The 53,475-nt window shown below is 71.9% G+C and carries 64 protein-coding genes (1 of these 64 only partly in view); 38 read left to right on the top strand and 26 right to left on the bottom strand.

Going from position 1 to position 53,475, the window contains the following annotated elements; translation table 11 throughout:
* The 16 genes from M3C17_RS07290 to M3C17_RS07210 all read left to right on the top strand — a co-directional run.
* Nucleotides 1–495, top strand: partial view of a sigma-70 family RNA polymerase sigma factor gene (locus M3C17_RS07290; RefSeq protein WP_259976967.1) — the 3' portion only. 309 nt of this gene lie to the left of the window's left edge; only the last 495 of its 804 coding nucleotides appear in the window; the start codon falls outside the window, past its left edge; its stop codon occupies nt 493–495.
* Between the two features lie 95 nt (nt 496–590).
* On the top strand, nt 591–1,421 hold the full coding sequence (locus tag M3C17_RS07285; protein ID WP_259976966.1) for a flagellin: 831 nt from the start codon (nt 591–593) through the stop codon (nt 1,419–1,421).
* Between the two features lie 84 nt (nt 1,422–1,505).
* Nucleotides 1,506–2,894 carry a flagellar filament capping protein FliD gene (fliD, locus tag M3C17_RS07280; protein WP_259976965.1) on the top strand — a complete coding sequence of 463 codons (1,389 nt, stop codon included), beginning with the start codon at nt 1,506–1,508 and terminating at the stop codon, nt 2,892–2,894.
* Entirely contained in the window at nt 2,891–3,283 is a 393-nt protein-coding gene (fliS, locus tag M3C17_RS07275; RefSeq protein ID WP_311198437.1) for a flagellar export chaperone FliS, read from the top strand. Before fliD ends, fliS begins: the two co-directional genes overlap by 4 nt.
* Nucleotides 3,280–3,576, top strand: coding sequence for a hypothetical protein (locus tag M3C17_RS07270; RefSeq protein ID WP_259976964.1), 297 nt, complete (start codon nt 3,280–3,282; stop codon nt 3,574–3,576). Before fliS ends, M3C17_RS07270 begins: the two co-directional genes overlap by 4 nt.
* Before the next feature lie 112 nt (nt 3,577–3,688).
* A complete protein-coding gene (locus M3C17_RS07265; protein WP_259976963.1) occupies nt 3,689–4,030 on the top strand; it encodes a flagellar basal body protein in 342 nt (113 codons plus the stop codon).
* Nucleotides 4,027–4,422: a flagellar basal body rod protein FlgC gene (locus M3C17_RS07260; protein ID WP_259976962.1), complete on the top strand. Its 396-nt coding sequence runs from the start codon at nt 4,027–4,029 to the stop codon at nt 4,420–4,422. The genes M3C17_RS07265 and M3C17_RS07260 overlap by 4 nt, the downstream gene beginning before the upstream one ends.
* On the top strand, nt 4,419–4,724 hold the full coding sequence (fliE, locus tag M3C17_RS07255) for a flagellar hook-basal body complex protein FliE (RefSeq protein WP_259976961.1): 306 nt from the start codon (nt 4,419–4,421) through the stop codon (nt 4,722–4,724). The genes M3C17_RS07260 and fliE overlap by 4 nt, the downstream gene beginning before the upstream one ends.
* Nucleotides 4,724–6,346 carry a flagellar basal-body MS-ring/collar protein FliF gene (gene fliF / locus M3C17_RS07250; protein WP_259976960.1) on the top strand — a complete coding sequence of 541 codons (1,623 nt, stop codon included), beginning with the start codon at nt 4,724–4,726 and terminating at the stop codon, nt 6,344–6,346. The genes fliE and fliF overlap by 1 nt, the downstream gene beginning before the upstream one ends.
* The gene (gene fliG, locus M3C17_RS07245) at nt 6,343–7,347 is read left to right on the top strand and encodes a flagellar motor switch protein FliG (RefSeq protein ID WP_259976959.1); all 1,005 of its coding nucleotides are present in this window, start codon (nt 6,343–6,345) and stop codon (nt 7,345–7,347) included. The genes fliF and fliG overlap by 4 nt, the downstream gene beginning before the upstream one ends.
* Nucleotides 7,337–7,945, top strand: coding sequence for a FliH/SctL family protein (locus M3C17_RS18775; protein ID WP_311198436.1), 609 nt, complete (start codon nt 7,337–7,339; stop codon nt 7,943–7,945). The genes fliG and M3C17_RS18775 overlap by 11 nt, the downstream gene beginning before the upstream one ends.
* Entirely contained in the window at nt 7,942–9,234 is a 1,293-nt protein-coding gene (locus M3C17_RS07230; protein WP_259976958.1) for a FliI/YscN family ATPase, read from the top strand. Before M3C17_RS18775 ends, M3C17_RS07230 begins: the two co-directional genes overlap by 4 nt.
* Nucleotides 9,231–9,653 (top strand): flagellar FliJ family protein, encoded by a 423-nt coding sequence (locus M3C17_RS07225; RefSeq protein ID WP_259976957.1) that lies wholly within the window; start codon nt 9,231–9,233, stop codon nt 9,651–9,653. Before M3C17_RS07230 ends, M3C17_RS07225 begins: the two co-directional genes overlap by 4 nt.
* A complete protein-coding gene (locus tag M3C17_RS07220) occupies nt 9,650–11,347 on the top strand; it encodes a flagellar hook-length control protein FliK (RefSeq protein ID WP_259976956.1) in 1,698 nt (565 codons plus the stop codon). The genes M3C17_RS07225 and M3C17_RS07220 overlap by 4 nt, the downstream gene beginning before the upstream one ends.
* Nucleotides 11,348–11,361: 14 nt before the next feature.
* Nucleotides 11,362–11,820: a flagellar hook assembly protein FlgD gene (locus tag M3C17_RS07215; protein WP_259976955.1), complete on the top strand. Its 459-nt coding sequence runs from the start codon at nt 11,362–11,364 to the stop codon at nt 11,818–11,820.
* Nucleotides 11,821–11,844: 24 nt separating this feature from the next.
* Complete coding sequence (locus M3C17_RS07210) at nt 11,845–13,005, top strand: flagellar hook protein FlgE (RefSeq protein WP_259976954.1); 1,161 nt, start codon at nt 11,845–11,847, stop codon at nt 13,003–13,005.
* Between the two features lie 77 nt (nt 13,006–13,082).
* On the opposite strand, the gene M3C17_RS07205 is transcribed toward M3C17_RS07210, so the two are convergent.
* Nucleotides 13,083–13,424 carry a helix-turn-helix transcriptional regulator gene (locus tag M3C17_RS07205; protein WP_259976953.1) on the bottom strand — a complete coding sequence of 114 codons (342 nt, stop codon included), beginning with the start codon at nt 13,422–13,424 and terminating at the stop codon, nt 13,083–13,085.
* An 84-nt stretch (nt 13,425–13,508) separates the two neighbouring features.
* On the opposite strand from M3C17_RS07205, the gene M3C17_RS07200 reads away from it, so the two are divergent.
* Both M3C17_RS07200 and M3C17_RS07195 read left to right on the top strand, forming a co-directional pair.
* On the top strand, nt 13,509–14,810 hold the full coding sequence (locus M3C17_RS07200; RefSeq protein ID WP_259976952.1) for a lysine N(6)-hydroxylase/L-ornithine N(5)-oxygenase family protein: 1,302 nt from the start codon (nt 13,509–13,511) through the stop codon (nt 14,808–14,810).
* A 24-nt stretch (nt 14,811–14,834) separates the two neighbouring features.
* Nucleotides 14,835–15,263: an arsenate reductase ArsC gene (locus tag M3C17_RS07195; protein WP_259976951.1), complete on the top strand. Its 429-nt coding sequence runs from the start codon at nt 14,835–14,837 to the stop codon at nt 15,261–15,263.
* 191 nt (nt 15,264–15,454) lie between these two features.
* Here M3C17_RS07195 and M3C17_RS07190 read toward each other — a convergent pair whose 3' ends face one another.
* On the bottom strand, nt 15,455–16,813 hold the full coding sequence (locus M3C17_RS07190; protein ID WP_259976950.1) for a M23 family metallopeptidase: 1,359 nt from the start codon (nt 16,811–16,813) through the stop codon (nt 15,455–15,457).
* Nucleotides 16,814–17,083: 270 nt separating this feature from the next.
* Between M3C17_RS07190 and M3C17_RS07185 the strand changes: the two genes are divergently transcribed.
* The 12 genes from M3C17_RS07185 to csrA are packed head-to-tail and all read left to right on the top strand — an operon-like array spanning nt 17,084 to nt 26,453.
* On the top strand, nt 17,084–17,338 hold the full coding sequence (locus M3C17_RS07185; protein ID WP_259976949.1) for a flagellar FlbD family protein: 255 nt from the start codon (nt 17,084–17,086) through the stop codon (nt 17,336–17,338).
* On the top strand, nt 17,338–18,153 hold the full coding sequence (locus tag M3C17_RS07180) for a motility protein A (protein ID WP_259976948.1): 816 nt from the start codon (nt 17,338–17,340) through the stop codon (nt 18,151–18,153). The genes M3C17_RS07185 and M3C17_RS07180 overlap by 1 nt, the downstream gene beginning before the upstream one ends.
* Nucleotides 18,150–18,959, top strand: a complete 810-nt coding sequence (locus tag M3C17_RS07175) for a flagellar motor protein MotB (protein ID WP_259976947.1) — start codon at nt 18,150–18,152, stop codon at nt 18,957–18,959. Before M3C17_RS07180 ends, M3C17_RS07175 begins: the two co-directional genes overlap by 4 nt.
* 49 nt (nt 18,960–19,008) lie before the next feature.
* On the top strand, nt 19,009–19,941 hold the full coding sequence (locus M3C17_RS07170; RefSeq protein WP_259976981.1) for a flagellar motor switch protein FliM: 933 nt from the start codon (nt 19,009–19,011) through the stop codon (nt 19,939–19,941).
* The gene (fliN, locus tag M3C17_RS07165; RefSeq protein WP_259976946.1) at nt 19,938–20,597 is read left to right on the top strand and encodes a flagellar motor switch protein FliN; all 660 of its coding nucleotides are present in this window, start codon (nt 19,938–19,940) and stop codon (nt 20,595–20,597) included. Before M3C17_RS07170 ends, fliN begins: the two co-directional genes overlap by 4 nt.
* A gap of 50 nt (nt 20,598–20,647) precedes the next feature.
* Nucleotides 20,648–21,196: a flagellar biosynthetic protein FliO gene (locus tag M3C17_RS07160; protein WP_259976945.1), complete on the top strand. Its 549-nt coding sequence runs from the start codon at nt 20,648–20,650 to the stop codon at nt 21,194–21,196.
* Nucleotides 21,193–22,008, top strand: coding sequence for a flagellar type III secretion system pore protein FliP (gene fliP / locus M3C17_RS07155; RefSeq protein ID WP_259976944.1), 816 nt, complete (start codon nt 21,193–21,195; stop codon nt 22,006–22,008). Before M3C17_RS07160 ends, fliP begins: the two co-directional genes overlap by 4 nt.
* Entirely contained in the window at nt 22,005–22,277 is a 273-nt protein-coding gene (gene fliQ, locus M3C17_RS07150; RefSeq protein ID WP_101847221.1) for a flagellar biosynthesis protein FliQ, read from the top strand. The genes fliP and fliQ overlap by 4 nt, the downstream gene beginning before the upstream one ends.
* 4 nt (nt 22,278–22,281) lie before the next feature.
* Nucleotides 22,282–23,043, top strand: coding sequence for a flagellar biosynthetic protein FliR (locus M3C17_RS07145; protein WP_259976943.1), 762 nt, complete (start codon nt 22,282–22,284; stop codon nt 23,041–23,043).
* Nucleotides 23,040–24,131 (top strand): flagellar biosynthesis protein FlhB, encoded by a 1,092-nt coding sequence (locus tag M3C17_RS07140; protein ID WP_259976942.1) that lies wholly within the window; start codon nt 23,040–23,042, stop codon nt 24,129–24,131. Before M3C17_RS07145 ends, M3C17_RS07140 begins: the two co-directional genes overlap by 4 nt.
* On the top strand, nt 24,128–26,191 hold the full coding sequence (locus tag M3C17_RS07135; protein WP_259976941.1) for a flagellar biosynthesis protein FlhA: 2,064 nt from the start codon (nt 24,128–24,130) through the stop codon (nt 26,189–26,191). Before M3C17_RS07140 ends, M3C17_RS07135 begins: the two co-directional genes overlap by 4 nt.
* 4 nt (nt 26,192–26,195) lie before the next feature.
* The gene (gene csrA, locus M3C17_RS07130; RefSeq protein WP_259976940.1) at nt 26,196–26,453 is read left to right on the top strand and encodes a carbon storage regulator CsrA; all 258 of its coding nucleotides are present in this window, start codon (nt 26,196–26,198) and stop codon (nt 26,451–26,453) included.
* Between the two features lie 40 nt (nt 26,454–26,493).
* Here the strand turns inward: csrA and M3C17_RS07125 are convergent, their stop codons facing one another.
* The 8 genes from M3C17_RS07125 to coaA form a co-directional block, all read right to left on the bottom strand.
* Complete coding sequence (locus M3C17_RS07125; protein ID WP_259976939.1) at nt 26,494–27,630, bottom strand: hypothetical protein; 1,137 nt, start codon at nt 27,628–27,630, stop codon at nt 26,494–26,496.
* Complete coding sequence (locus M3C17_RS07120) at nt 27,627–29,222, bottom strand: cell wall metabolism sensor histidine kinase WalK (RefSeq protein WP_259976938.1); 1,596 nt, start codon at nt 29,220–29,222, stop codon at nt 27,627–27,629. The genes M3C17_RS07125 and M3C17_RS07120 overlap by 4 nt, the downstream gene beginning before the upstream one ends.
* Before the next feature lie 209 nt (nt 29,223–29,431).
* Nucleotides 29,432–30,241: a response regulator transcription factor gene (locus M3C17_RS07115; protein ID WP_259976937.1), complete on the bottom strand. Its 810-nt coding sequence runs from the start codon at nt 30,239–30,241 to the stop codon at nt 29,432–29,434.
* Entirely contained in the window at nt 30,238–30,732 is a 495-nt protein-coding gene (gene tsaE, locus M3C17_RS07110; protein ID WP_396819812.1) for a tRNA (adenosine(37)-N6)-threonylcarbamoyltransferase complex ATPase subunit type 1 TsaE, read from the bottom strand. The genes M3C17_RS07115 and tsaE overlap by 4 nt, the downstream gene beginning before the upstream one ends.
* Nucleotides 30,729–31,835 carry an alanine racemase gene (gene alr, locus M3C17_RS07105; protein ID WP_259976936.1) on the bottom strand — a complete coding sequence of 369 codons (1,107 nt, stop codon included), beginning with the start codon at nt 31,833–31,835 and terminating at the stop codon, nt 30,729–30,731. The genes tsaE and alr overlap by 4 nt, the downstream gene beginning before the upstream one ends.
* A complete protein-coding gene (locus M3C17_RS07100) occupies nt 31,832–32,191 on the bottom strand; it encodes a holo-ACP synthase (RefSeq protein ID WP_259976935.1) in 360 nt (119 codons plus the stop codon). Before M3C17_RS07100 ends, alr begins: the two co-directional genes overlap by 4 nt.
* Before the next feature lie 72 nt (nt 32,192–32,263).
* Nucleotides 32,264–34,111 carry a glutamine--fructose-6-phosphate transaminase (isomerizing) gene (gene glmS / locus M3C17_RS07095; protein ID WP_259976934.1) on the bottom strand — a complete coding sequence of 616 codons (1,848 nt, stop codon included), beginning with the start codon at nt 34,109–34,111 and terminating at the stop codon, nt 32,264–32,266.
* A 64-nt stretch (nt 34,112–34,175) separates the two neighbouring features.
* Complete coding sequence (coaA, locus tag M3C17_RS07090) at nt 34,176–35,153, bottom strand: type I pantothenate kinase (RefSeq protein ID WP_259976933.1); 978 nt, start codon at nt 35,151–35,153, stop codon at nt 34,176–34,178.
* Nucleotides 35,154–35,156: 3 nt separating this feature from the next.
* On the opposite strand from coaA, the gene M3C17_RS07085 reads away from it, so the two are divergent.
* From M3C17_RS07085 to M3C17_RS07065, 5 genes are all read left to right on the top strand, one after another.
* A complete protein-coding gene (locus M3C17_RS07085) occupies nt 35,157–36,128 on the top strand; it encodes a Ppx/GppA phosphatase family protein (RefSeq protein WP_259976932.1) in 972 nt (323 codons plus the stop codon).
* Nucleotides 36,129–36,132: 4 nt separating this feature from the next.
* Complete coding sequence (locus M3C17_RS07080; RefSeq protein ID WP_259976931.1) at nt 36,133–36,609, top strand: VanZ family protein; 477 nt, start codon at nt 36,133–36,135, stop codon at nt 36,607–36,609.
* A complete protein-coding gene (locus M3C17_RS07075) occupies nt 36,606–37,427 on the top strand; it encodes a low molecular weight phosphatase family protein (protein ID WP_259976930.1) in 822 nt (273 codons plus the stop codon). The genes M3C17_RS07080 and M3C17_RS07075 overlap by 4 nt, the downstream gene beginning before the upstream one ends.
* 106 nt (nt 37,428–37,533) lie before the next feature.
* Nucleotides 37,534–38,199, top strand: a complete 666-nt coding sequence (locus tag M3C17_RS07070; protein WP_259976979.1) for a glycosyltransferase — start codon at nt 37,534–37,536, stop codon at nt 38,197–38,199.
* Nucleotides 38,196–39,647, top strand: a complete 1,452-nt coding sequence (locus M3C17_RS07065; RefSeq protein WP_259976929.1) for a hypothetical protein — start codon at nt 38,196–38,198, stop codon at nt 39,645–39,647. The genes M3C17_RS07070 and M3C17_RS07065 overlap by 4 nt, the downstream gene beginning before the upstream one ends.
* Nucleotides 39,648–39,794: 147 nt before the next feature.
* Here the strand turns inward: M3C17_RS07065 and glmM are convergent, their stop codons facing one another.
* The 15 genes from glmM to M3C17_RS06990 form a co-directional block, all read right to left on the bottom strand.
* Nucleotides 39,795–41,153, bottom strand: a complete 1,359-nt coding sequence (gene glmM, locus M3C17_RS07060; RefSeq protein ID WP_259976928.1) for a phosphoglucosamine mutase — start codon at nt 41,151–41,153, stop codon at nt 39,795–39,797.
* Between the two features lie 14 nt (nt 41,154–41,167).
* A complete protein-coding gene (gene rpsI / locus M3C17_RS07055) occupies nt 41,168–41,653 on the bottom strand; it encodes a 30S ribosomal protein S9 (protein ID WP_259976927.1) in 486 nt (161 codons plus the stop codon).
* 26 nt (nt 41,654–41,679) lie between these two features.
* Nucleotides 41,680–42,126, bottom strand: coding sequence for a 50S ribosomal protein L13 (rplM, locus tag M3C17_RS07050; protein WP_259976926.1), 447 nt, complete (start codon nt 42,124–42,126; stop codon nt 41,680–41,682).
* A gap of 212 nt (nt 42,127–42,338) precedes the next feature.
* Nucleotides 42,339–43,007: an endonuclease/exonuclease/phosphatase family protein gene (locus M3C17_RS07045; protein WP_259976925.1), complete on the bottom strand. Its 669-nt coding sequence runs from the start codon at nt 43,005–43,007 to the stop codon at nt 42,339–42,341.
* 73 nt (nt 43,008–43,080) lie between these two features.
* The gene (truA, locus tag M3C17_RS07040; RefSeq protein ID WP_259976924.1) at nt 43,081–43,929 is read right to left on the bottom strand and encodes a tRNA pseudouridine(38-40) synthase TruA; all 849 of its coding nucleotides are present in this window, start codon (nt 43,927–43,929) and stop codon (nt 43,081–43,083) included.
* 37 nt (nt 43,930–43,966) lie between these two features.
* Entirely contained in the window at nt 43,967–45,505 is a 1,539-nt protein-coding gene (locus M3C17_RS07035) for an APC family permease (protein ID WP_259976923.1), read from the bottom strand.
* Between the two features lie 165 nt (nt 45,506–45,670).
* The gene (locus M3C17_RS07030; RefSeq protein ID WP_259976922.1) at nt 45,671–46,048 is read right to left on the bottom strand and encodes a hypothetical protein; all 378 of its coding nucleotides are present in this window, start codon (nt 46,046–46,048) and stop codon (nt 45,671–45,673) included.
* Entirely contained in the window at nt 46,048–46,650 is a 603-nt protein-coding gene (locus tag M3C17_RS07025; protein WP_259976921.1) for a hypothetical protein, read from the bottom strand. Before M3C17_RS07025 ends, M3C17_RS07030 begins: the two co-directional genes overlap by 1 nt.
* On the bottom strand, nt 46,647–47,213 hold the full coding sequence (locus M3C17_RS07020) for an RNA polymerase sigma factor (RefSeq protein ID WP_259976920.1): 567 nt from the start codon (nt 47,211–47,213) through the stop codon (nt 46,647–46,649). The genes M3C17_RS07025 and M3C17_RS07020 overlap by 4 nt, the downstream gene beginning before the upstream one ends.
* Nucleotides 47,214–47,339: 126 nt before the next feature.
* Nucleotides 47,340–47,513 (bottom strand): CsbD family protein, encoded by a 174-nt coding sequence (locus M3C17_RS07015; protein WP_259976919.1) that lies wholly within the window; start codon nt 47,511–47,513, stop codon nt 47,340–47,342.
* Nucleotides 47,514–47,527: 14 nt separating this feature from the next.
* A complete protein-coding gene (locus M3C17_RS07010; protein WP_259976918.1) occupies nt 47,528–48,223 on the bottom strand; it encodes a hypothetical protein in 696 nt (231 codons plus the stop codon).
* Nucleotides 48,220–48,783: a hypothetical protein gene (locus M3C17_RS07005; RefSeq protein WP_259976917.1), complete on the bottom strand. Its 564-nt coding sequence runs from the start codon at nt 48,781–48,783 to the stop codon at nt 48,220–48,222. The genes M3C17_RS07010 and M3C17_RS07005 overlap by 4 nt, the downstream gene beginning before the upstream one ends.
* Complete coding sequence (locus tag M3C17_RS07000) at nt 48,780–49,121, bottom strand: hypothetical protein (RefSeq protein WP_259976916.1); 342 nt, start codon at nt 49,119–49,121, stop codon at nt 48,780–48,782. The genes M3C17_RS07005 and M3C17_RS07000 overlap by 4 nt, the downstream gene beginning before the upstream one ends.
* Nucleotides 49,118–49,309 (bottom strand): DUF2273 domain-containing protein, encoded by a 192-nt coding sequence (locus M3C17_RS06995; protein ID WP_259976915.1) that lies wholly within the window; start codon nt 49,307–49,309, stop codon nt 49,118–49,120. Before M3C17_RS06995 ends, M3C17_RS07000 begins: the two co-directional genes overlap by 4 nt.
* Nucleotides 49,306–49,746, bottom strand: a complete 441-nt coding sequence (locus tag M3C17_RS06990) for an Asp23/Gls24 family envelope stress response protein (protein ID WP_259976914.1) — start codon at nt 49,744–49,746, stop codon at nt 49,306–49,308. Before M3C17_RS06990 ends, M3C17_RS06995 begins: the two co-directional genes overlap by 4 nt.
* 174 nt (nt 49,747–49,920) lie before the next feature.
* Here M3C17_RS06990 and M3C17_RS06985 point away from each other — a divergent pair, with 174 nt between their 5' ends.
* Together M3C17_RS06985 and M3C17_RS06980 are read left to right on the top strand one after the other, a co-directional pair.
* Complete coding sequence (locus M3C17_RS06985; protein ID WP_259976913.1) at nt 49,921–50,532, top strand: TetR/AcrR family transcriptional regulator; 612 nt, start codon at nt 49,921–49,923, stop codon at nt 50,530–50,532.
* The gene (locus M3C17_RS06980; protein ID WP_259976912.1) at nt 50,532–52,229 is read left to right on the top strand and encodes an MDR family MFS transporter; all 1,698 of its coding nucleotides are present in this window, start codon (nt 50,532–50,534) and stop codon (nt 52,227–52,229) included. The genes M3C17_RS06985 and M3C17_RS06980 overlap by 1 nt, the downstream gene beginning before the upstream one ends.
* An 89-nt stretch (nt 52,230–52,318) precedes the next feature.
* On the opposite strand, the gene M3C17_RS06975 is transcribed toward M3C17_RS06980, so the two are convergent.
* A complete protein-coding gene (locus M3C17_RS06975; protein WP_259976911.1) occupies nt 52,319–52,477 on the bottom strand; it encodes a hypothetical protein in 159 nt (52 codons plus the stop codon).
* 151 nt (nt 52,478–52,628) lie between these two features.
* Between M3C17_RS06975 and M3C17_RS06970 the strand changes: the two genes are divergently transcribed.
* Nucleotides 52,629–53,462: a CPBP family intramembrane glutamic endopeptidase gene (locus M3C17_RS06970; protein ID WP_259976910.1), complete on the top strand. Its 834-nt coding sequence runs from the start codon at nt 52,629–52,631 to the stop codon at nt 53,460–53,462.
* Nucleotides 53,463–53,475 lie beyond the last annotated feature (13 nt).

Here is a 53,475-nt window from a genome sequence, read left to right as displayed (position 1 = left end):
CTCGGCAGGACCGCGACCGTCGCCGAGATCGCCACCGCCATGGGCTCGCCGAAGGAGGCGGTCAGCGAAGCCCTCGCCGATGCCGCCCGCACGGTGTCCCCCCTCGACGACCCGGCCGCCCGCGACATCGTCGCCGACATCCCCCTCCCGGAGGAGTCCGCGCTCGTCGGCGAGCGGCGCGAGGTGTTGGAGCACGCGATCGCCGCACTGCCGGAGCGCATGCGCCGCATCGTGACCGCCGTGTACATCGAGGAGCGTGCCGTGAAAGAGATCGCCGAAGAGCTCGGCGTCACGCATTCCGCGGTGTCGCAGCAGCGCTCCGAGGCCGTGCGCCTGCTGAGGGACGCACTGGACCGCTACTTCGCCGAAGGGAACACGGAGCCGACCGCGACGACGCGCGTCTCCCCCGCCGCGCGCGACGCCTACTTCGCCCGCATCGCCGAGGCCGCCGGGGCCAGGATCGGCGAGGTGTTCCGCACGCCCGCGCCCGCGTAGCCCTGCGCGGCTAACGCCGCCGCCGCCTCCGCCGATAGGTGAGGACAGGAGACCACGGACGGTCCCCTGTTCATCACATCACGGAGGAAACCCTCATGGGTATGCAGATCAACACCAACGTGGGCGCGCTCAACGCCTACCGCAACCTGTCCAACACGCAGAACGACCTGTCGAAGTCGCTCGAGAAGCTCTCGAGCGGTCTCCGCATCAACCGCGCAGCGGACGACGCCGCCGGCCTCGCGATCTCCGAGGGCCTGCGTTCGCAGGTCAACGGCCTGAACGTCGCGGCTCGCAACGCCCAGGACGGCATCTCGGTCATCCAGACCGCAGAAGGCGCCCTGACCGAGGTGCACTCCATCCTGCAGCGCGTGCGCGACCTGACCGCTCAGGGCGCGAACGACTCGAACAACGCGAAGTCGCGCGAAGCGATCCAGACCGAGATCGGCGCCCTCGCCGACGAGCTCACTCGGATCGCCGACAGCACCAACTTCAACGGCATCAAGCTGCTCTCGGGCGGCACGACGCTGACGTTCCAGGTGGGTGCGGGCGCGGTCGCCGCCGAGGACCAGATCTCGGTCGGCCTGACCAACTTCGCCAACCTCGGCACCACCATCGAGACGCTCGCCGGCACCATGACCGACGCGGCGACCTACGGTGCGGCGCTCGCGGGCATCGACACGCAGATCCAGGCGGTCTCGACGGCACGTGCCGGCTACGGTGCGCTGCAGAACCGCTTCGAGTCGACCATCAACAGCCTCAACGTGTCGGCCGAGAACCTGGCCGCCGCCGAGAGCCGGATCCGCGACACCGACATGGCGTCCGAGATGGTCAAGTTCACGTCGGCGAACATCCTGTCGCAGGCGGGAACGGCGATGCTGGCGCAGGCCAACCAGGCCAACCAGGGCGTGCTCCAGCTGCTGCGCTGATCCACACCGCAGCACGGAACCACACCGGGGTCCGGGTGACGGCGCGACCGTCGCCCGGGCCCTTCCGCACCGAAGGGAATCCGCATGTCGCTCTCGCTCGACGGCCTCGTCTCCGGCCTGAAGACCACCGAGGTCATCAAGGCGCTGATGGACGTGCACGCGATCCCGCGCACGCTGCTCAAGGCCAAGATCGACGACAAGAACGTCGTCATGACGCAGCTGCGCACACTGAATACGGCCGTGCAGAACCTCGCGGCCGCCGCCGAGAAGGCCGCCGTCCCCGGCGGCCTCGACCGCTTCACCGGCGCTGCGTCGTCGGAGACCGTCAAGGTCGCGCTGCGCGCGGGAGCCGTCCCCCTCTCCACCGACATCGTCGTGGACCGCGTCGCCCAGAGCCACACCGTCATCACCGCCGCCGCGCGGAGCTGGCCCGCCGACCCGCCCGTGCTCACCCTGGAGAACGCGGCAGGGGAGCGCGTGCAGATCCAGGCCGACTCCTCGTCGATGCAGGACATCGCCCAAGCCATCAACGACGCCGACACCGGCATCGTCGCCACCGCGGTGCCCGCAGGACGCGACGCCGACGGAAACCCCCTGCACCGCCTTCAGCTGCGCGCCGAAGAGTCCGGCCAGGCGGGCCAGTTCCGCGTCTACCGCGGCGACCTCGCCGCCGTGACCGGGGGAACCGCCGTCGACCTCGCCACCGAGACCGGGGCCGCCGTGATCGCCACCGGCACCGACGCCCAGGTCCGCCTGTGGGCCGGCACCGGCGCCGAACAGGTGCTCACCTCGGCGAGCAACACCTTCACCGATCTGTTCGAAGGCGTCGACGTCACCGTCTCCACCGCCTCCCCCACCCCGGTCACCGTCACGGTCGCGGTCGACAGCGCGGCCCGCACCACCGCGACGAAGGACTTCATCGCCCTCGTCACCGACATCTTCACCCGCATCGACAACGGCTCGAAGGCCACCGTCGCCGGCGCTCAAGGGGAGAAGACGACCCTGGGCGTCTTCACCGGCGACAGCACGATCCGCGCCATGCGCACCGCACTCGCCGACGCCGTGCAGCTCCCCGTCGACGGCGTCTCCCCGTCCAGCATCGGCATCTCGACCGACATGTACGGCAAGCTCACCTTCGACGAGAAGAAGTTCGCGGAAGCGCTCGCGAAGGACCCCGACGCGGTGGGCGGACTCGTCACCGCCGTCGCCGCCCGCATCGAGCAGACCGCGACCGCCTACTCCGACAAGTACGACGGCCTGCTCACCTCGCGCATCACCGGCCAGGAGAGCGAGGTCAAGAGCCTCGGCGAGCAGATGCAGCGGTGGGACGTCCGCCTCGCACAGCGCAAGGCCTCGCTGGAGCGCACCTACGCCCGCCTCGAGGTCATGCTCTCCGAGATGCAGTCGCAGTCGTCGTACCTCGCCTCGCAGATCAGCGCGCTGCCCAGCAGCCGCTCCGGCTCGGGGTCATGAGCATGAATGCAGCCCTGCGCGCCCAGCAGCGCTACCGCGAGGACGCCATCCTCTCCGCCCCGCCGGAGCGCCTGGTCACCATGCTCTACGACCGGCTGCTGCTCGACATCGAGCGCGCAGAGACCGCCCAGCGCGCCGCGGACTGGACCGAGGCGCATGCGCAGCTGCAGCATGCGCAGGCCATCGTCGCCGAGCTCACCTCCTCGCTGACGGACGAGTGGAGCGGCAGCGCCGGCCTCCGCTCGCTCTACGTGTACCTGACGCAGACGCTGATCGGCGCGAACATCGGCCGCGACCCCGAACGCACCCACGCCTGCCGCGAGATCGTGGCGCCGCTACGCGACGCCTGGCACGAGGCATCCCGGTCGCTCGCGGAGGGCCGCGGGTGAGCGCGGAGCACTGGGAGCAGCTGCTGGACCGCATGGAGGAGGACGCGAACCGCATCCTCGACGCGCCGGAGGGCACAGCCGCCGCGCACGACCTGCAGCCGTGGACGCAGCCGGAGACCCCGCTGCCCGCACACCTCGCCGATCGCGCACGCGCGGTGATCGACAGACAGCGTGCCGCCATGGACCGCACCCGCACCGACCTCGACGGTCTGCGCCAGCACCTCGGCGCCGTCCGGCGCGTGCCGGCCCCGCAGCCTCCCGACGCGCCCGCCTACCTCGACGTGGACGGCTGAACGGACTCCTAACGAAACCGTCGCGGCGGCCGACAGTGCACCGTGAGCACGGATGGCTCGCAAGACTCGGCCAGGGATCGGCCACTTCCACCCACACACGGGGAGCCGGTTCGTGTTCGACTCTGTGACCATCACCGCGCTGTCGAGCGCGCTCGATGGACTCTCGCTGCGCCAGCGCGCCATCGCCGACAACATCGCCAACATCAACACCCCCGACTACCACGCCAAGCGCGTGCGGTTCGAGGAGGCGCTCGCCGACTCGGTGGCCCGCGGGGACGGCCGGGTCACCGCGACCGTCGGCACCTCGCTGGAGCCCACCCGGCTCAACGGCAACAACGTGAACCTCGACACCGAGACGCTCTCCAGCATCGACACCATGCTGCGCTACCAGTTCGCCACGCAGGCCGTGAACGGCTCGTTCTCGTCGATGCGCACCGCGATGAGGACCTCATGACCTTCGACGCGATCGGCATCGCCGGCACCGGCCTGACCGTGCACCGCAAGTGGCTCGACGCCATCAGCGACAACATCTCCAACATCAACACGGTCACCGCGACCGACGGGGCCGCGTTCCGGGCGCGCTACATCCTCGCGCAGAGCGGCGCGCAGTCCCCCGGCGTGTACGTCGCGGGCACCGTGCAGGGCAGCGCCGAAGGCCGCCTCGTGCACCAGCCCGACCACCCGCTCGCCGACGCCGCCGGCTACGTGCGCTACCCCGACATCGACCTCGGAGACCAGATGAGCCAGCTGATCCTCGCGCAGCGCGGCTACCAGGCCAGTGCCGCCATCGTCGACCGCGCCCGCACGACCTACGAATCGGCCCTGCAGATCGGACGCAACGCATGAGCGCGATCTCTGGCATCGAGGCGGTCGCCTCCTCCCTCGGCCTCACCACCTCCCCGGTCACGGGCGCGAAGACCGGCGACGACACGGCGTTCGCGAACAGCATCACCGGCGCGATCGACGAGCTGCGCTCGCTGCAGTCCGACTCCGACAAGCTCAAGGTCGCCGCCGTCACGGGAGACCTGGAGGACATCCACGCCGCCATGATCGCGTCCTCCCGCGCGGCGGTCACCCTCGAACTCGTCGCCGCCGTGCGCAACAAGGGCGTCGACGCGTTCAACGAGATCATGCGGATGCAGGCCTGATGCCCCCGGCAGTCGCCGGCGCGTTCCAGCGGATCCGGCGCGTGATCGCCGGGTTCACGCTCGCGCAGCGCACCATCGCCATCATCGGCATCGCCGTGCTCGCCCTCGGCGTCATCGCGCTGACCACCTGGCTCAGCCGCCCCACCTACACACCCCTGTTCTCCGGGCTGAGCGCCTCCGATGCGAACGCCGTGGTCGAGCAGCTGCGCTCCGCCTCCGTTCCCTACGAGCTCGCCGACGGCGGGGCCACCGTGCTCGTGCCGGAGAAGGACGTCTACGACCAGCGCCTCGTCGCGGCCTCCGCCGGGCTGCCCAGCGCCGGATCGGCCGGCTACTCCCTGCTCGACGACATGGGCGTCACCACGTCCGAGTTCCAGCAGTCGGTCACCTACAAGCGCGCCATCGAGGGCGAGCTCGCCGCGACGATCTCCGCGATCGACGGCGTCTCGGCCGCATCGGTGCAACTCGCGATCCCCGAGGAGAGCGTGTTCGTCTCGGAGAAGATCGACGCGACGGCGTCGGTGTTCGTGGAGACGGCGGGCAGCAGCACGCTGGACCCCAAGCAGGTCGAGGCGATCGTGCACCTCACCTCCGCGGCGGTCAGCGGCATGAAGCCGGAGAACGTGGCCGTGGTCGATCAGACCGGGCGCACGCTGTCGGCCGTCGGCGTCGGCTCCACGGGCGGCATCGACCAGCAGGCCGGAGACTACGAGGCCAGGGTCGCGGCCAGCGTGCAGCAGATGCTCGACACGGTCGTCGGGCCCGGCAACGCCACCGTGACCGTGGTGGCCGAGATCGACCGGTCCGTGAACGAGCGCATCGAGGAGACCTACACCCCCGCCGAGGGCGCGCCGCCGCTCACCGAGGAGATCCGCGAGCAGAACAGCAACGGCTCCTCCTCGAACGCCGGCGTGCTCGGCCCCGACAACATCGCCGTGCCGTCGGAGAACGGCGACGGCACGTACACCGCCACCGAGGAAGCCCGCACCAACGCCGTCAACAAGGCGACGCAGAGCACCTCCACCCCCGCGGGCACCGTGCTGCGCCAGTCCGTGTCGGTTGCGGTGGACTCCGGTGCCGGGGGCGACCTCAGCTCCGCCCAGCTCAGCGAGCTCGTCGCCACCGCCGCCGGCATCGACCGCGCCCGGGGCGACGACCTCACCGTCGAGCTCGTCTCCTTCAGCAAGACCGACGCCGAGTCCGCGCAGGCCGCGCTGCAGGCCGCGAAGGAGGCGGAGGAGGCGGCGCGCCAGGGCGCCCTGCTCAACACGATCATCATCGCCGCCGCGATCGCCATCCCGCTCGTGGCCGCGGTCGCCTGGCTGATCATCCGCGCCCGCCGCAAGGCCGGAGGCGTCGAGGAGTTCGACCAGCTGTTCGGCGACCGGCCGCCCGCCCTGTCCGCCCTGTCGGCCGAGGCGCCCACCGCCGTGCTGGAGGCCCCCACCACGCCCCTCGCGTTCCTGGAGGCCACGCCCGACCTCGACCCCGAGCCCGACCCGGAGCCGGCCCAGGTCAGCCTGGAGCGCCGCCGCGCGGAGATCGGCGCCCTCACGCGTCAGGACCCGCAGCGCACCGCCGAGCTGCTGCGCACCCTCATCGACGACAGGTCGCACGCATGAGCGGCCTGACCGATCGCCAGACCGCGGCCGTCGTGCTCATGAACCTCGACCGCGCCCAGGCCGTCGAGGTCATGAAGCACCTGTCCGAGGCCGAGGCGGAAGCCGTGGCCGCTGAGATCATCGGGCTGCAGGACCTCGACACGGAGACCACGGCGCAGGCGCTCGGGCAGTTCCACCGCATCGCCGCCGGGCACCTCCCACCCGCCCGCGGGGGCCGCGACATCGCCGCCGGGCTGCTGGAGGCGTCGTTCGGCGCCGAGCGCGCCGCGGCCGTGCTCGGTCGGGTGGGGTCCACGTCGATGAGCGCCTCCTTCGATTTCCTCGGCTCGGCCGATCCCGCACACCTGTCCACGCTGCTCGACGGCGAGCTGCCGCAGACCGTCGCCCTCGTGCTCGCGCACCTGCCGACCGACCAGGCGGCCGCCGTGCTCGCCGCGCTGCCCGACCCCGCACGCACCGACGTCGCCCAGGCCATCGCCACCATGGGCACCGCCTCGCAGGAGGCCATCGCGATCGTCGCGGACGCCCTCAAGGCCCGCACCGGCAGCCTCGGCTCGCGGGACGCGCCCGAGGTGCTCGGCGGCGTCGAACCGCTCGTGGAGATCATCGGCCGCTCCGGCGCCACGATCGAGAAGGCCCTGCTGGCCAGCATCGAAGACCGCGACAGCGCTCTCGCGGAGGACATCCGCTCGCGCATGTTCACGTTCGCGGACATCGTCAAGCTCGACGACCGCGACACGCAGCGGGTGCTGCGCGGCATGGACATCCGCTCCCTCGCGCTCGCCCTCAAGGGCGCCCAGCAGCCGATCGTCGACCTCATCCGCCGCAACGTCTCCGAACGCAACAGGGAGAACCTCGACGAAGAGGCCCGCACGCTGGGCCCCGTGCGCATGTCGCAGGTCGAGGAGGCGCGGGCGGAGATCGTCCGCACGATCCGCGCGCTCGAGGCCGCAGGAGACATCACGGTGCAGCGCGCTGACGAGGACGAGTATGTCTACTGACGCCTTCGCTCCCGCCGCGTTCCCGCGCCTCGGCGGCACCGACCACCGCGCCGAGCAGGAGCGTGCGCGTCGACGCGGCTACGCCGAGGGGCACGCCGCCGGCTATCGCGCCGGTGCCGCCGAGGCCGAGGCCGCCGCCCGTGCCGCGGAGGAGCAGCGCGCCGCCCGAGAAGCCGTCCGCGCCGAGGACACCGCCGCCGCCGTCGCGGCGCTGCAGGCCGCCGCCGCGTCCCTCGCCGCGCGCGAGCAGGAGCTGGAGGCCGCGGCGACGACGCAGGTGCTGCGGCACGCCATCGAGCTCGCCGAGCTGATCGTCGCCGCCGAGCTCACCGAGGCCGGCGCCGCCGCCGCGACCGCCGCCCGGCGGGTCCTCGCCTCCCCCGCTGCCGCCGACATCCGCACGCTGCACCTGCACCCCGACGACCTGCGCGTGCTGGAGCAGGACGCCGCGCTCTCCGCCTCCGGCTTCGCGCTCGTGCCCGACGCCACCCTGGACCGCGGCGACGCGGTCGGCGAACTCGCACACGGCGTGATCGACGCCAGGGTCTCCCACGCGTTCGACCGCGCGCGGCGCGCGCTCGACGGGAGCACGACATGAGCGCCTGGGCCGCCGTGCGCGAGGCGGTACGACCCGAGCGCATCGGCGAGGTCACCCAGGTGCGCGGCCTGAGCGTGCAGGTGCGCGGCCTCGACGGCGCCGTCGGAGACGTCGTGACGCTCGGCGGCATCGACGCCGAGGTCGTCGCCACGGGCGAGGACGGTCTGCGCTGCATGCCCCTCGCCCCGGTCGCCGGTCTCACCGTGGGCGCGCCGGTGCGCGGCAGCGGAGGGCCGGTGCGGGTGCCGACGGGACCGGCGCTGCTGGGGCGGATCCTGGACGGGCTGGGGCGGCCCATCGACGGCAAGGGCCCCCTCGCGGCACCGCACGTGAGCCTCGACCACGCGACGCCCTCGATCATGGAGCGCGACCGCATCACGACGCCGCTGCCGCTCGGCGTGCGGGCCCTGGACACCCACGTCAGCGTGGGCCGCGGCCAGCGCGTGGGGCTGTTCGCCGGGTCCGGCGTCGGCAAGTCCTCGCTGCTGTCGATGATCGCGCGCGGCACCGAGGCCGAGGTCACCGTGATCGCGCTCGTCGGCGAACGCGGCCGCGAGGTGCGCGAGTTCATCGAGGACGACCTGGGGCCTGCGGGACTCGCCCGCTCGGTCGTGATCGTGTCGACCTCGGATCAGCCGGCGATGGCGCGCATCCGGGCGGCGTTCACGGCCACGCGCATCGCGGAGGCGTTCCGGGACGAGGGCGCACACGCGATCCTCATGATGGACTCGCTCACCCGCGTGGCCATGGCGCAGCGCGAGATCGGGCTGTCCGCCGGCGAGCCGCCGGCGACCCGGGGCTACCCGCCCTCCACGTTCTCCGTCCTGGCTGGGCTGCTGGAGCGCGCCGGCACCGACCGCACCGGCTCCATCACGGGCATCTACACCGTGCTGGTCGACGGCGACGACCACAACGAGCCCATCGCCGACGCGGTCCGCTCGATCCTGGACGGCCATGTGGTGCTCGACCGCGCCCTCGCCCTGTCCGGCCACCACCCGGCGATCGACGTGCTCGGCTCGGTGTCGCGCGTGGCCGGGAAGATCACCGCGCCGGAGCAGCGCGCGCACGCGGCGACCCTGCGCGCCGTGCTGGCCGCCCGGCGCCGGGCCACCGACCTGATCGACATCGGCGCGTATCATTCGGGCGCCGATCCGCGTATCGACGCGGCCATCGCGCACGAGCGCGCGATCTCCGCCTTCCTCACGCAGCCGCTCGACGAGACCAGCGCGGTCGATGAGTCCTGGCGCCGGCTGGAGACGCTGGTCAGTGCCTTCGAGGGGGTCGCATGAGCAGAACGTTCTCGCTGGCCGGGCTCCTGCGGGTGCGGGAGATCCAGGAGCGCGCCGCCGCCCAGCGGCTGTCCCGCGCGGTGATCGACGCGCAGCACACGGAGGCCCGCGATCGGGCGCTGCGGGCCCACCTGTCCGCGGCGGACACCGAGGCGGTCGACGTGCGCTCGCTCGCGGCCCTCGCCGCCGCCCGCGTGGCCGGACGGGCGATGCTGGCCGACCTGCGCACGCTCTCGGAGCTGCAGGAGGAGACCGTGACCGCGGCCCGCACGGAGCACGCCGAGGCCCGCCGCACGGTCCGCGGGCTGGAGCGCCTCGCCACGAGTCATGCCGCTGAGGTCAGGGCCGCGGAACTGCACGCCGAGCAGGCGGAGCTCGACGAGATCGCGACACGACGCTCGACGGAGGATCGCCCATGAGCGGCCTGGAACTCCGCGGCGCGCTCGATGCCCGCACCGCTCGACCCGCCTCCCCCGCCCGAGTCTCCCCCGGCGCCACGGGTTTCGCGGAAGCGCTCGGGAACGCCGCGCGCTCGACCCGGCAGGCCACCGCCGCACGGGCCGACGATGTCGCTGCTGTGCGCGAGACCGCGCGCCCCGACCGCGACCCCCGCCCCGCATCCGACCGCGGCCGCGACCCCTTGGTCGGACGGGACACGGAGCGCCCCGCACGCCCCAGCGGCACCGCGGACGACCGTCGACGCCCCGGAGCAGTGCGCGACGCCCAGCCGCACGGGGACACGACCGCTGCCGGCACGGGCGCGCTCGACCCGTCGACGCCTCCGCCCGCTGCGGGCACGGGCGGCGCCGCCCCCGCGCTCGGCGGTGCGACCGGGCGCGCGGACCCGACGACGCCCGTCGACGCGGATGTGGCGGCGACCGCGGCCGGGGGCGATCCGAAGACGGCTCCTGGTTCCGACGCCGACGCTGCTGTGGACGACCTCGCCGCGGGCCTCGGGGGAACCGGGGCTGCGGCGGCGAGCGCGACGGCCCGGTCGGCCGATGCCGCGAGAGGCGCGACCGTCCCCGGCACGGTTCCCGTGGTCGCAGGCACAGGGAACGCGAACACGACCGCCACCGCGTCCGTGGGGACCACGACGACCACGGACGCCTCCGGGGTGGCCGCGGCCTCCGCGGGAGCGAGGTCGACCAGCGCCACGGGGGCGGGGGTCCCCGCGGGTGCTGCGTCCGTTCCCGGCACGGCAGCGGCGGGAGCGGGCGCGGGCGCGGCCACTTCGGGCTCTGCGGCGGCAGCGGGCGCGGCAGCGGCAACGGCAGCGGTCTCTTCGGCCGGAGCTGCGGCCTCCGCATCCGCGGCCTCCGCGACCACCGGCACCACGGCATCCGCGACCGCAGCCGCATCCGCGTCCGGCGCCTCCGCGTCCACCGGCACCACGGCATCCGCCACCGCCTCCGGCGCGGAGCCGACGCCCGCCGCGGGGCCGTCCGCATCCCCCGCCCCCGCACCGGCGTCAGACTCACCCATCCACCCCGGCATCGACGCCGCACTCCCCGCTCCGCCCGCAGCCACCTCTGCTCCCGCCACAGCGCCTGCCCCCGCACCAGCCCCCGGTGCGGACGCCGTCGCGGCGACGGCGAGCCCGGCGCCCACCGCCGGCACCACCCCCGTGTCGCCCCCGATCACCACGGCACCGCCGACGCCCGCGCGCCCGGCGCTCCTACCCCAGCTGTCGGCGCCCGTGCTGTCCCTCGCCAGGGCCGCCGACGGCGATCACCGCCTCACCCTCACGGTCTCGCCCGAGAACCTGGGGCCGGTCACGGTTCGTGCCCACATCTCGGGTGCCACGATCCGCATCGAGCTGCAGGCGCCCGGCGACCTCGGACGCGAGGCGCTGCGAGCCATCCTGTCGGATCTCCGCAGGGATCTCGCCGCCGCGGCGCCGCAGGCCACGCTCAGCCTGGCGTCCGCCGGCACCGACGCGTCCTCGTCGCAGGGCGCGCCGACCGGCGGACAGAGCACCCTCGGCGGTCAGGCCGAGCGGCAGGCACCCGGTCCGCGCGCGCAGCCGACGCCACCGTCCGCACCGCCGGGGCCGCAGGCTCCGCCCACTCCGACCTCGTCGCCGCACGGCGGCATCGACGTATACGCCTGATCAGAGAGGACCCCATGACCACGGTCGACTCCATCCCCGGCACGATCCCTCCGGGCTCCACGCCGACATCCGGCGTGCAGACGGGCAGCACCACGCCCGCAGCCGAGCGCAAGAAGACCCTCGACTCGGAGGTGTTCCTGAAGCTGCTGGTCACGCAGCTGACCAACCAGGACCCGAGCTCGCCGATGAACACGAACGAGATGATCTCGCAGACCACGCAGCTCGCCTCCATGGAGCAGCTGACGGCCCTGTCGGCGACCAGCACCGAGAGCTTCGCGCTCAGCATGCGGCAGACCGCCGCCGCGCTCATCGGCCGCGAGGCGCAGTACGTCGACGCCGACGGCACCGTCAAGAAGGGCATCGTCACCTCGGTGTCCTACAAGGGCGCCGTCCCCCTCGTCACCATCGGCGAGGTCTCCATCCCCCTCGACGCCGTCTCCGGCGTCTCCCTCGTCCCCGGCACCGCTGTCTGACCCCGTCCCCAGAAAGGCATCCCCATGCTCCGCTCCCTCTTCTCCGGCATCTCCGGGCTCCGCTCGCACCAGACCATGCTCGACGTCACGGGCAACAACATCGCCAACGTCAACACCACCGGCTTCAAGGCGTCCTCCGTGCAGTTCCAGGACTCGCTCTCGCAGCTCCTTCGCAACTCGATGCTGCCGCAGCAGGCCGCGGGCGGGCAGAATCCGGCGCAGGTCGGTCTCGGCGTGCAGGTCGCCGGCATCAGCACCAACTTCGCCGGGGGCGCCCCGCAGCCCACCGGTGTGCCGACCGACCTGATGATCTCGGGCGACGGCTTCTTCGTCGTGCGGTCCGGCGGGGAGACGCTGTACACCCGCAACGGCGGTTTCACGTTCGACGCGAGCGGCCGCCTGGTCGCCGCGGGCGGCGCGCTCGTGCAGGGCTGGACGGCGCAGAACGGCACCATCGTGCCCGGCCAGGGCGTGGGCGACATCACCCTGCCCGTCGGTGCGCTCAGCCCAGCGGCCGCCACCACGACCGCCAGGGCGACCGGCAACCTGCCGTCGGGCGCCGCGGTCGGCGACACCCTGGTGCGCGACATCAAGACCTACGGTGCGGACGGCTCCGCCTCCACGCTGCGCCTCACCTTCACGCGCACGGCCACCGGATGGGATGTGGCGGACGGCGCCGGTGCGACGACATCGCTCGCGTTCACCGACGGCGTGCAGACCGGTGCGGGCAGCATCGTGTCCGGCGGTGTCACGGTCGACCTGTCCGCCGTCACCGGGTTCGCCGATGTCAGCGACATCGCGATCAAGGAGCAGAACGGCAAGCCGGCCGGCACCCTCAGCTCCTACGCGCTGACCAACGACGGCAGCCTCGTCGGCACGTTCAGCAACGGCGACACCCAGGTGCTCGCCCGCATCGCGCTGGCCGGGTTCGTGAACCCGGGCGGCCTGGAGAAGGTCGGCTCGTCCCAGTTCCGCCCGAGCGGGAACTCCGGCGAGGCCGCGCTCGGCCAGCCCGGGACCGACGGCCTGGGCGGCATCATCAGCGGCGCGCTGGAGATGTCGAACGTCGACCTGTCGCAGGAGTTCACGAACCTGATCGTCGCGCAGCGCGGCTTCCAGGCGAACGCCCGCATCATCACCACGAGCGACGAGGTGCTGCAGGAGCTGACGAACCTCAAGCGCTGACGTCGGAGACGCTGCATCAGGAGGGCTCGCCGCACTGCGGGAGCCCTCCTTCCCGTCTGGCGTGCGGACGGGCCCTGTCAGGACGAGCGCAGGGCGTCGGCGGCCGCGTCGAGGGCGTCCTGGTCGAGCGCGAAGTAGGCCCACCGACCGCGCTGCTCGCGCGTCACGAGGCCGGCGTCGGCGAGCAGCTTCATGTGGTGCGAGACGGTCGCCTGCGACAGCCCGACCGGCTCGGTGAGGTCGCAGATGCACGCTTCTGCGCCGGCGCTGCCGGAGATGAGCGACAGCAGTCGCACGCGGGTGGGATCGCCCAGGGCCTTGAACACGCGGGCGATCCGCTCCGCGTCGTCGGGCGTCAGCGCGGCGGCGACCCGGGGGACGCAGCAGGCGCTCTGTTCGATCGTGGTGGGCAGGCTCACGAGGATAGCCTCTCACGTATTGACATTCATCGATAGATACTCCAGGCTTCGACGTATTCAAGTTTTTCGATATGAGGAGTCGCGATGCCCGTACTGCCCGTCGTCGTCATCGGTGCAGGCCCCCAGGGGCTCGCCGCCGCCGCCCACCTGGCCGAGCGCGGAGAGGAGGTCGTCGTCCTGGAACGCGGCGACACCGCAGCCTCGGCCGTCGGCGAGTGGGGGCACGTGCGGCTCTTCTCCGCCTGGCCCGAGCTCACGAACGCCGCCGCGCGGCGCCTCCTGGAGCCCACCGGCTGGGTCGCCCCGACCAGCGGCTACCCCACCGGCGCCGAGTGGGTGCAGCGCTACCTCGCTCCCCTCGCCGACACGCTCGGAGAGCGGGTGCGATACGGGACGACCGTCGCGGGCGTCGCGCGACGGGGCCGGGACAAGGTCGTGGACAGCGGACGTGCGGAGGAGCCGTTCGTCGTGCATACCCGCGATGGCGACGGCAGGGAAGGCCGGCTTCTGGCGCGCGCCGTGATCGACGCCAGCGGCACCTGGGGCACCCCCAACCCCGCCGGCGCCGATGGCTTCCCCGCGGTGGGCGAGACCGACGCAGCCGCACGCATCTCCTCCCGCATCCCCGACGACGTCAGCGAGTTCGCCGATCGCCACGTCGTCGTCGTCGGCGCCGGGCACTCCGCGACCCATGCGGTGCTGCGGCTCACCGAGCTCGCGCAGCGCGCGCCGCGTACCAGGGTGACCTGGCTGCTGCGCCGCGGCAGCACGGGGAACGTGTTCGGCGGAGGCGACGGTGACGCCCTTCCGGAGCGCGCCGCCCTCGGCTCCCGCGCGCGCGCCGCCCTCGCGTCCGGACTGGTCGAGGTCATGACCGGATTCCGCATCGCCGAGTTCGAGACGCACGGCGACGCGCTCACGATTCGCGCGGAAGACGGTCGCGCGATCTCCGAGGTCGCGCAGACGTTCGTTCTCACAGGGTTCCGCCCCGACACGAGCATCCTCCGCGAGGTGCGCCTCGACCTCGACCCGACCCTCGACGCGGTTGCAGGGATCGCCGCCGAGATCGACCCCAATATCCACTCGTGTGGCTCCGTCTCCGCCACCGGCGCGCGTCAGCTCGCCCAGCCCGAGAAAGATCTCTTCATCGTCGGGGCGAAGTCCTACGGACGGGCGCCGACCTTCCTCGCGCTCACCGGGTACGAGCAGGTGCGGAGCGTGGTCGCCCACCTCGTCGGCGACCACGCCGCCGCGGAGCGCACGGAGCTGACCCTGCCGAAGACCGGGGTCTGCGGCGGCGCGGGTGGCTTCGACGAGCCAGGCGGAGGATGCTGCGCCGCGCCCTCGGTGCTCCAGATCGGATCGCGCCCCGTGGCCGTCGGCTGAGCGCTGCCGCGAGAGAATAGCGCCATGACCGACCGCACCGGAGCCGCCGTGACCGACGCCCGCATCCCGTCCGTGCTCTTCGTGTGCGTGCACAACGCCGGCCGCTCGCAGATGGCCGCGGGGTTCCTGCGCGCCATCGCGGGCGACCGCATCGAGGTCCGCTCGGCGGGATCGATCCCGGCGGACAGCATCAACCCGGTCGCCGTGGAGGCGATGCGCGAGGTCGGCATCGACATCACCGCGGAGCAGCCCAAGGTCCTGACCACGGACGCCGTGCAGGCGTCCGACGTCGTCATCACCATGGGCTGCGGTGACGCGTGCCCGTTCTTCCCGGGGAAGCGCTATGAGGACTGGGCGCTCGACGACCCGGCAGGGCGGGGCATCGACGCAGTGCGGCCGATCCGCGACGACATCCGCACGCGCATCGAACGCCTGGTCGCCGAGCTGCTCTGACCCGCCACGGGAGTCGCCCTGGAACGACTCAGCCGCGCACGCGCGCAACTCGGGTTTACGCGCCGTAAGGCTAAATAGCGCATCGGAAAATGAGGTTTACGGGCCATAAGGCTAATTAGTGCGCCCGAAACTTAGGTTTGTCGCCGTAAAGCTAAACAGCGCGAGCGAAGAAAAGGTCTCCGCGGTCGCGGTCAGACGTAGACGCCGCGGTCCTCCATGAAACGGACGGGGTTCGTGTAGCCGCCGTTGATGTACACCTCGAAGTGCAGATGACAGCCGAACGAGCGCCCGGTGTCTCCCGCGTACGCGATGACCTGGCCCGCGTTGACCCACTGCCCGCGTCGCACGTTGATGCCGCCGGGCTTGATGTGCGCGTAGCCCGTGCTCACGCCGCCCCCGTGCTGGATGCGCACGTAGTTGCCGTAGTTCCCGTTGGCCCCCGCATAGTCGACCGTGCCGGAGTTCGCGGCGTAGATCGCCGCCCCGCAGCCGTTCGCGAGATCCGCGCCGTAGTGGAAGCTCGAGGAGCATCCGCGCGGGCCGCAGATCGGTGTGCGGGGGCCGTAGCTGGAGCTGCGGGCGCCGCCGTGCGGACGCACCCATCCGCCGGAGCCGGCCTGACCGCCGCCGCCGCTGTTGCCGCCGCCTCTGGCCGCCGCCTCCGCGGCCTCACGCTCGCGCCGCGCCTTCTCCTCCGCCTCCCGCGCAGCCACGCCCGCCTGGTACCCGGCGACCGTGCGCGTGGTCTCGTCCTTGAGCGCGGCGAGCTGCGCCTGCATGGTCTCCAGGTTCGCGGCCTGCTCGTCGAGCGCGGCCTGCGCGGCCTCCGCCGCCTGCTGAGCCGCCTCCATCTTCTGCTCGGCGATCTGCTGCAGCCGGTCGCGCTCGTCGCGCGCGACGGTGGCCTGATCGGTCAGCGCCTGGGCGGAGTTCCGCGCCGAGACGGCGTTGTCGTACACGGAGCGGTTGTACTCCAGGAACTTGTCCATCGTGCCGAGCCGCGACAGCAGCTCGTCGGCGCCGGCGCCCGACCCCGCGAAGAAGAGCTCCAGCGTGGTGTCGTCACCCCCGCTGCGGTACAACTGCGCCGCGACCTGCGCGGCCTTCGTGGCGGTCGCGTCCGCGAGCGCGGCCTGCTCGTCCGCCTTCGCCTGCAGCGTCTCCGCCTCGGTGATCGCCGCGAAGTACGCCTGCTGCGCCTCGTAGAACTCGTCCGACGCGACCTGTGCGGCCGCCTGCGTCTCGGCGACCTTCTGCGTGAGGGACTGGATCAGCCCTTCGATGCGGCCCACCTCCGCAGCCTTCGCGGCCTCGTTGTTCTTGGCGCGCTGCACGTCGTCCCAGCTGGGGTAGGTCGCGGCGTACGCGGCGGACACCCCGCTGCCGACACCGAACGCGGCGAGCGCGACCACGCCCAGCGCGCCGAGGCCGAACGCCCCACGACGGCTCACGCTCCTGTTCCACAGGGTGTCCCGCTCGGCAGGGGACGGCGCGCAGCCGCAGTCCTCGGCGGCCGTCTCGGTCGCCGTCTTCGCGGAACGCTCGTTCACGGGCTGGATCTCCTGACTCTCCGGACGGTTCGGCCGGACGGCACGGCACGGCGGGCGCCCGGCCGGGGTCCGGTCTCGTCCATGCTGACCCCGACCGGGCCGCTGTCCGCCCTGCGACACGGCCGCGGACGCACTTCGGTCCTTCCGGCCCTGCGCCTCGACCCCCGCCCTAACGCGGCGGGTGCAGTGGCCGACAGTCCCTCCCGACAGCCCAGGACGGGCCGTCTGTTCCTCGCCTCCGGGCGGGGCGAGCCTTCCAGGATGGAGCCCATGATCGTCCTCACGCGCCTGAACCGCTCCCGGTTCGCGGTGAACCCCGACCTGATCGAACGTGTCCAGGCCACGCCGGACACGACGATCATGATGGTCGACGGCGCGACCTTCGTCGTCACGGAGAGCATGGACGACGTCATCGCCCTGATCACGCGCTTCCGCGCCGGTGTGCTCGCCGCCGCCGCCGCGCTGGTCGCCGCGGACGGCGCGACGCCGACCGCCGGCACGGCCCCGACCGGGGGCGGTGCCTGATGGATCCCTCGCTCATCCTCGGACTCGTCCTGGCGTTCGGCGCCCTGGTCGCGATGATCAACCTGGAGGGCGCGACCATCGGGTCGCTGCTGCTCCCGGCACCCATGGTCCTCGTGTTCGGCGCGACGATCGCGGTGGGGCTCGCCAGCGGCACCCTGCGGGACGCCCTGCACGCCGTGAAGTCGCTGCCGCGCGCGTTCCGCGGCGAGCGCCGCACCGCGCAGAGCATGATCGACACGGTCGTCGGATACGCCGAGAAGGCCCGCACGGAAGGACTGCTGGCCCTCGAACAGGGCCTCGACGACGAGAAGGACCCGTACCTGCGGCAGGCGCTGCAGAGCATCGCCGACGGCACGGACGCGGAGGATCTGCGCGTGCTCCTGGAGGACGAGCTCACCTCGACCGCGGCCCGCAACCGCACGGCCTCCCGGTTCTACATGACCCTCGGCGGGTTCGCGCCGACGGTCGGCATCATCGGCACGGTCGTCTCCCTCACGCACGTGCTGGAGAAGCTCGACAAGCCGGACACCCTGGGCCCGATGATCGCCGCCGCGTTCGTGGCGACGCTGTGGGGCCTGCTGTCGGCCAACTTCATCTGGCTCCCCATCGGCGGGCGCCTGCAGCGGCTCGGCGAGCTGGAGCTGGAGCGCATGACCGTGCTGATGGAGGGCATGCTCGCGATCCAGGCCGGCGCCGCCCCGCAGCTGGTCCGCGAGCGCCTCGGCGCCCTGGTCTCCGACCGCTCCGGCGGACGTTCGCGCAAGAGCCGTGAGCAGCCCGCGGAGACGGAGGACGGCGAGGACCTGTTCTCATGAGCGTGCGCACGCGTCGCCGGGTCACGGAGTCCGAGCACAGCGGACCCGATGAGCGCTGGATGGCGTCGTACCTCGACATGGTGACGGTGCTGATGTGCATGTTCATCGTGCTGTTCGCCATGTCCACCGTGGATCAGGAGAAGTTCGAGGCGCTGAGTGCGTCGCTGGCCACAGGGTTCGGGCAGGAGCCGTCCGAGGACGTGGACGTGACCTCGGGGGTGGTCGTGCCGCCGGAGCTCATCGACGAGAAGGGCGAGGACTTCGCGGACACCGAGCTCGCCGCCGCGCAGCGCGAGTTCGACGAGCTCTCGGCCCTCCGCGAGCGGCTTCGCCAGGTGCTCGCCGAGCGGGGCCTGGAGACCGACGTCACCTTCACCATCGACGAACGCGGCCTCACGATCGGCCTGGTCAGCGCCGAGACCTTCTTCACCACCAACAGCACCGACCTGAGCGGAGCGGCCGTGCAGGTGCTCGACGCGCTGGGCTCGGTGCTCGTGACCACGCCGAACGAGATCTCGGTCGAGGGTCATGCGGACGCCCGCGGCTCGGTCGCCCCCTTCCCCACGAACTGGGAGCTGTCGGCCGGGCGCTCCACGCAGGTGCTGCGGTACCTGGTCGAGTCGGCGGGTCTGCCGCCCGCACACCTGAAGTCGGTCGGCTTCGGAGACACCCGTCCCGTGGTCGCGGGAAGCACGCCGGAGGAGCTCGCCGGGAACCGCCGTGTCGACATCGTCGTCCTGTCCGACGCCAGCGAGGAGGTGCGAGCGCTGATCCCGGCCGCGGGCGCGGCGCAGACCTCCCCCTGATCGATACCTAACGCATGCCGGTCGCCACCCGATAGTCGGGTTCGTGGTGATGGATGACGGCGTGCGCTCCTCCGCGCGCGCACAGACGGCGACGGCGACCGCCGAGGTCGAGGTGTACGACTTCGGCAGGGCGGCGACGCTGTCGCGCGAGCACGCGCGCACCCTGGAGCTGGCGTTCGAGACGTTCGCGCGCCAGTGGTCCGCCCAGCTCTCCGGCAAGATCCACGTGCGGGCCACGATCGCGGTCGAGCACGTCGGCATGCTCACCTACGGCGAGTACGCGCAGTCGCTGCCCACCACCACGTCCATGATCGTGTGCGCTCTGCCCGACTCGGACGAGCGGATGATCGTGCAGGTGCCGACCTCCACCGCCACGTCCTGGATCGTGCAGATGGTGGGCGGGCGCTCTGCAGCTTCGACCGCCGAGGACCGCACGTTCACCCCGATCGAGCAGGCGCTGCTGCGCTCGCTCGTCACCGACGCGACCGAGCACCTGGCCGCCGCGCTCGACGGTCTGCTGCCGTCCGGCATCACGGTCGCCGGCATCCAGTACAGCTCCCAGTTCGCCCAGGTCGCCGCGGCCGGGGAGCCCGTGATCGTCGCCCGGCTCTCGCTGCGCCACGGCGGGCGGACCGTGCCTGCGAGCATCATGCTGCCCGCGTCGGTGCTGGCGGGCTTCGCCGTCCGCGCCGCCGACACCGACCGCGCCGCCACCCCCGGGCTCGTGCGGCGCCAGGTCGAGTCCGCCCCCGTCGAGGTCGCGCTGCGCCTCGCGCCCCGCACGGTGCTGCCCCGCGAGGTGCTCGACCTCGCCGTCGGCGACCTGCTCGCGCTGCCGCACTCGGCCGACCGCCCGCTGCTCCTCGCCGTCGGCGATCAGACCGTGGCCACGGCCGCGGTGGGCAGCGCCGGCGCACGCCTGGCCTGCGTCGTGACCGCCACCGTCCCCGAAACCGCCCCCGCCGCCCAGGAGTCCGCGTGACCAGCACCACCGCCTACGAATCCGCCGTCGCCGCCGCGTTCGCCGCCCGACTTCCCACCGCCGCGCCCGTCACCGCCAGGGCCTCGCAGGCCTCCGGCGACACCGGCGACGCGGTCGTCGTGCAGTTCGTCGGCGAGGCGGGGGCGCAGCTCGCCGTGCAGCTGCTCGACCCGGATGCCCTGATCGACGGGCTCGCGGGCCGCCCCATCGCCGACCGTCTGCTCGACGCGCTGGAGGCCGCGGCCACCGCGCTCGGCCCTGGCGTGCTCGGAGAGGCCGCCACCGGGGATGCGTCTGCACTGTTCGCCGATCCCCACGCGCAGCTGTTCGACCTGGTGGACGACACCGAGCGCACGATCGGCCGGCTCGCCGTGCGCATCACCCACCGCCCGGCCCGCCCGGCCGGGGGCGACGGACGCCTGCACCGCATCGCCGGCGTCGAGATGGAGCTCACGGTCGAGATCGGCCGCACGCGCATGGCCGTGCGCGACGTGCTCGACCTGGAGCCCGGCCGCATCGTGGAGCTCGACCGCTCGGCCGGCGCGCCGGCGGACGTGAAGCTCAACGGCCGCACGATCGCACACGGCGAGGTCGTGGTCGTCGACCAGGACTACGCGGTGCGGATCACCCGCATCCTCGAGAACGTCGAGGCCTGACCCTGGACGACCTCCTGCTCGCCCTGCGGGTCGGGCTGTCGCTGGCCGCGGTGCTCGGGCTGCTCTGGTTCCTGCAGCGCCGCGTCGCGAAGACCCAGGCGCGCAAGCGCGACGCCGAGCCGATCACCGTGCTGGGTCGCCAGGGCATCGGCCCGAAGGCGCAGCTGGTCGTGGTGCAGACCGACGACGCACGCTACGTGCTGGGTGTCACGGAGCACGGGGTGAGCGTGGTGGACCGGCTGCCCGTGCGTGCAGAGCCCTCGGTCGCGGGCGGCGCATCGAGCGCGATGGCCCAGCGTGACGCGGACGCGGCGGAATTCGACCGCATCCTGGCGGCAGCCGCGTTCACGGGCGCCCTCGGCACCACCGGCACCACCGGCACCCCCGGCGCGCCCGCCCTCACCGACACCCCCGGCACCTCCGCCCACGCCGGCACGTCCAGCCTCACCGGCACCCCGGCCTCCGCGATCCCCGGAGCCTCGACCGACGGCACCGCGCTGCGCCGACGCGTGCGGCACCGCAACGACCCGCTGCGCGGCTCCATCCTCTCCCCCGACACCTGGCGGCAGACCGCCGAGGCCCTCCGGCGCGCACGATGACCGCAGCCGGGGCCGTCGAGCGTCGTCGCGCGCCGTGGCGACTGCTCGCCGCCGCGGTCGCGGTGCTGCTCGTGGTCGCGGTGCTCGTGCTGTGGAACGGCACCGCCGCGCACGCCGAGGTCCTCCCGGACGACCAGGGCGAGGGCGTCACGATCGACATCAACGGTGTGGACGGCGGGCCCTCGGGCTCGATCCTCACGCTGCTCGGCATCACCCTGCTCTCGGTGGCCCCGGCGCTGCTGCTGATGATGTCGTCGTTCACGAAGATCTTCGTGGTGCTCGCGATGACCCGCAACGCGCTGTCGCTGCCCACGATCCCGCCGAACCAGGTGCTGGCTGGCCTGTCCCTCTTCCTGTCGCTGTTCATCATGTGGCCCGTGCTGACCGAGATCAACACGCTCGCGGTGCAGCCGTACATCGACGGCGCGCTCACGTTCACGCAGGCCATCGATGTGGGCCAGGCTCCGCTCCGGGAGTGGATGCTGCACTACACGCGCGAAGAGGACCTCGCGCTGATGACCCGTATGGCCGGGCAGGACAACCCGGACGACGTCGCCGCGGTGCCGATGTACACGCTGATCCCCGCGTTCATGATCTCGGAGCTGCGGGCCGCGTTCATCATCGGCTTCGTCATCTTCGTGCCGTTCCTGGTGATCGACCTGGTCGTGGCGGCGGCGCTGATGTCGATGGGCATGATGATGCTCCCGCCGGTCATGATCTCGCTGCCGTTCAAGATCCTGCTGTTCATCCTCGTCGACGGCTGGGGGCTCATCATCAAGGCCCTCCTGGAGAGCTACGGAGGAGTCGGATGAGCCCGGAGGCCGTGCTCGACATCGGCGCGCAGGGGCTGCTGATCGCGGCCAAGCTCGCCGCACCGATGCTGGTGACCGCACTGGTGGTCGGCTTCGCGATCTCGCTGCTGCAGTCCATCACCCAGGTGCAGGAGGTGACGCTGTCGTTCGTGCCGAAGATCGTCGCGGTCGGCATCGCCCTGCTCATCGCCGGCAACTGGATGATCGCCGAGATCATCGCCTTCACGAACGAGATGTTCGCCCGCATCCCCTCCCTGCTGAGCGGCTGACGACGTGTACATCCCGATCGACTTCGCGTGGCTGGAGGCCACCATGCTCGCCGCCGTGCGCATCACGGCGTTCATCATGATCGCACCGCCGTTCTCATACGGCGCGATCCCGGTGCGCGTGAAGGCGATGCTGTCGATCGGGCTGTCCCTCGCGGTCGGCGCTGCGGTGGCGCCGGGGTACGAGCCGCTGGACACGGGCGCGTTCCTGGGTGCCCTGGTGCTGCAGATCCTCACCGGGGCTCTCCTGGGCTTTCTGGTCATGCTGTGCTTCGCGGCGCTGCAGGCCGCGGGCAGCCTGATCGACGTGTTCGGCGGCTTCCAGCTCGCGCAGGCGTTCGACCCGGCGGCGATGGTCAACGGCGCGCAGTTCACCCGCTTGTTCCACCTCACGGCGCTCACGCTGCTGTTCGCCTCCGGCGGGTATCAGCTGATCCTCGCCGGGCTCGCCCGCAGCTTCGACGCGGTGCCGGTCGACGGGGTGTTCGCGGTCGCCGGCCCCGCCGAGCTGCTCGTCGACGGGGTCTCCCAGATGGTGCTCGCCGCCGTGCAGATCGCCGGCCCGCTCGTGCTCGTGCTGTTCCTCGCCGATGTCGGTCTCGGGCTCATCACCCGCGTCGCGCCCGCCCTCAACGCCTTCGCGATGGGCTTCCCGGTGAAGATCCTGCTCACCCTGCTGCTCGCCGGCGCGGTGTACGTCGCGTTCCCCGGCATCGTCGACGCCCTGGCCTCGCAGGCCTTCCGGCTGATGCAGGGGGTGACCCAGTGAGCGGATCGGACAGCGGAGAACGCAGCGAGAAGGCGACCGACAAGCACCTCCGCGAAGCACGGCAGAAGGGGCGCATCGCCCGGAGCCAGGACTTCACCGCCTGGCTGGGGATCGGCGCCGCGGCCGTGATGATGCCCGCCGCCCTCGCCGCCGGGACTGCCGCCGGCACCGAGCAGCTGATCGCACTCACCTCGCTCATGCAGGCGCCGTCGCCGGAGGCCGCGCTGGGTGCCCTCGGCCGCGGCCTCGCCTCGGTGCTGCCCACCCTCGGCGCGCTGCTGGCCGCGGTCGCCGTCGTCACCCTGTTCGGCGCCGTCGTGCAGGGCGGCGTGCACTTGCGCAAGCTCTCCGGCCGCTACGAGCAGTTCAACCTCGTCTCCGGCGTGCGGCGGGTGTTCGGCATGCAGGCGCTGTGGGAGGGCGCGAAGGCGCTGCTGAAGACCGCGGCGATCGCCCTGGCGCTGTGGATCGTGATCTCCGGGCTGATGCCCGTGCTGACCGGGAGCGGCGCGTACTCGATCTCCCGGCTGCTCGGCACCGCGAGCGACGGCACGGCCGCCCTCCTGCAGACCGCGATCGCGGTGGGACTCGTGCTCGCCGCGATCGACATGTTCGTGGTCATGCGCCGCAACCGCAAGCACACGCGCATGACGAAGAAGGAGGTGCGCGATGAGAACAAGAACTCGGAGGGCGACCCCCTGATCCGTCAGCAGCGCCGGTCGCGGCAGCTCGCGGTGAGCCGCAACCGCATGATCGCCGCGGTCGCCGGCTCCGACGTGGTGGTCGTCAACCCCACGCACATCGCGATCGCCCTCACGTACGACCCCGGCACGTCCGCCCCGCGGGTGGTCGCCAAGGGCAGCGGCGTGATCGCGGAGCGCATCAGGGAGAAGGCCATCGAGGCCGGCGTCCCGCTCGTGCGCGACATCACCCTGGCCAGGGCCCTGCACGCCGCGTGCGAGCTCGGTCAGGAGATCCCCGAAGACCTCTACAACGCCGTGGCGCGCGTGCTCGTGTTCGTCGACGCCCTGCGGCGTCGCGGCGCCGCCCGCGGCATCCACTCGCTCCCCTACCGGAGGACCGCATGAAGAAGATGCTCACCACGCTGATGGTGCCGATCGGCGTCGTCGGCATCATCATGCTGCTCGTCGTCCCGGTGCCGCCGTTCCTGCTCGACGTGCTCATCATCCTCAACATCATGTTCGCGCTGGTGATCCTGCTGACGTCGATGTTCGTGAAGAAGCCGCTCGACTTCTCGGTGTTCCCCTCGCTGCTGCTCGTGGCCACCCTGTTCCGCCTCGGCCTGAACGTGGCATCGACCCGCCTGGTGCTCGGGGAGGCCTATGCCGGGCAGGTGATCGAGGCGTTCGGCGCGATCGCGGTCGGGGGCTCCCTCATCATCGGCGCCGTGGTGTTCCTGATCCTCGTGGTGATCCAGTTCGTGGTCGTGACGAAGGGCGCCGAGCGGGTGGCCGAGGTCGGCGCGCGGTTCACGCTCGACGCGATGCCGGGCAAGCAGATGGCCATCGACGCCGACCTGAACGCGGGGCTCATCACCGACACCGAGGCCAGGCAGCGCCGCGCGGAGGTGGCCGCAGAGGCCGATTTCTACGGCGCCATGGACGGTGCGTCGAAGTTCGTCAAGGGCGACGCGATCGCCGGGCTCGTCATCATCATCATCAACCTCGTGGGCGGCATCGCGATCGGCCTCGTCCAGCACGGCATGTCGATCGACCAGGCCGTGAGCACCTACAGCCTGCTGACCATCGGCGACGGCCTGGTGACGCAGATCCCGGCGCTGCTGATGGCCGTCTCCACCGGCATGATCGTGACCCGCTCGACCGCGGAGACCGAGATGGGCACGGCCGCGTCCGCCCAGCTCGCCCAGTCCCGCAACGCGCTCATCATCGCCGGGTGCGCGGCGATCGTGATGTCGCTCATCCCGCACATGCCCATGCTGCCGTTCGTCGCGATCGGTGCGCTGCTGCTGCTGATCGCGCAGCGCATCACCGCCGCGCGGAAGAGAGAGGAGGCGGAGGCTGCGAAGGCGCCGGCGGTCGCCCCGGCCGAGCAGCCCGAGGAGCTCATCGAGCGGATGCGGGTCCACCCCCTCGAGATCCTCCTCGCGCCCGACATCGTCGACCTGGTCACCGGGGGCCCGGACGACCTGCTCGCGCGTGTCAAGGCGCTGCGCCGTCGCATCGCCCTCGACCTCGGACTCGTCACGCCGCCCGTGCGCACGCGCGACAGCATCGAGCTCCCGCAGGCGACCTATGTCATCCGCATCGCAGGCGTGGAGACCGGACGCGGCACGGCGCCGGGCGGCTCCGTGCTGGCGCTCGGCTCCGGCCTCGACGCACTCCCCGGCACGGCGGCCCTCGACCCGGTGTTCGGACTGGAGGGCAAGTGGATCCCCATGGAGATGCGCCACAGCGCCGAATTCGCCGGGGCCACCGTGATCGACAGGGCGAGCGTGATCGTCACGCACCTGTCGAGCGTGATCCAGACGCACGCGGCGCGGCTGCTCTCCCGCGAGGACGTACGGCAGCTCACCGATGCGCTCAAGCAGGTCTCGCCCGCGGCCGTGGAGGAGCTCACCCCGGCCCTGCTGTCGCTGGCGGAGCTGCAGCGGGTGCTGCAGGGTCTGCTCGCCGAGAGGGTGCCGATCAACGACCTCGGCCGCATCTACGAGGCCCTCGCGCTGCGCGCCAAGACCTCGACAGACCCCGAGGGCCTGATCGAAGCGGCCAGGGCGGCGCTCGGCCCCGCCATCGCGGCGCGCTTCGCCGAGAACGGCACCCTGCGGGTGGTCATGATCAACCCGCTGCTGGAGCAGGCGATGCTGGAATCGCTGCGCCCCGGCGACGACGGCACCCAGATCGTGTTCGATCCGCAGCGCCTGGAAGCCGTGATCGAATCCGTGAAGCAGGCGGTGGCCGCCCAGGGCGACGGCGGCGAACCGGTGCTGGTGTGCGCGCCGTCGCTGCGCCCCGCCGTGCGGCGACTGGTGTCAGCGCAGACCGACGGGCTGCCCGTGCTGTCCTACTCCGAGGCGACCGCGGCGCAGCTGACGATCGAGACCATCGGGGTGGTGCGCGACGGGCCGACCGCATCGCTCGGAGCCGCGCCCGTGGCACCAGTAGGCTGAACCAATGCTGGTGTTGACGAGGCGGATCGGTGAGAGCGTGCGCATCGACGGCGAGATCGAGGTCACGCTGCTCGACATCAAGGGGGACAGCGTGCGCATCGGCGTGAAGGCCCCCCGCGAGACCCGCATCCAGCGCACCGAGATCATCGAGGCGGTCGGCGCGGAGAATCGCTCCGCGGCCGCCGACACCGGAGCGGACGCCGAGGCCGAGAGCGCCATCACCGCCGCCCTGACACGCGGTCGCGAGAAGCGCACGCCTTAGGCCCGCGCGTCCTGCGTCACCGTGGGCCGTGCGCCCCGTCTCAGACGGCGAGCAGGTCGGCCGGAGTCGCCCGCTTCCACTGGTCGCCGCCGGCCTCGCGCGCTCGCACCGCGGCGGCGGCCGCGGCCGCGACGAGGACGTCGTAGTCGAAGCCCGCCGTCGAGGCGGTGACCCAGCCGATGCTCGCCGAGGAGCGGATTCCGCTGACGGGCGCGTCCCTGTCGATCACGGAGATCCGGGAGAGCAGGGCCCGCAGGTGGAACCGCACCGCCTCGTCGCTGCCGTGGATGAGCACGATGGCGCGATCGTCCCCCACGCCCTCGGCGTCGGCGGTGGCGGGCAGAGATTCGAGGATGTCGGCGTGGAACCGTTCGGTGATGCGGCGGAAGCCCGCGCTGCTGGAGGCCTCGCGCAGATCCGCCGGGTCGTCCAGCCGCACGTCGAGGATGGACCACGCACTGTCGTTCTGCGTCTCGGCCGTGCGCAGCCGTCGCCGCGCGCGCTCGGCCGCGCCCGCATCCCCCGGCGTCGCGGTCTCGACCCGCACCAGCAGCACGAGGGTGAACGCGGCGCAGGTGCTGACGACGATGGTGCCCACGGCGTTCATGCCACGGAGTGCGCTCAGCTGCTCCTCGGTGCTCACACCGCCGGACACCAGGGCGGACGCCCCGCTGACCACCGCCACGACCACGAAGCCGCAGGCGGCGAGCGCGAGCGGCATCACGATGTCGCGCGCCGGGGGCTGGCCCCGCAGAAGCTCCCACGCGAGCAGTCCCGCGAACACCGCCATCGCGAGGAACACCGCGTGGAAGACCGGCAGGTACCACCGGGTGCCCGAGGTGAGCACGAGCGCAGTCGGCACGGCGATCAGCGACACGATCACCGGCAGCCACGGTGCCGTGCGCTCGAAGTGCATCCGCACGCCGATCCACACCAGCGGCACGAAGACCACGACGAGCGCGGAGGAGGCCGCCCGCAGCACGGGCGCCCCGGTGTGGTGCCCCGCGAGCCACAGGTACGCCCCCAGCATGCCGATGCCGAAGGCGACGCCCCACACCACGGTGGCACGGCTGGGGCGGGCGAGCGTGGCGAGACCGATGACGACCGCCGTCAGCACGGTCACCACAGCGACCATGCTCGTGGTGACGTCGACGCTCACGGGCACGAGGGGTGTCATTCCTGATCCTCCTGGGTGGGGCGCCGGGGGAAGCGCACGGTGACGGTGGTGCCGGCGCCGACCTCGCTGGCGACCAGGATCGCGCCGTCGTGCGCCACGACGATGTCCCTGGCGATGCCCATGCCGAGTCCGGTGCCGGCGATGCCGCCGCGCACCGCGCTGTCGGTGCGGAAGTACGGCTCGAAGAGGCGGGGCAGTTCGTCCTCGGCGATGCCCATGCCGGTGTCGGCGACGCTGAGCTCTGCCGTCCCGTCCTCCTCATGCAGCCGGACGGTGATGCGGCCTCCGGTCGGGGTGTACTTGACCGCGTTGCCGATCAGGTTGTCCAGCACCTGCCGCAGCCGGAACGCGTCGCCGGTGATGACGAGGCGCTCCGCGCCGTCGAGCGCGAGCTCCTGGCGCGCCGCGGCCATCAGCGGGGCGAAGGAGGCGGCGGACTCCTCGACGACGGCGCGCAGGTCGACAGGCTCGAACGGATCGTGCGGGATGCGCGCGGTCTGCGCCTGCATGCTCGACACGAGGTCCTGCATCCGCTCCCCGGCGTTCGCGATCACCTCGATCTGCGCGGGCACCCGGCCGGGCAGGTCGTCGCGCTCGCGCAGCAGCTCCACATGGCCGATGATCGCGGTCAGCGGGTTGCGCAGCTCGTGCGACACGATCGCGGTGAAGGCGCGACGCTCCTCTGCGGCCTCCAGGATCGCGGTGACGTCGTCGATCACGACCAGGGCGATGTGGTCGCCCTCCGCGGCCCCCGCTATCGGCTGCGTGGTCACGGCCAGGGCGCGCCACTGCCCGGCGCCGTCGTAGAGCCACACACGCTCGTCGCGCAGCTCCTCCCCGGCGGCGGCACGCGCGAGCGTCGTGCGGGAGGGGGCGAGGGCCGTGCCGCGCCTGGCGTCGTACTCGACCGAGGCCGACGGCAGGGCGGCGCCGTACCGATCCCGGCCGTACAGTGCGCGGTAGGCGTCGTTCATCTGCAGGATGCGGCCCTGCCCGGTCACGACGACCAGAGCGACCCCGAGCGCGTCGATGATCTGCGTGACCCGCTCCTGGTTGGTCTCCGCCCGCTCGGCAGCCCTGTTCACCTGCTCGGAGCGCCGCTGCAGCAGCCGCCGCGCGGCGCCCGAGCGCTGCGCGCCGATGCGCACGGTCACGCCGAGGAAGCTCAGGGTCACCACCACGGTCAGCACGCGAAGCAGCACGTCGGCGGGTTCGCCGGAGCGGTCGGCGAAGAACACCAGGCACGCGCTGCTGAGCGCGATGCCGGTGAACACCCACGGCATGGAGAAGTAGGTGGCCAGCCACACCACGGGGAACACCCACAGGAAGCCGAGACGCAGGTCGGGCGCGCTCGTGGTGAGCCCGACGGCCAGCACGTCCAGCAACGGGAGCGCGGTGACCGCTGTGCGCGGCAGCCGATGCCACGGCACCAGCAGCGCGACCAGCGTCGTGACGACCACCAGGCCGATGCCGACGACGAACAGCGGGATCGCGAGGGTCTGCGGCTTGAAGCCCGCGACCATGACCACGATGGCCACGATGCTGCCCGTGAACACGAACTGCCAACGCCAGATCGACACCGTGCGGATCATGAAGCCCCCGCCTCCTGGTCGATCCTCAGCTTTGTCGCAAGATTACTCAAAGATCGGGCCGGAGCGCTCTTCAGGCGGCATCGCCGTCCTACGATTCTGTGTGGGGGCCGACACTGCGACTGGGGATTTCGCAGACGCTGGGGCCGCGCGAGTGGGGATTCGCAGGCATCCGGGGCCGCGGTCGGGGAGCCGCGGCCTCGCACCCCCGCTCAGGGAGACGCGTCGTCGGCGGGGGTCAGACGATAGCCGACCCCGCGGACCGTCTCGATGTAGCGAGGCGCGGTGGGATTGTCGCGGAGCTTGCGACGCAGATTGGCCATGTGCGTCTCGATGGCCCGCTTGTCGGGTTCGCTCACGGGGTCGGCGGCACTGGCGGGAGCGCCGCGCAGGCCCCGGGCGAGCTCGGCCTTGCTGCACACCCGTCGCTGCGCCGCCAGCAGCGCGGCGAGCAGATCGAACTCGGTGGGGGTGAGTTCGACGGGCTGCTGCGCCACCAGCACGAGGCGGGTGTCGAGGTCGAGGCTGAGGTCGCGGTGCACGAGCCCCCGCCACGTGGAGACGGTCGCGTCACCGCCCGGGCTCGCGGGCGGCAGCGGGCCGGTGTCGGGGAAGGGCGCCGCGGGGCCGGTGGGGGCGATGCGCGGCCGACGCAGCAGCGCCTCGATCCTGGCGCGCAGCTCGCGCGGGCGGAACGGTTTGACCAGGTACTCGTCGGCACCGGACGTGAGCCCGAGCACCACGTCCGACTCGTCGGCCAGCGCGGACAGCATGATGATGAACGTGTCGCTGACGCGGCGGATGCGGCGTGCGACCTCGAACCCGTCGATGCCGGGCAGATTGATGTCGAGCGTGGTGATCACGGGTCGATGCGCCTCCACCGCGGCGAGGCCCTCCGGACCGGAGCCGGTGACGTGGGTCTCGAAGCCGGCGGCGAGGAACACCTCCTCCAGGAGCGACTGCACGCCGGGGTCGTCCTCGATGATGACGGCCACGAGCTCACGGGCGCCCCAGGCGCTCACGACCGCTGCTCCCGGGAGATGGTCACGATGCGGGGCGCGTCGGCGTCGAGCTCGGACGGGTCGAGGTCGGCCGCTGCGGGGTCGGCGCCGACCGGCCGCTCCAGCTCGATGTCCCACCAGGAGTCGGCGAGCTCCTCGGCCATGCCGCGCCCCCACTCCACCACGACCACCGAGCGCTCCTGGTCGAGGTCGAGGTCGTCGAGCTCCGCGGCGGAACCCAGCCGGTAGGCGTCGACGTGCACGAGCGGTGCGCCGCCCACGAGTGAGGGATGCGTGCGGGCGATCACGAACGTGGGGCTCTGCACGGGCCCGCGCACGCCGAGCCCCTCCGCGAGTCCGCGTGTGAAGGTGGTCTTGCCCGCCCCCAGGGGGCCGGTGAGGATGAGGAGGTCGCCGGCCTCCAGCTGCTCGCCGATCCGCAGGCCGAGCTGCTCCATGTCGTCGGCGGTGGCGATCTCGCGGCGGCCGAGGAACGCCGGGTCCACGCTCACGTCGTCCTCCGCGGCACCCGGTGGCCGATCCGGGTGACGATCTCGTAGTCGATCGTGCCGGCGGCGTCCGCCCACTCCCGCGCCGACGGCTGCCCGAGCGTGGGGTCGCCGAACAGCACGACCTCGTCCCCGATCGACACGGGGGTGTCCCCCACGTCCACCACGAACTGGTCCATCGCGATGCGTCCGACGTTCACGAATCGCCGTCCGCCGATCAGAACGGGCAGGCGCCCGGAGGCGCTCCGGGGCACCCCGTCGGCGTAGCCGAGCGGCACGAGCACGAGCGTGGTGTCCCGATCGGTGCGGTGGTCGTAGCCGTAGGAGACGCCGGTGCCGGCCGGCACCCTGCGCACGGCGGCGACGGCCCCGCGGAGGGTCATCGCGGGCCGCAGTCCGAGCTGCGCGGAGGAGCGGTCGTCGAAGGGCGAGTGGCCGTAGATGCCGATGCCGATGCGCACCGCGTCGAGCCGCGTCTCCGGCAGGTCGATCGCGGCGGCTGTCGCGGCGATGTGCCGGAGCTCCGGCCGGATGCCGAACAACGCGGCCGCCGCCACCCCCTCCTCGAACTTCGCCAGCGCGGCTCTGTCGTCCTCCGGCGAGGTGTTGGACAGGTGGCTGAAGAGTCCCACGATGCGCAGTCGGCCGATGCGCTCCAGGCGCGCCGCCTCCGCGAGCACCCGCCCCCAGTCGCCCGGGGCGATGCCGTTGCGGGAGAGCCCCGTCTCGAACTTCAGGTGCACCGCGACGGGACGCTCGACCGATGCCGCCTGGGCCGCGGCCTCCAGCTGGTCGAACGAGGAGATCCCGAGCTCGATGTTCTCCGCGGCGGCCTGGGTGAACCGCTCCCCCGGCGCGTGCAGCCAGGCCAGGATGGGCGCGTGCACGCCCTGACGCCGCAGCTCCAGGGCCTCCGGGATCTCGGCGACGCCGAGCCGAGTGGCCCCGGCGGAGAGCGCGGCGACCGCGGTGGCCGCCGCCCCGTGCCCGTAGGCGTTCGCCTTCACGACCGCGAGCACCTCGACGCCGGTGAGTCGCCGGAAGTGCCGCACGTTGTCGGCGATCGCGTCGAGGTCGATCGTGGCCTCGCGGAAGGGGACGGTCACAGCGGTGCTCCTTCGGCGACGACGAACGCGGCGGCCAGGCCCGCATCGTGGGTGAGGGTGAGGTGCAGCGTGGCGATGCCGCGCTCCTCGACGACCGCGGCGGTGGTGCCGCTGAGCACGAAGTACGGCCTCCCCGAGGGCTCGGATGCCACCTCGATCTCGGTCCAGTGCACCCCGTCGGAGCCGCCGAGCGCCTTGATCAGCGCTTCCTTCGCGGCGTAGCGGGCGGCCAGCGACGGCAGCCGCATCCCCTGCTCGGACGGAGCGAACAGCCGTTCGCGCAGCCGCGGCGTACGGGTCATCGTGCGCTCGAACCGCGGGATGTCCACGAGGTCGATGCCGGTGCCGATGATCACCCGTTCAGCCTACTCGCGCGGAACGGCCCCGCCCCGAAGCGGGACGGGGCCGTTCGTGCGACGATCGGCGGATCACTCGACCGTGACGGACTTGGCCAGGTTGCGGGGCTGGTCCACGTCGAGACCCTTGGCGGTGGCGAGCGCCATCGCGAAGATCTGCAGCGGCACGACCGCCAGCAGCGGCTCGAACATCGGGCCGGCGAGCGGGATGTGGATGACCTCGTCGGCGAACGGCAGCACGGCCGCGTCGCCCTCCTCCGCGACCACGATCACGCGGGCGCCGCGGGCGCGGATCTCCTGGATGTTGGAGACGACCTTGGAGTGCACGAGCGCCGAGTGCCGCGGCGACGGCACCAGCACGAACACCGGCTGCCCGGGCTCGATCAGCGCGATCGGGCCGTGCTTGAGCTCACCGGCGGCGAAGCCCTCGGCGTGGATGTAGGAGATCTCCTTGAGCTTGAGCGCGCCCTCGAGCGCGATCGGGTAGCCGACGTGGCGGCCGAGGAAGAGCACAGAGCGGGTGTCGGCCATCCAGCCGGCGAGCTGGGTCACGTGCTCCTGCTCGCCCTCCAGCACCCGAGCGATCTTCTCCGGCAGCGCGGCGAGCTCCTCGACGTCTGCCGTGGCGTCGGCGACGACCCCGCGGACCCGGCCCATGTGCAGGCCCAGCAGCAGCAGCGCCGTGATCTGGGCAGAGAACGCCTTGGTCGACGCGACGGCGACCTCGGGGCCGGCGTGGGTGTAGACGACCGCGTCGGACTCGCGCGGGATGGTCGCCCCCTGGGTGTTGCAGACCGAGAGGGTGCGGGCACCGCGCTCCCGGGCGTACTTCACGGCCATCAGGGTGTCCATGGTCTCGCCGGACTGGCTGATGGAGACGACGAGCGTGTCGGCGCCGATCACCGGGTCGCGGTAGCGGAACTCGTGCGCGAGCTCCACGTCGACGGCGACGCGCGCCCACTGCTCGATCGCGTACTTGCCGACGAGGGCGGCGTAGGACGCGGTGCCGCACGCGGTGATGATGACCCGGTTGATGCCGACGAACAGCTCGTCGAGGCCGTCGAGCTCGGGGATCACGACCTGGCCGTCCTGGATGCGGCCGCGGATGGTGTTCGCGACGGCCTCGGGCTGCTCGGCGACCTCCTTGGCCATGAAGCTCGACCAGCCGCCCTTCTCCGCGGCGGCCGCATCCCACGACACGTCGAACGGCTCGGGGGTGACCGGGGTGCCGGCGAAGTCGATCACGGTCACCGCGTCCGGCGTGATCGAGACGATCTGGTCCTGCCCGATCGCGAGCGCCTTGCGGGTGTGCTCCACGAACGCCGCGACGTCGGAGCCGAGGAAGTTCTCGCCGTCGCCGAGACCGATCACGAGCGGCGAGTTGCGGCGTGCGCCGACGACGAGGTCGGGGTGATCCTGGTGCATCGCGAGGAGGGTGAAGGCGCCCTCGAGACGGTTCACGACCGAGCGGAACGCGAGCTCCAGGTCGCCGCCGTTGCCGGCGTACTCGCGCCCGAGCAGCGCCGCAGCGACCTCGGTGTCGGTCTCGCTGCGGAAGGCCACGCCGTCCGCGATCAGCTCGTCGCGCAGGGCGGCGAAGTTCTCGATGATGCCGTTGTGGATGACGGCGAGCTTGTCCTGGTCGGCCAGGTGGGGGTGCGCGTTGACGTCGGTCGGGCCGCCGTGCGTCGCCCAGCGGGTGTGGCCGATGCCGGTCGTGCCGTCGGCGAGAGGGGCGTCCTCGAGCGAGTCGCGCAGCATGGCGAGCTTGCCGGCCTTCTTGCGCATCCCGAGCGATCCCTCGCCGTCGATCACGGCGATGCCCGCCGAGTCATAGCCGCGGTACTCGAGCCGGGCGAGGCCGGCGAGAAGGATGTCCTGGCTGGGCCGCGGGCCCACGTATCCGACGATTCCACACATGAGATACAGGGTAAGACGCGATTTTTGCGAGTCGTCCGAACAATAGCGTGGGCCGGGCGATCGGTCAGAGCTTGCGCAGCAGGACGCTCTCCACGTCGTGATCCGGGCCCTTGCGCAGCACCAGCCGGGCGCGGTGCCGGGTGGGCATCACGTTCTCCACGAGGTTCGGCATGTTGATCTCGTTCCAGTAGCCGAGCGCCGTGGTGATCGCCTCCTCGTCGGTGAGGTGCGCGAACACGTTGAAGTAGGAGGACGGGTTGCTGAAGGCGCCCTGACGCAGCGCGAGGAAGCGGTCCACGTACCACTTCTCGATGTGCGAGGTGTCGGCGTCCACGAAGATCGAGAAGTCGAAGAGATCGCTCACGGCGACGTCGTTCGGGGCGGGCGGCGGCTGCAGCACGTTCAGCCCCTCCACGATGACGACGTCCGGTCGCCGCACCACCACGTGCGCGTCCGGCACGATGTCGTAGCGCATGTGGGAGTAGAAGGGCGCGCGCACCTCGGCGGCCCCGCTCTTCACCTCGGTCAGGAACTCGATGAGCGCCCTGCGGTCGTACGACTCGGGGAAGCCCTTGCGGTCCATCAGCCCGCGCCGCTCCAGTTCGGCGTTCGGGTAGAGGAAGCCGTCGGTCGTGACCAGCTCGACCCGCGGGGTGCCCGGCCACCGGCTCATGAGCTCCCGCAGCAGTCGGGCGATCGTGGACTTGCCGACCGCGACCGAGCCCGCGACCCCCACCACGAACGGGGTCGTGCTGTCGTCCTCCTGCAGGAACGACGAGGTCGCGGCGCCGAGCTGCTTCGTGGAGGTGGCGTAGAGGCTCAGCAGCCGGCTCAGCGGCAGGTACACCTCCCGCACCTCGGTCAGGTCGAGGCGGTCGCCGATGCCGCGCAGCTCCACGACCTCCGTCTCGGTGAGCGGCTGATCCAGCCCCGCGGCGAGACGCGCCCACTCCGCGCGCCCGATCTCCCGGTACGGCGACAGCGGCAGCGTGGGGTCGGCGGTGGTCACGCGTCCATCGTAACGGCGCGCGAGTAGTCTCATCCCGTGCGCTTGGGAGTCCTCGACATCGGGTCCAACACCGTCCACATGCTCGCGGCGGACGTGCGCCCCGGCGGAAGACCGCTCGCCACGACGAGCGATCGGACGGTGCTGCGGCTCATGCGGTACCTCACCCCCGACGGGGCGATCGCCGAAGACGGCGTGCGCGCGCTGGAGGCCGCGGTGACCCAGGCGCGCCGCGTCGCCGCCGAGGAACGCGTCGACGCGCTGCTCGCGACGGCCACGAGCGCGGTGCGCGACGCCGCCAACGGGGCGGAGGTGATCGCCCGGATCGAAACCGCGCTGGGGCAGCCGCTGCAGGTGCTCGACGGCGAGACCGAGGCCGAGCTCACGTTCCTGGCGGTGCGGCGCTGGTTCGGCTGGTCGGCCGGGCAGCTGCTGCTGCTCGACATCGGCGGCGGGTCGCTGGAGATCGCCGCCGGCGCCGAGGAGCTGCCGGACGTCGCGGCGTCCGTCCCCCTCGGCGCCGGCCGGATGACCGTCCGGTTCCTCCCGTCCGATCCGCCGGGCGAGGACGACGTGGAGCGACTGCGCGCGCACGCCGCGGCCACGCTGGAGCCTGTACTGCCGCGCTTCCGCGCCCTGCCCCGGCCGGATCACGTCGTCGGCTCCTCCAAGGCGATCCGCTCGCTCGCCCGCCTGGTCGGCTACCCGGTGCCCGGCTGGTCCGGGATCGATCGGATGCTGCTGCCGCGCACGGCGCTGGGCTCGTGGATCCCCCGGCTCGCGCGGCTCCCCGCCTCGGCGCGACAGGAGCTGCCTGGCATCACCCCCGACCGCACGTTCCAGATCGTCGCCGCGGCCGTCGCCCTGCACGCGGCCATGACCGCCCTGCAGGTGGAGGAGCTGGAGGTGTCCCCCTGGGCGCTGCGCGAGGGTGTGCTGCTGCGCTACATCGAGCAGCACAGCAGTGCGGTCGAACCTGAGAGCCGCGCACACCCCCCGCGGCTAGCATGACCCGATGACCTCCACCGCCGTCGCACCCGCCCGCCCCGGCGCGATGGCGGCCCGTGCGGCCCTGGTCGGCTACCTGCTGTTCGTGGGCTTCACGGTGTGGCTTCCCGCCTCGGTCTCCGCGAAGGTCACCGGGCTCGTCGGCCTCGTCGCCTCCTGGGTGGCCGACGCCGGTCTCGCCTCCTACACGCGCAGCGCGATGGTGCTGGAGGTGCTCGCGAACGTGGCGCTGTTCGTGCCGGTCGGACTGCTGCTCGCCTTCGCGCTGCCGCGGCTGCGGACGTGGCAGGTCGTGCTGACGGGCGGGCTGATGAGCGTGGTCATCGAGACCGTGCAGGGCCTGATGCCCTCGCGCTTCCCGACCCTCAGCGACGTGATCGCGAACACCACGGGCACGCTCATCGGCGCCCTGGCCGCCCTGGTGCTGGTGCGCCTGTTCGCCCCGGGTCGTCCGGGGCGGGAGCGCCCTAGGCTGGTGTCGTGAACCCGCACCACCCCGACGGCCCCCCGCCCGGCATGAGCCGCCGCGCCTGGCGCGAACAGCAGGCCGCCGCCGCGACCGCGCCGTCCCCCGCGTCGCCCGCACCCGCGACTCCCGCACCCGCGACTCCCGCACCACTCGACGCCGCACCGCGCGAGTTCGCCCCGGTCGAGCCGCCGCGCCACGGTCCCCTCGATGCCCTGCTCGGGCAGCCCGCCGCCGACGCGCCGCGCGGCCTCACGATCCTCACGGTGTGCACGGGCAACATCTGCCGCTCGCCGCTCGCGGAGGTCATGCTGCGCCAGCGCCTCGAGCCCCTCGGCGTGCGCGTCCACAGCGCCGGCACCCATGCGCTGGTCGGCCACGGCATGCCGGAGCAGGCGCTCGAGCTGGCCGCACAGGCCGGTGTCACGTCGTCGCTGGCGACCGCGCACCAGGCGCGCTATCTGGTGGAGCCGTACCTCGCCGACGCCGACCTCGTGCTGACCATGGCGAGGGAGCACCGCTCTCATGCGGTGAAGATGATGCCCAGCATCCTCCGCCGCACGTTCACGGTGCGCGAGTTCGCGCGTCTGGCCGCCACCCTCAGCGACGCCGACGCGCGCGCTGCCGCCGAGGCGGCCGGTTCCTCTCCTGCCGAGCGCTTCGCCGCCGTCCTGCGCGCCCTCAACGATCAGCGCGGTCTCACCGCCGCGCCGCCGGAGGACGACGACGTCGTCGACCCGTACCGCCGCTCGCGCGACACCTATGCGCTGTCGGCGTCCCAGCTCACCCCGGCGCTGGCCGAGGTGGAGCGGATCGTGCGCGACGCCATCGCCTGAGCAACACCCGCTGCGGCGAATCGATCCCCTTATGCTCATCTCATGCAGGCATCCCGAGCTCCCCGTGGGATGCGCGAGGGGTTGAAGACGTGGAACTACCTTCCACATCGCCGACGACCGCTCCACCGACACGACCGCCGGTGTTTTCGACGGCGTCGACGACACGGTGGTCGAGGTGCAGGCGGTCAACCGCGGGCACGGCCCCACCGCGCTGGCCGCATACCGGGCAGGTCTCGCCGTCGACCCCGAGGTGCTCGTGCACGTGGACGGGGACGGACAGTTCCTCGGCAGCGACTTCCCGCGACTGATCGGCGCGCTCACCGCCGCAGACGCCGACGTGGTCCACGGCGTGCGCGACGGTCGCACGGACCCCTGGTACCGCCGCGCGCTCACCGGGGCGGTCGGCCTGATGATCGCCGTGGCCGCCGGCCGCCGCATCCCGGACGTGAACACGCCGCTGCGCGCGTACCGCCCCGACGCCCTGCGTGCCCTGATCGAGGCGGTCCCCGCCGATGCGACGGTGCCGCACGTGCACTTCTCGCTCGCCGAGGCCAGGGCGGGCTTCCGCGTGCGCTACCTGCGGGTGGCCAGCATCCCGCGGCGCGGCGAATCCGCCACCGGCACCATGTGGGGGCGCGGCGCCGGCGTCACGCTGCCGCCCAAGCGCCTGCGCGCCTTCGTGCGCACCGCGCTCGGCGAGGCCTGGCGGCTCTCGCTGCGGCCGTCCGCTCCGCTGCGCGCCGTCCGACGCCCGGAGCCCGTCGCGCGATGACGCGTGCGCGCACCATCCTGTTCTGGGCGGCCGCGGTCGCCCTTCTGGCGGGGCACGTCATCCTCGCCTGGCACAGCCTCACGGTGTGGCGCTTCTGGGAGGACGAGGCGTTCAACCTGACCGTGCCGCGCAACCTGCTCGCCGGTCTCGGCTACGCCAGCGACGGCGCTCTCTCCGGCTCGGTCATCACCCCGTTCGACCCGCGGATCTCCACGGGCCCCGTCGTCCTCCTTCCGGTGGCCGCGACCCTCGCGACCGGAATGGACCCCGTGATCGCGGCGCGCCTGGTGCCGCTGGCGTATTGGGTGCTGCTCCTCGGGGGACTCGCCGTGCTGGGCCGGCGCATCGGCGGTCGCTGGGCCGCGCTGCTCGCCGTCGCCGTGCCGCTCGCCTTCACCGCAGACGCCGGCGTCTCCCCGATCCAGGGGCCCGCCGATCTGCTCGGAGAGATCCCCGCGGCGGCCCTCGTGGTGTGGGCGCTGGTGGTGCTCCCCCGTCGTGCGTGGGTCGCCGGGCTGCTCGTGGGGCTGGCGGTGCAGGCCAAGCTGATCGCCCTGCTCGTGCTGCCCGCGTTCGCGGTGGCGCTGTGGGTGCTGTCGGACGGCCGCGGATGGGGGCGTCTGCTCGACACCCTGCGCCGGGGGTGGCTGCCGCTGCTGCTCGTGGGAGTGCCCACCCTGCTCGTGGAGCTCGCGGCGCTGCTGTCCCTCGGCCCTGCCGGTTTCATGGAGCATCTGCGCGCGCTCGTGCGGTTCGTCCGCAGCGGCGGGCAGGGTGACGCCGCCTCCTCCGTGCTGCAGAAGCTCGGCACGCTCGCGGACTCCTGGTCGCTGCCCGCAGCGGTCGCCGCCCTGGGAGCCGTGCTCGCCCTGGCCCTCGCGGTGACAGGGGTCGTGCGGCGGTGGCGGACGGCCACCGACTCCGAGCGCCTCGTGATCGCCTATGCGCTGGCGGCGCTCGTCGGCGCGCTGGCGTTCGTGGGCTGGTGGGCGACGGCTTCGCGGCTGCCGCTCTGGGTGCGCCACCCGGCCCCTGGCGTGTTCGCCTTCTTCCCCGTGATCGCCGCCGTCGCCGTGTGGGCCGTGCCGCGGCTCGGGCGGCAGCGGGCCGTGCGCGCTCTCGGTGCGGCAGCGGCCGGCGTGCTGGCGGCGATCGTGGCCGCGGGCGCCGTGCTGCACGTGGTGGCCTGCTTCGCGCCGCGCGACGTGACTTTGGAGGGCCAGCGCGGTGCGGTGGCCCCGCTCGCGGAGTGGGTGGCCGAGAACGACGTGCACTGGCTCGCCGCCGACCCGTGGGGGGCCGCGGTCGCCCCGATCGTGCTCACCGGCGCGCACCTCGGACTCGCCGACGCCCCGGCGATGGCGGACGAGCCCCGCCTCACGGGAGGCGCCTGCGCCACGAAGACGCTGGCCGACAGCGGCTACTTCCGCATCTGCGCGGCACCGTAACGCGCCGCACCGCAGCGCGCGGCACCGCAGCGCGCGGCCCGACGCCCCGGGTCCGCGGCCGAGCTCGGCCCACAGACGCGGAACGGCCGGCCGCTGCATCAGCGACCGACCGTTCTCGAGGTGTCTGGGTCCTCAGCGCGAGACGCGTCAGAGCGCGAGGCGCTCCTGCACCACGGCTGCGAGGCGCTCGGCGTAGGCACGGGCGGACTCCGAGTCCGCGGCCTCCACCATCACGCGCACGAGCGGTTCGGTGCCGGACTTGCGCAGCAGCACGCGACCGGTGTCGCCGAGCTCGGCCTCCACCTGTCGCACCGCGTCCTGCACGGTGTCGTCGGCGGCGACGCGATCCTTGTCGACGTCGCGCACGTTGATCAGCACCTGCGGGTACACCGTCATGACCGAGGCGAGCTCGGCGATCGACTTCTGCTGGCGGGCCATCTCGGCCACCAGGTGCAGTCCCGTCAGGAGGCCGTCGCCCGTGGTGGCGAACTCGCTCATGATGACGTGGCCGGACTGCTCGCCGCCGAGCGCGTAGCCGCCCTCGTTCATGTCCTCGAGCACGTACCGGTCGCCCACGGCCGTCTGGCGCACCGTGATGCCGTGCTCGCGCATCGCGACGTGCAGGCCCAGGTTGCTCATGACGGTGGCGACGAGCGTGTCGTCGGTGAGGACGCCGCGCTCCTTCATCGACAGGGCGAGGATCGCCATGATCTGGTCGCCGTCGACGATGTTGCCCTGCGCGTCCACCGCCAGGCAGCGGTCGGCGTCGCCGTCGTGCGCGATGCCCACATCGGCGCCGAGGCGCACCACAGCCTCCGCGAGGTTGTCGAGGTGGGTCGAGCCGACGCCGTCGTTGATGTTCCAGCCGTCGGGGTCAGCGCCGATCACGGTCACCTCGGCGCCCGCATCGCGGAACGTCTCCGGTGAGACGCCGGACGCCGCGCCGTGCGCGCAGTCGAGCACCACGTGGATGCCCTCCAGCCGGTGCGGCAGCGAGCCGAGCAGGTGCACGACGTAGCGGTCCTCCGCATCGGAGAACCGGTCGATGCGGCCGACGCCGGCGCCGGTCGGGCGCAGCATCTCGCCGTGCATGGCCTCTTCGATGCGCTGCTCGACCACGTCGGGCAGCTTGCGTCCGCCGCGGGCGAAGATCTTGATGCCGTTGTCGGGCGCCGCGTTGTGCGACGCGGAGATCATCACGCCGAAGTCGGCGTCCCGATCCGCCACGAGGAAGGCGAGCGCGGGGGTCGGGATGACCCCGGCCTCGAGCACGTCCACGCCCGAGGACGCGAGGCCCGCGGAGACAGCAGCGGTGAGGAAGTGCCCGGAGACCCGAGGGTCACGGGCGACCACGGCGGTGAGTCGCTTGCCTTCGGCCTTGCGTGCCTCCGCGGTACGGCCCTGGCCCAGGACGACAGCAGTCGCCTGGGCCAGGGTGAGCGCCAGGTCGGCGGTGAGGATGCCATTGGCGAGTCCTCGCACGCCGTCCGTGCCAAAGATCGGCATCGGAGCAGTGGACCTTAACGCTTCGAGTACTGAGGCGCCTTACGGGCCTTCTTGAGTCCGGCCTTCTTGCGCTCCTTCACGCGGGCGTCGCGCGACAGGAAGCCGGCCTTCTTCAGGGTCGGACGGTTGTTCTCCGCGTCGATGCCGTTGAGGGCACGCGCGATGCCGAGACGCAGCGCGCCGGCCTGGCCGGAGTCGCCGCCGCCCGAGATGCGGGCGATCACGTCGTAGGCACCGGCGAGGTTCAGCGCGGTGAACGGGTCGTTGATCAGCTGCTGGTGCAGCTTGTTCGGGAAGTAGTCCTCGAGCGTGCGGCCGTTGACCGTGATGGTGCCGGAGCCGGGGATCAGACGCACGCGGGCGATGGCCTGCTTGCGACGACCGACGGCGGCGCCCGGAACGCTGAGCACGGGGCGGGGAGCCGCCTCGACTGCGTCGGTCTCGGGGGTCGACGTGGAGAAGTTCTGGGGGGTTTCGGTGGTGTCCTGGATGTCAGCCACGAGTATGTCCTTAGTCTTTACGGCGCTTACTGGGCGACCTGGTCGAGGGTGTACGGCTGGGGCTGCTGCGCGGCGTGCGGGTGCTCGGCACCGACGTACACCTTCAGCTTCGACAGCTGCTGGCGGCCCAGGCTGTTCTTCGGGAGCATGCCGCGGATGGCCTTCTCCACGGCGCGGACCGGGTTCTTCTCGAGCAGCTCGGCGTAGTTGACGGCCTTCAGACCACCCGGGTAGCCGGAGTGACGGTAGGCGATCTTCTTCTGGAGCTTCTGACCCGTGAGCGCGACCTTGTCCGCGTTCACGATGATGACGAAGTCACCCGAGTCGATGTGGTTGGCGAAGGTCGGCTTGTGCTTGCCACGCAGGAGCGTCGCCGCGTGCGAGGCCAGACGGCCGAGAACGACGTCGGTGGCGTCGATGACGACCCAGTCGCGCTGGACTTCGCCAGCCTTGGGGGTGTAAGTGCGCGTCACGATAGTGCTGCTTTCTTGTGTCGAACGGAGAGGTTCGTGAATCCCACTCCGGGGTGGTTCTTCCCGACAGGGAGGAACACGCCAGTGGAGGGCTCACGTTCGGATGTGCGTCTTCCTCGCAGTACAGGGAAGGGCACCAAAGAGTCAGCATACACCACGACACCCGTCTTCCCCGAACCGCCCCCTGAGCTCGGCGTCCGCGGGGCCGACGCCTAGTCGGGGCGGACCGTCACGAGGATCGGCCGGTGATCGCTCGACCCCTGCGGCAGCGTCGTGATCCGCTCGATCTCGAAGCCGACGGACGTGGCGAAGTCATAGTGCCCGCGGAACACCCGATAACGCGTGTACGTGTGGTCGTCGCTGAGCGACAGCGCATAGCCGTGGTCGCGCACCGCCTGCCCCAGGTTCTCCTTGAAGACGGGGTAGTTGTAGTCGCCGACCATGAGCTGCGGCAGCCCTTCGCCCAGCGTCGCCAGCTCGCTCAGCGCGGCGCGGATCTGGTGCCGCCGCAGCGAGTTGAGCGCAGTGAGCGGCGCCGCGTGGAACGACGCCACGATGAACTCCCCGCCGTCGTCGATGTCGCGCAGGCGAGCTCCCAGCACGCGCTCGTGCGCGGGCTTCGCGATCCGGTCGTGCAGCGACTTCTTCAGCCCGAGCATCCGGATGCCCTGCAGCCGGTACGTGCTCTCCCGGTAGAACAGGGCGAGGCCGAGGCGGTTGCCCTGGGTCGCGTCGGCGAGCACGAGTCCGCCGATGCGGTCGGGCAGCTCGGGCACGTCGCACTCCTGCAGGCACAGGATGTCGGGGTCGTGCGCGGCGACGAGTGCGGCGAGCTCCCCGGCCGCCCGGTGCTTGCGCAGGTTGTAGGAGATGACCTTCATGACGTCCCCACGCTACCCGCCGACGCCGGGAGCCGACTCGGGATTGACACACCCGCGTCGAGGGGCCACCGGCTCACTCGGCTTCGCGGTCGCGGCGTGCGCGTGTCTGCTCCGCCCTGGCCGACAGCAGCTCGTCGGCCGGATAGCCCACCTCGGTGAGCGTGAGGCCGCGCGCGGCGAGCACCTTGAACTCGCTCGTCCTGGTGAGGGCGTCGCGCAGCACCACGAGGTCGTCCACGTCGAGCCGCCCCTCGCCCACCGCCGCACAGGCGCCGACCAGCGCGCGCACCATGCTGTGGCAGAACGCGTCGGCCTTGACCTCGGCGACGAGCACCCCGTCGGCGCCGCGCTCCCAGCGGTAGTCGAGCAGCGTGCGGATGGTGGTGGCCTCCTCCCGCGGCTTGCAGTAGGCGGCGAAGTCGTGCAGTCCGATGAGGCTGCGCGCGGCGGCATCCATCGCCTGCTCGTCCAGGCGCCCGCGGATGCTCGTGGTGTCGAGGCGATGCAGGGGGTCGTACCCCGCCTGCTCGTCGGCGAGGCGGTAGCGGTATCGGCGCCAGACGGCGGAGAACCGCGCGTCGAAGCCCTCGGGGGCGGCAGAGGAGCGCGTCACGGTCACGTCGGCGTACGCCCCGAGCACCCCGCGCATGCGGCCGGCGATGGATCCGGCGGGGTCGGCGGCGGCGCGACCGTGCCTGGCCTCGATGCGCGCCCACTGCTTCTCGTCGAGGTCGACGTGGGCGACCTGGCCGGTGGCGTGCACGCCGGCGTCGGTGCGCCCCGCGACCACGAACCGCACGTCGGAGCCGACGATCCGGGCGAGCGCCGCCTCCAGCGTGCCCTGCACGGTGCGGAGCGTCGGCTGCGTGGCCCACCCGCGGAAATGGGTGCCGTCGTAGGCGATGTCGAGCCGGATGCGCACGAGGCCAGCCTAGGACAAGCCTCGTTGCGCGCCCGCCTCAGATGCCGCCGTCGACGGAGCGGATCAGCACCCCCGGATCCTCCGGCACCATGACCTCGGTCTCGCGGTTGAGACTCTCGCCGCGGAAGAACCGCTTCGAGCGCGGGAAGAGGTACCACAGCAGCATCAGCAGCAGTCCGACCGCGAGCGATCCGATGCCGATCACGAACGTCCCGCCGATGCCGAACAGCACGGTGTATCCGTAGTCGACGTCCCACATGTCGATCGCCGACTGCACGAACGCGCCGGTCAGCAGGACCGCTCCGAGGAGCGGGAACAGCCCCTTGAAGAAGAAGTCGCGGGCCGAGCGGAACAGGTCGGCGCGGAAGTACCACACGCACGCGAAACCGGTGATCGCGTAGTAGAAGGCGATCGCGAGCCCCAGCGACAGGATCGAGTCCTGCAGGATGTTGTCGCTGATCAGAGTCATGCCGACGTAGTACAGCGAGGCCACGACGCCCATCACGATGGTCGAGAAGGACGGCGTCCTGTAGACGGGGTGCACCTCCTTGAACTTCGCCGGGAGCGCCCGGTAGACGCCCATCGCGAGCGTGCCGCGGGCGGTCGGCAGTATCGTCGTCTGCGTCGAGGAGATCGCGGAGATGATGACAGAGACCACGAGCACCCAGCCGAACGGACCGAGCAGCCCGTCCTTGATGGCGAGGAAGAAGTCGTCGGCGTTGGCCTCATTGCCGAGCCCGGTGCCGTCCTCGCCGAGTCCGGCGTACATCATCGCGGCGATGGTGACCGCGACGTAGGTGACGAGCAGGATGACGCAGGTCAGCACCGCGGCACGGCCGGGGATGCGCTTGGGGTCCTTGGTCTCCTCGTTCAGGGCCAGGCACGTGTCCCAGCCCCAGTAGATGAACAGCGCCAGCAGGATCGCCTCGGTGAAGCCGGACCAGTCGGTGAAGCCGAACGGGTTGAGCCACTCCCAGGAGAACGGCGTGGCGTCGGGAGCGTCGCCCGCGAAGAACTGCCACAGCGCGGCGACCACGAAGATCGCGAGGGCGAGGTACTGGATGGCCAGCAGCACGTTCTGGATGCGCTCACCGATCTCCACGCCACGCCAGCTGACCCAGGTCATCGCGGCGATGAACAGCACGGCGACCAGCACGACCCGCCAGTCGTTGTTCTCCAGGTCCTGGCCGATCAGGGACCAGAAGTAGACGGAGGCGATCTGGGCGAGGTTGGCCAGCACGACCATGCCCGCCACGGCGACGCCCCAGCCGCCCATCCAGCCGACCCACGGGCCGAACGCCTTGGTGCCCCACGTGAACGTGGTGCCGCAGTCGGGCACGGCGTTATTGAGCTCGCGGTACGCGAAGGCGATCAGCAGCATCGGCACGAAGGCGATGATGAAGGCGATCGGGGCCTGCGCACCGACCGCGAGCACCACGAAGCCGAGGGTCGCGACGAGAGAGTAGACGGGGGCGGTGGAGGCCAGACCGATGACGGTGGATCCCCACAGGCCGAGGGTGCCTGCCGCCAATCCTTTGCCGTCGGGTCGTTCCAGGTGAATGGGCGTCGTTGCCATGCTCAGAACAGTACGACTCCTGCGTTATCGCGTCAATCTTTTTCTCTGGACGACGGATTCCACTCTGTTGCGCGGCTGTTGCGACGGATTCAGTGGAACCAACCGACGACCCGGATGCCGCCTCCCGACCCGGCGACGCCGGCTGTCAGCGGGAGCGTCCGCACCTCAGCGGGCCGACGCCGCGACGCCCCCGCTCTGGACGTACGCCACGATCAGCGAGATGCTCTCCCGCGACAGTCCCTCGGCGGCCAGCAGCGCATCGACAGCACCCCGCGCCTCGCGCAGGATCGCGCCCGATGCCGCGCCCACGTCGACGCCGATCGACGCCTCGACCGCGATCCCGTCGGCCCCGGACGCGACGGACACGATGGGCTCGCCGCCACGGGTGCCGCCGAGAGCCGCCGTGCCCGCCCTGAGCAGGTTCGAGATGAGCGACCCGGAGCGGTACACGCCGCAGACGCCGTCCACCTCCCGCAGCAGCGCCTCGATCCGCAGGGCCAGGTCCCGGCGCTGCTCGCCGTCGACAGCAGGTCGCTCCGACATCACGACACCTCCCTGATGTCCTTGATCGCGACGTCGATCGCCACGATCTGCATCTCCGTGTGCCGACGCAGGCGGTCGTCGACCTCCGTCCGCAGACCGTCCGCCAGCGCGTGCAGCGGCGTGCCGTGCAGCACGCTCGCGTCGATCTCCACCCGCACCGGAGCGCCGGGCACGGAGACGTCGCCGTCGAGGCGGCAGCGCCCGACCAGCAGCCCGGGGACGGCCTCTTCGGCCCCGCGGATCAGTCCGCGCACCGCACCCTCGGTGATCGTCAGCTCCACCGCCTCGTCGTCGGACGCGAACGGGATGGGTCGTCCTGCTCTGGCGTCCATGGCGATGTTGCCGATGATCCGGTCCACCCAGCTGTCGTCGACGGGTCCCTCCGCTTCGGTGTCGGCCGCCATCAGCGCTCCACCCAGTCCGTGCAGGCGCGCCAGGGCGTCGAGCGCCAGCTGACACCCCGGCGACTCCTCGATGGACGCGACGCGGGGCTCGCGTCCTGACTCCAGGTAGTCGGTGAGCTCGTCGATCGTGTGCCCGTCGAGGTCGGCCGGATCGACACCGAGCCCCTGCAGCTCCGGGTTCTCGTGTCCGTCGTTCATCGCCACCCCTCCATTCGCGTGATCAGGGAGCTCCGCGCGCGCGAGAGCAGTCCGCGCACCGTGCTGGTGGGGATGCCGAGCTCGGCGGCGATCTCGTCGTAGCTGTAGCCGGCCATCTCGCGCAGCACCCAGCACTCGCGCTGCGCCTCCGGCAGTTCGCGCAGCGCTGCACCGAGCGCCGCGACTCCTTCGCGCACCTCGACGACCGCCGAGGGCGAGGTGTGCAGCGGGGCGGGGCGGTCGATCTCGGTCACGTCGACCGACGGGCGGGCGCGGCGGATGCGGTCGACCGCCTTCCGGCTCACGATCCGCATCAGCCAGCTCTTCACCTTCGTGGGGTCGTCCAGTTCGCCGAAGCGCTGCCAGGCCGTCACGAACGCCTCCTGCACCACGTCGTCCACTTCGGACGAGGCGTTGAGCATGCGGTGCGAGTAGGCGCGCATCATGGGCGTGTACCTCCGGACGAGCACCGCGAACGCCTCGACGTCGCCGTCCATCGCGCGCCCGGCGACGATGCGGTCGCCCGCCTGTTCGAGCGCCCCGCGATAGCGATCCGCTGCCATTCCCCCACCCTTCGTTCCTGCACTCCCACCGCGGGTTCGGAGTCGTCGCGGCGTCGGATCGGACCCCGCCTGCCGTCCCCGCCGGAGGGGACGTCCCTGTCCGGGCCGTCCCCTCCGCCTACGGCGTCACTTCGTGAACGTGTCCTTGACATCCTCGGCCGCGTTCCGCACGTCGCCCTTCGCCTGCTCGGCCTTGCCCTCGGCGACCAGCTTGTCGTTGTCCACGACCTCGCCGACGACCTCCTTCGCCTTGCCGGCGACCTTCTCGGCTGCAGCCTTGATCTTGTTCTCGGCGCTCATGGCGTCTCCTCTCCTCATGCGACCCCGGCCTTCGGGGTCGACGACGAACGGGTGCTCCGCGGGCTCTCCGCGACACCCTCACCGGCCAGCGACCGGCGCATCCTCTGCCTGGGCGCGAACACCTCGCGCCACCCGCGATCCGCGACGTGCAGCACCAGGGGCACCGGAGTGCCGAGCAGGGCGTCCCATTCCGCCACCGCGTCGTCCGCCGCCGCGAGGACGGCCCCCAGAGCCGCCCCCTTCCGCGGTGACACGACGAGCCCGATCACGGTGCCCCGACCCGTGCGCCGCGCGACGGCACGAGCGGACACGACGTCGGATCGCGCGGCCAGGGGCGCCGCGAGCACCCCGTCTGCCACGCTCCGGTCGATCGTGGTGCGCCCGTGCGGGCCGACGAGCCGCACCACCTCCCTCGTCCTGGAGCGGCCTCGCGTCAGGACGAACCACAGCAGCAGCACGGCCACCACGAGAGCCGCCACGGCCGCCGCGACCGGAAGCGCCGCGACACCCCCGATGGCCGCGAGCCCGATGCCCGTGTCAACCGCACGCGCCAGCAGGCGTTCGCCCTCGGCAGCCGCATCGGCGAGCGACGCGGGCAGAAGCCCCGCTGCGCGCACGCCGCCCGTGACCAGCGCGACGCCCGCGACCAGCAGCACGAGGCCGCCGAGAAGCAGCACCAGGCGGTTCAGCACACTCCCGTTGCTCCTCATCCGATCACTCCCTCTCGTGCGACGTGCACCCGCGCCGCGAGCGCGAAGCCGATCTCGGCGAGCACCGCCGTGGCCGCGTCGGCCCCTGCCTGCGGGTCGACCGGGACGCCGCTGGTCGGCGTGATCCGCACCGATGCCGTGCGGCGTCCGATGGTCACGGAGACGCGGCCGCGGGGCACGCCCGTGCGCCGGGCGACCCCGTCGGCGATCGCATCCGCGAGCACCCCGTCGTCGACGACGACACCCGAGCGCGGGGTGAGCCGCGCCCGTCGAGCCCTGCGGCCCGGCGCGAACGCCAGGGCGAGCAGCACCGCGGCGAGCGCCGTCGCCACCAGACCGGCGCCGATCGCGACCACGGGGATCGCGGCGACCATGGCGGCCCCCGCCACCACGGCATCGACCGTGAGTCTGGCGCCGGGATCGAGCATCCCCGCGACGCCCGCACCGAGCACGATCAGCAGCACGAGCAGCAGTGCGGTGGCGAACACCACGGCTGGCAGCGTGCGCGACGACCGCGTCTCCCGCCGCAGCACGCGGCGTGACGTGAGCTGCGTGGTCATGCCACTCTCCTTCCCCTGCTCCGGCGGACCCCCGTGTAGTGCACGTCGACCGCTCCGACCCGACGTGCGGCGAGGTCGCGCATGCCGCGCACGACCGCGTCCCGCAGGCTGTCGCCGCGCTCGGCCAGGGTCGTTCCCGCGGCGCCCCCCAGGGCCACGGGCACCGATACCGACACCCGCAGGTCGCCGCGCTGATCACCGAGCTGCACCGACACGTCGTCGAGCGCCACTCCCGCGGCGTCTCGGACGAGTCCGTGAGCGAGGCGCTGCAGTGCTCTGGCATCGACGGCGGTGGCCCCCGCCACCACCGTCGACGCCGGCGCACGCCCGATGCTCATGACGACGAGCGCCGTCCGCGCATGACCTCGGCGAGCGCGCGCACGTCGAGGCGACCGTCGACGATGCGGCCGACGGCGGCGCCGACGAGCATCGCGAGGAGCACGAGCAGGAACGCCCAGAAGCCCAGCGCGATCCAGGTCAGTGCGAGAGCCGCGGCCGCAGCGCCGCCGATCACCGAGGCGTTCACTGGACTCGCGCCTCCTCGGCCTCGGAGTCGTCGTCCGAGGGGAGGTGCACGTCGTTCACGCTGACGTTGATCTCGGCGACGTCCATGCCGACCAGCTCCACCATGGCGCGGTGGATCGCCGTGCGCACCTCATCGGCGACCTTCTGCAGCGACACCGGGTACTCGGCGACGATCGTCACGTCAACCGCGACCTGGGTCTCTCCGACTTCGACGCTCACGCCCTGCGCGAGGTCGGTCGTGTTGAGTGCGTCGCGGATCGCTCCCATCATCCGCGCGGCGCCGCCTCCGAGCGCGTAGACGCCGGGAACCTCCCTGGCCGCGATGCCGGCGATCTTGGCGACCACCGCATCCTCGATCGTGGTCTTGCCCACCGCCGCCGTCTGCGCCGTCGGGACGACCTGAGCCTTGGGCTGGGTGCCCCCAGTCACGTTCGCCATCTCACGCTCCTTCTTCCGTGTGTCCGCGCCGCGTGTGCGCGTGTCGTGTTCTCACGACACCACTAAGACGCACGCCGCGCATCGAATGTCACGAATTCGTCGGAATCGATTTCTTCTGGCACCGATCCAGGACTCACAGTGCACTCCAAGCTTGAAAGTGCAAACTTGCACTCTATGAGCACCAGTGCAGAATCTTCCAGGGAGCAGCGCAAGCGCGCGACCACCCGCGCGCTCACCGAGACCGCACGCCGCCTGACCACGGAGCGCGGCTTCGCCGGCTTCACGATCGAAGAGCTCTGCGCCGAGGTCGGCGTCTCCCGCCGCACGTTCTTCAACTACTTCGAGAGCAAGGAGAACGCGGTGTTCGGCTTCGCCGTCATCGACTCCGGCCAGGAGCGGCTCGAGGAGGACTTCATCGCGGCGAAGGGCGACCTCGTCGACGACTTCGTGGCCCTCACGATCGCGCGCTTCGCCCTGTTCGACCCCATCGAGCACGCGGCCGAGCTGTTCGCCGTGATCGAGCAGGAGCCGCGGCTGCTGAAAGCCGCGTTCGAGCAGCAGGAGAAGCACGAGCGGCGTGACATCGGCCTCATCCTCCGTCGCACCGGCGACGCCGGGGACGCCGAGCTGCGCGCCGAGGTGCTCGTGCAGTCGGTGGGTGCGCTCGTGCGCCTGTGCATGGAGCAGCTGCTGCACCACCACTCCACCGAGCCGTTCGCCGAGCTCATCACCCGCCGCCTGCAGCTCGCGCGCGAGCTCTACGCCCCGTCACAGAAAGCCCACTGATGTCCGCCACCGCCACCGCCGACGCGCCCTTCCTGCTCACGAAGCGGCGCATCTGGATCATCTTCAGCGCCCTCATCGCGGGCATGCTGCTCGCCAGCCTCGACCAGACGATCGTCTCCACCGCCATGCCGACGATCGTCGGGCAGCTCGGCGGCGTCGATCACCAGGTGTGGATCACCACCGCCTACCTGCTCGCGACCACCATCGTCATGCCGATCTACGGCAAGTTCGGCGATGTGCTCGGCCGCCGCCGTCTGTTCCTCGTCGCGATCGCCCTGTTCACGCTCGCCTCGGTCGGCTGCGCGCTCGCGACGGACTTCTGGATGTTCGTCGTGTTCCGCGCCCTGCAGGGCCTCGGCGGGGGCGGACTCATGATCCTCTCGCAGGCGATCATCGCCGACATCGTGCCGGCCAACGAGCGCGGCAAGTACATGGGTCCGCTGGGGGCCGTGTTCGGGCTCTCGGCGGTCGCCGGTCCCCTGCTCGGTGGCTTCTTCGTCGACCACATGACGTGGCAGTGGGCGTTCTACATCAACATCCCGGTGGGGATCGCGGCGTTCGTCATCGCGCTCGTGGCGCTCCAGCTGCCCAGCAAGAAGGCGGAGAAGCGGATCGACGTCCTCGGCGTGATCTTCCTGTCGCTCGCGACCACCTGCCTCATCTTCTTCACCGACTTCGGCGGTGACGCCGAGTTCGGCTGGGACTCGCTCGCGACGTGGGCCTGGGGTGCGGGCCTCGTCGTCTCCGCGACCGCGTTCGTCATCACGGAGTCGCGCGCCCAGGACCCGATCATCCCGCTGAGCCTGTTCCGCAACCCGATCTTCGTGAACGCGACGGCGATCGGCCTCGTGCTCGGCATCGGCATGTTCGCCGCGATCGGCTTCGTCCCCACGTTCCTGCAGATGTCGTCCGGCACGTCGGCCGCGGCGTCGGGGCTGCTGATGATCCCGATGATGGTGGGCCTCATGGGCACGTCGATCTTCTCGGGCATCGCGATCTCGAAGACCGGGAAGTACCGGATCTACCCGATCGTGGGCACCGTCGTCACGGGCCTCTCCATGGTCGCCATGACCACCCTGTCGGCGGAGACGCCCATCTGGCTGATCTGCGTGTTCCTGTTCGTGTTCGGCGCAGGACTCGGGCTGATCATGCAGGTCGTGGTGCTCGTCGTGCAGAACGCGGTTCCGGCGAGTGAGATCGGCACTGCGACCAGCACGAACAACTACTTCCGCGAGGTGGGCGCCTCGCTGGGCGTCGCCGTGTTCGGCACCCTGTTCACCACACGTCTGACGGAGAACCTGCTCGGCGTGTTCGCGGGGGCGGGCGCTTCTCCGGGCGCAGCCGCGGAGGCCGCGTCGACCATCGATCCCGCGACGCTCAACAGCCTGCCGGACGAGGTGCGCGACGGCATCGTGACGGCCTACGCCGATGCACTGGCACCGGTGTTCTGGTACCTCGTGCCGTTCGTGGTCGCAGCCCTGCTGCTGTCCCTGTTCCTGAAGCAGATCCCGCTGTCCGACGAGGCCGGTCTGGTGGCCCGTGGTGAAGCGATCACCGGAGAGGAGGCCGAGCGCCTGGAGGCCGCGCAGCGGTCGGGCGGACGGAAGTCGACCCCGGCTGCCGCATCGCCCGCGGCCGTAGCCCCCTCCCCCGCGGACACGGCCGCCGACGCGGGAGATACGGGCCGCCGCGATTGAGTTCGTCCGGCGGCCCGAGACGCCGCAGAGCAGGCACGGTCACGGGCACCGACCCGGAACGGGCCGGTGCCCGTGAACTCGACGTGCGGTCAGGGCAGGTCTGCGACGTCGACGTCGTCGTCCTCGCCGTCCACGGACGGGAGGCGGTCGGGTTCGGGGTCGTGGTCGGTGGTGGGGAAATCGGGGTCGGCGCCGAGGGCCTCGACCTCGCCGGCGTCGCCGTCGGAGGTGCTGCGCGGATCTGACATGAGGAACTCCATTCGTCGGCTGTGCGGACCCTCAGTGTCGCGAGCGGGTGCACCGGGGCCGAGGGCCTTGACACCCACGGCCTGATGTTGGACGGCGGTGGCCGGAGTACGTCACACTGAAGGCGCCCCTGCCCCCGACCCGAGGAGCCGCATGTCTCCGATCGCTGATGCCAGCCGCTGGACCCGGTTCTGGGAGCGAGGCGGCTGGTGGCGGGCGCTGCTCCTCGCCGCCGTCTACTTCGTGCTCTACCAGGCGCTGTCTCTGCTGTTCGCCCCCATGGCGGCCGGGCTCGACGACCCGGGGAGCGCCGTCGGCATCCTCGTGCTGTACGTCCTGCCGCTCGTGGTGGGGGCGCTGCTGCTGCTGGGCTTCCTCGCCTCGGTCGGCTGGTGGGGAGAGGTGTTCGGTCGGCAGCCGATCCGCGGCTCCGGGTGGATGTGGATCGCGGTCGTCGTCGTGCTGCTGTTCAACCTCCTCCGGTTCGCGACCATCGACTACGGCGCGACCGGGTTCACGGTCGTCGCGACCTGGCTGCTGGCCGGTGTGCTGATCGGCTTCGCGGAAGAGGTGCTCACGCGGGGTGTCGTGGTCGTGCTGCTGCGTCGGGCGGGGTATCGCGAGATCGTGGTCGCCGTGGTCTCGTCCGCCGTGTTCGCCGGTCTCCACGCGGGCAACCTGCTGTCCGGTCAGTCGCTGCCCGCGACACTGCTGCAGCTCGTCTACACGTTCGCGTTCGGCATCTGCATGTATCTCGCGATGCGGGTGACGGGCACCATCGTCGCGCCGATCCTGCTGCACGCCAGCACCGACCCCAGCATCTTCCTCTGGGCGGAGCACCGCGTGGAGGGGCCGCTGTCGGCGATCGCCGGACTCGGCAACATCGCCGTCATCGTCACCGGACTGATCCTGCTGCTCTTCATCCGCGGTCGCGTCGCGCCGCACGCGGTGACGGGGTCCGCACTGCCCCGCGACGCCGCGGCCTGAGCTTCCCGGCCCG

Origin of the sequence: Microbacterium sp. p3-SID336 (genome assembly GCF_025143365.1) — a bacterium.
Lineage (GTDB): Bacteria > Actinomycetota > Actinomycetes > Actinomycetales > Microbacteriaceae > Microbacterium.
This window is presented reverse-complemented; position numbering and strand designations above follow the sequence as displayed.

Coding starts and splice junctions, on each gene's coding strand:
- M3C17_RS07225 (WP_259976957.1), top strand. CDS start 9,231: ATGAGCAGAACGTTCTCGCTGGCCGGGCTCCTGCGGGTGCGGGAGATC.
- M3C17_RS07175 (WP_259976947.1), top strand. CDS start 18,150: ATGAGCGTGCGCACGCGTCGCCGGGTCACGGAGTCCGAGCACAGCGGA.
- csrA (WP_259976940.1), top strand. CDS start 26,196: ATGCTGGTGTTGACGAGGCGGATCGGTGAGAGCGTGCGCATCGACGGC.
- M3C17_RS07125 (WP_259976939.1), bottom strand. CDS start 27,630: ATGACACCCCTCGTGCCCGTGAGCGTCGACGTCACCACGAGCATGGTC.
- fliG (WP_259976959.1), top strand. CDS start 6,343: ATGAGCGGCCTGACCGATCGCCAGACCGCGGCCGTCGTGCTCATGAAC.
- M3C17_RS06980 (WP_259976912.1), top strand. CDS start 50,532: ATGTCCGCCACCGCCACCGCCGACGCGCCCTTCCTGCTCACGAAGCGG.
- M3C17_RS07045 (WP_259976925.1), bottom strand. CDS start 43,007: ATGAAGGTCATCTCCTACAACCTGCGCAAGCACCGGGCGGCCGGGGAG.
- M3C17_RS07025 (WP_259976921.1), bottom strand. CDS start 46,650: ATGAACGACGGACACGAGAACCCGGAGCTGCAGGGGCTCGGTGTCGAT.
- M3C17_RS07215 (WP_259976955.1), top strand. CDS start 11,362: ATGACCACGGTCGACTCCATCCCCGGCACGATCCCTCCGGGCTCCACG.
- M3C17_RS07220 (WP_259976956.1), top strand. CDS start 9,650: ATGAGCGGCCTGGAACTCCGCGGCGCGCTCGATGCCCGCACCGCTCGA.
- M3C17_RS07285 (WP_259976966.1), top strand. CDS start 591: ATGGGTATGCAGATCAACACCAACGTGGGCGCGCTCAACGCCTACCGC.
- glmM (WP_259976928.1), bottom strand. CDS start 41,153: ATGCCGATCTTTGGCACGGACGGCGTGCGAGGACTCGCCAATGGCATC.
- M3C17_RS07180 (WP_259976948.1), top strand. CDS start 17,338: ATGGATCCCTCGCTCATCCTCGGACTCGTCCTGGCGTTCGGCGCCCTG.
- M3C17_RS07135 (WP_259976941.1), top strand. CDS start 24,128: ATGAAGAAGATGCTCACCACGCTGATGGTGCCGATCGGCGTCGTCGGC.
- M3C17_RS07000 (WP_259976916.1), bottom strand. CDS start 49,121: ATGAGCATCGGGCGTGCGCCGGCGTCGACGGTGGTGGCGGGGGCCACC.
- M3C17_RS07015 (WP_259976919.1), bottom strand. CDS start 47,513: ATGAGCGCCGAGAACAAGATCAAGGCTGCAGCCGAGAAGGTCGCCGGC.
- fliQ (WP_101847221.1), top strand. CDS start 22,005: ATGAGCCCGGAGGCCGTGCTCGACATCGGCGCGCAGGGGCTGCTGATC.
- M3C17_RS07195 (WP_259976951.1), top strand. CDS start 14,835: ATGACCGACCGCACCGGAGCCGCCGTGACCGACGCCCGCATCCCGTCC.
- M3C17_RS07200 (WP_259976952.1), top strand. CDS start 13,509: ATGCCCGTACTGCCCGTCGTCGTCATCGGTGCAGGCCCCCAGGGGCTC.
- M3C17_RS18775 (WP_311198436.1), top strand. CDS start 7,337: ATGTCTACTGACGCCTTCGCTCCCGCCGCGTTCCCGCGCCTCGGCGGC.
- fliF (WP_259976960.1), top strand. CDS start 4,724: ATGCCCCCGGCAGTCGCCGGCGCGTTCCAGCGGATCCGGCGCGTGATC.
- M3C17_RS06970 (WP_259976910.1), top strand. CDS start 52,629: ATGTCTCCGATCGCTGATGCCAGCCGCTGGACCCGGTTCTGGGAGCGA.
- M3C17_RS07230 (WP_259976958.1), top strand. CDS start 7,942: ATGAGCGCCTGGGCCGCCGTGCGCGAGGCGGTACGACCCGAGCGCATC.
- fliP (WP_259976944.1), top strand. CDS start 21,193: ATGACCGCAGCCGGGGCCGTCGAGCGTCGTCGCGCGCCGTGGCGACTG.
- M3C17_RS06975 (WP_259976911.1), bottom strand. CDS start 52,477: ATGTCAGATCCGCGCAGCACCTCCGACGGCGACGCCGGCGAGGTCGAG.
- glmS (WP_259976934.1), bottom strand. CDS start 34,111: ATGTGTGGAATCGTCGGATACGTGGGCCCGCGGCCCAGCCAGGACATC.
- M3C17_RS07035 (WP_259976923.1), bottom strand. CDS start 45,505: ATGGCAACGACGCCCATTCACCTGGAACGACCCGACGGCAAAGGATTG.
- coaA (WP_259976933.1), bottom strand. CDS start 35,153: ATGAGACTACTCGCGCGCCGTTACGATGGACGCGTGACCACCGCCGAC.
- M3C17_RS07020 (WP_259976920.1), bottom strand. CDS start 47,213: ATGGCAGCGGATCGCTATCGCGGGGCGCTCGAACAGGCGGGCGACCGC.
- M3C17_RS06985 (WP_259976913.1), top strand. CDS start 49,921: ATGAGCACCAGTGCAGAATCTTCCAGGGAGCAGCGCAAGCGCGCGACC.
- M3C17_RS07170 (WP_259976981.1), top strand. CDS start 19,009: ATGGATGACGGCGTGCGCTCCTCCGCGCGCGCACAGACGGCGACGGCG.
- M3C17_RS07120 (WP_259976938.1), bottom strand. CDS start 29,222: ATGATCCGCACGGTGTCGATCTGGCGTTGGCAGTTCGTGTTCACGGGC.
- M3C17_RS07185 (WP_259976949.1), top strand. CDS start 17,084: ATGATCGTCCTCACGCGCCTGAACCGCTCCCGGTTCGCGGTGAACCCC.
- M3C17_RS07010 (WP_259976918.1), bottom strand. CDS start 48,223: ATGAGGAGCAACGGGAGTGTGCTGAACCGCCTGGTGCTGCTTCTCGGC.
- M3C17_RS07080 (WP_259976931.1), top strand. CDS start 36,133: ATGACCTCCACCGCCGTCGCACCCGCCCGCCCCGGCGCGATGGCGGCC.
- M3C17_RS06990 (WP_259976914.1), bottom strand. CDS start 49,746: ATGGCGAACGTGACTGGGGGCACCCAGCCCAAGGCTCAGGTCGTCCCG.
- M3C17_RS07005 (WP_259976917.1), bottom strand. CDS start 48,783: ATGACCACGCAGCTCACGTCACGCCGCGTGCTGCGGCGGGAGACGCGG.
- M3C17_RS07065 (WP_259976929.1), top strand. CDS start 38,196: ATGACGCGTGCGCGCACCATCCTGTTCTGGGCGGCCGCGGTCGCCCTT.
- fliD (WP_259976965.1), top strand. CDS start 1,506: ATGTCGCTCTCGCTCGACGGCCTCGTCTCCGGCCTGAAGACCACCGAG.
- fliE (WP_259976961.1), top strand. CDS start 4,419: ATGAGCGCGATCTCTGGCATCGAGGCGGTCGCCTCCTCCCTCGGCCTC.
- M3C17_RS07030 (WP_259976922.1), bottom strand. CDS start 46,048: ATGTCGGAGCGACCTGCTGTCGACGGCGAGCAGCGCCGGGACCTGGCC.
- fliS (WP_311198437.1), top strand. CDS start 2,891: ATGAGCATGAATGCAGCCCTGCGCGCCCAGCAGCGCTACCGCGAGGAC.
- M3C17_RS07260 (WP_259976962.1), top strand. CDS start 4,027: ATGACCTTCGACGCGATCGGCATCGCCGGCACCGGCCTGACCGTGCAC.
- M3C17_RS07210 (WP_259976954.1), top strand. CDS start 11,845: ATGCTCCGCTCCCTCTTCTCCGGCATCTCCGGGCTCCGCTCGCACCAG.